This is a genomic window from Niveispirillum sp. FG148, assembly GCF_057809655.1.
Genome location: NZ_JBMDKJ010000038.1, coordinates 1 through 54,084, shown reverse-complemented (window position 1 = coordinate 54,084; position 54,084 = coordinate 1). Strand labels below are relative to the sequence as shown.

The window sequence follows — 54,084 nt, the reverse complement described above, 5'->3', positions numbered from 1 at the left end:
CCCCCCCCCCCCCACGGTCCCGTCCATCATGCGGCGCAGGGCGCCGCGGGCACGCGACAGACGGGATTTTACAGTACCGATGGAAATGTTCGCGCGATCGGCTGCCTGTTCGTAACTCACGCCCTGCAGGCCGATCATCACCACCATATCGCGCTGTTCGGCCGGCAGTCGGGCCATCGCCCGACGCAGATCGCGGAGTTGCATCCGACCGGTCTGGCGCGGCGGCGTGTGAGCCATATCGGCAATGTCGCAATCCTCCAACGCGACCAGCGGCCGTTGTCGGCGCAGACCGTTGATGTGCAGATTGCGCAGCATCGTCGTCAACCATGCCCGGAGATTGGTACCTTCCTGCCAAAGATGCAGGCGGGTCAGCGCCCGCTCAACGCATTCCTGCGCCAGATCATCCGCCATTGCCGAGTCACGGCACAGGGACAAGGCGTACCGGCGCAGATATTCCCGCTCTGCGGCGACCCGGGTCGCCCAACTGGTCGCCACGATCGACCCGGATGGGTATTGCTTGCTGCTGCCCATGTCCATCTCCTCTCACAGAAGGGGTTGAAGTCGGCAAGATCAGTATTCGTATCGAAATTAGAAATTTCTTTAACGCAAATGGCATTGATATGGCGAACTTATGGCAAGTCCGTCGCGATATCTTCACCATCTCGGTCGATTTACGCTTGCCGTCCTCCCCATAATTCCCGGTAAACAATGGTCTGATTAAGGCAAAGTGCCATTTATTCAGAAGAACTTTAGCACGATACAATTTGTCATAAGCCGATCTATTGTGCTTCACGCAAGCCATTGGAAAGATCGCCCAGTCGCGCTATATCGACCGGACAGGATTGCCGCTTGGTCGGATGCCGGGAATGCAAGGGGCCTAACCGTCCGGTTGGATGGTGATTTTGGCCGCGAGGTATTAAGGTGCTCCGCTTGCGCGGCGATGTCGGTGTACACATTGCCGCCACCGATCCTGTCGTGCTGCCTGCCAAGGACCCGCTATGTCGCTGCCCCCGCATGAGCCGACGAAAGTTCCCACCCCGCTACGTCCGCTGAACGAGGCGACGGTGCTGTCGGTGGTTCTGCCAATGCATAATGAAGGGGCCAACATCGAGGCCCTGTTTCAGCGCCTGCAGCCGGTAATGGAACGCTTGGGCGTTCCCTACGAGATCGTGTGCGTCGATGATGGATCGCGAGACGACACATGGGCGCGCCTGCAGATAGCCCACTCGGCCAATTCCCGGATCCGCCTGCTGCGTTTCAGCCGGAATTTCGGCAAGGAAATGGCCATGACCGCCGGGTTGCGGCATGCGTCGGGCCGGGCCGTAGTCCTGATGGACAGCGACCTGCAGCACCCGCCGGAGGTTATCGAGGAATTCTACGCGCATTGGCAGGCCGGCGCGCAGGTCGCTTATGGGGTGCGTCGCAGCCGTGACACAGACCCTCCCCTGCGCCGCTGGCTGACACGCCGCTTCTACAATCTGCTGGACCAGATGTCAGAAGTGTCTTTGCCGCGGGATGCGGGTGATTTCCGGTTGATGGACCGTGCCGTGGTCGATGCGATCAACCAGATGGGCGAGCGCACGCGTTTCATGAAGGGGCTGTACAGTTGGGTGGGATTTCGGCAGGTCGCGGTTCCTTTCGAAACGGCCCCCCGCCATGCCGGCGCGTCGACCTTCAATAACTGGCGTCTGTTCCGATTTGCGCTCGACGGGATCGTATCCTTTTCCACGGTGCCTTTGCGGATCTGGTCATGGCTTGGTCTGGCAGTGGCTGCGATTGCGGTGCTGTATGGCGGTATCATTACGCTGAAGACGATGATCTTCGGTATTGATGTGCCGGGCTATGCCTCGCTGATGGTGGCAACGCTTTTCCTGGGCGGGGTGCAGTTGATCTGTCTTGGTGTGCTGGGGGATTATCTTGGCCGGGTTTTCACCGAGGTGAAGGGCCGTCCGCTTTATCTGGTGTCCGACAGTGTTGGCTTTGCCGCGACCGGTACCGTCGCTGATGAAGCCCGATCGGATCACCGACACGCCCCGGTGGCGGCGGCGCTGCCCGAACGGCGCAGCGGGGCCAACTGACCGTCATCATGGAACGCCCTCGCGCAGACACCGCCCCCTTCTGGGATGGGGTGGGACAGTTCGCCTTGGCCGCCGCGCTTCTGTTCGTGGCGGCGACCTTCAAGCATTACGGCATCACCTGGGACGAGCCGCTGCACCTTGAAAATGGCTGGCGCGCGCTCGACTGGTATCTGTCGGGGGGCACCGACCAGCGGGTGCTGGGCTTTCAGAACCTCTATCTCTATGGCGCGTTGTACGACACGGTGGCGGCAGCGGCCGGCGCCATGCTGCCCTTCGACGCCTATGAGACGCGGCGCCTGATCGGGGGCCTTGTCGGCGTCGCGGGGTTGGCCGCTGTACGCGCACAAGCGCGCATGCTGGCGGGCCCCCGCGCGGGAGCCTTGGCCGTGCTGCTGCTGCTGCTGACGCCGGAATGGATGGGGCAATCCTTTGCCAATCCCAAGGACGTGCCCTTCGCCACAGCCGCCGCCTTCATGGCATTGTTCCAGGTCCGTCTGATCCGCGACCTGCCGCGACAGAAGGCGCGCACCCTGCTGGCCTATGGCACTGCGTTCGGTGCAGCGCTTGGCATTCGCGTCGGTGGTGTGGTGCTGATCGGTCCCCTTGGCATCGCCTGCCTTTACTGGCTGGCCCAGCAGATGCGTGACCGGCCGCTGCCTCTGGCACTATGGGACGGGGTAAAGGCCGCCGCACGGCTGGTCCCCGCCTTCCTGCTGGCTTGGCTGCTGATGCTGGCCTGCTGGCCCTGGGCACAGCTGGATCCCCTCTCGCGTCCGCTGGAAGCGCTGGCCGGCTTTTCTCACTTCCCCCTTCAATTCAGCTTTCCCTTTGCCGGGCGCACCCTCGTCACCACCGATCTGCCATGGTGGTATTTGCCGGTTGCGTTCGGGGTGAAGCTGCCGGAGCTGACGCTGGTCGGACTGGCGATTGCCACCGGCATGGGCCTGCAGGCCCTGCGGCGGCCGTTGACCCTGCTGCCGGAACGGGTTGGGCTGGCGGTCGCTATCCTGTTGCCACCGCTCATCGTTATTGTTACCGGCGCGGTCCTCTATGACGGCATCCGCCATATGCTGTTCCTGTTGCCGCCGCTGTCAGTCGCAGCAGCCATCGGGCTGGACCGGCTCGCCACGGTGCTGAACCGTGAGGGCGTGCGATCCCACATCCCCCATATCAATATGCTGGCCGCCGCCGCCCTGGTCATCTGGGCCGGGGCACAGGTCGTGGGGATGGCCCGACTGCATCCGTACGAAGCCATCTGGTACAACCGCCTGGCGGGCGGAGTGAAGGGTGCAGCGGGCCGGTTCGAGCTGGATTACTGGGGCAGCCCCCTGTCCGAAGCGGCGGAGAAACTGCGCGACCAGATCATCGCGGCCGAAGGCTCCGGTGCGATTGCCCATCCGTACAAGGTCCGCATCTGCGGGCCGCATGATTCTGCGCTGCACTTTCTGCCGCCAACCTGGAAGGCGCCCCAGGATGGCCATGGTGAAGCAGACTTCTATCTGGCATTCACCCGCAGTTCCTGTGGCCCCGTGCCGGAGGGCCGGGAAATTCTACGGGTACAGCGGATGGGGGTGACGCTGGCCTATGTCCTGGACCTGCGCCACCCGCCATCAGCGCACTGAGCGTTAGAAAGCAGCCGCCGTGCGGTGCGTTTCCGGCATCGGCTCGTTCTGAAGCCGGTCAAGCTGTTCGACCACCTTTTCGGATGCGGCCTCGACCAGTTCAATCTCCGCCATGGCCGCATCCAGGTTACCGACATTGAACAGTTCCACGGCGCGTATGCCATGTTCATGCACGGACCGGTGCGGCGCCTCCAACGCTGCAAAGGCCGGATGACCACGCAAGGGCAGCGAAGCCGGGCCATAATACCACTTGCCGAGGCGGCAGCTGTCATGCCGGGCAAGTTCGTCGGCGCGCAGGGACTGCAACCCAACGACCATGTCAGCCAGACGCTTCTTCCACATGATGTGGTCGACCTTGGCGATCTTGACGATCTTGTTGGGGATGTCCTGCTTCATCAGGTCGGAAAGCTGCTTGCCCAGCAGCGCTTCCACCCCCTTCGTCGCGTCCACATTGCGCAGGATGGCCTGGCTGTTGGACGCGGCACGGCTGGCAATATCGGTCACGCCGTGCGCCACCTCCTGTGCAGCGGCCGTCTGCTGGTGCAGGATGGCCGCAATCTCGGCCATGCGCTCCGTCGTGGTGTCCACGCGGCGGGTCACGTCGTTGATGCGGTCCGACACGTCGCGCATCTGTGCCTGACCGGCGGTCACCGCGCGCGTGCCCTCGTGCATCGATCCCACAATGGCCCCCATTTCATCGCGCAGGTGGGCCAATCGGGTCCGGATATCCTCCGTGGCCTTCGCGGTCTGGCTTGCCAGACTCTTCACCTCCGACGCCACGACGGCAAAGCCCTTGCCGGCCTCACCCGCCCGCGCCGCCTCGATCGTCGCGTTCAGGGCCAGCAGGTTTGTCTGCGCGGCGATGGCTTCGATGCTGCCCAGAATATCCTGGATGCGGTCCGACGCTTCTGACAACTCACTGACGCGCGATGCACTGTCGGCCACGGCGCTGGCGATCGCATCCATGCGGTTGACCGCGTCGGCCACCGCCTTGCGCCCACCCTCCGCCACGTCATGCGCTTCTGACGCCAGTTGGGCGACTTCCTGGCTTCGGGTCGAAATCTCATGGACGCCGGCCACAGTCTCTTCCGTCGCGGCAGCGATGGCCTGGGCCTGCTGGTCGACGGCCCGCAGCTGTCCCACCATTTCCGCGTTGGCAATGGAGGCATCGTTGATGGCCGCCGCCACATCGACGGTGCGGTCCATCAGATTGGTGGCAAAGGTCCCCATATCAGGCGCCTTGCCGGCCGCACCGGCCTGCGCAGCCGGTGCCCCCAGCAGGGTCACCAGGGCGGTGCTGAACAGTTGTCCCAGTTCCTGCACACCGCCTTCCACGCGCTTGGGATTCCAGCGACATTCCGCCACAAGCAGCACCGCGAGATCGGCCTGGGTCACGGCAAAGGCGCTGGCAACCTTATCCGGTGTCACGCCCGCACCCCGCAGGGCATCCGCCAGCGTCATGTTTTCCTGCTCGGTCCCGCGACCGGCGATCAAGGCCGCCAGTCGCTCAGCACCAACTTCCGGGACGTCGCGCCCCTCAACAAGGCGACGTTGCAGATTCTGAACCGCACTATTGAAATTAGCACCCAACCGCTCAAGAACCTGGGCACTCCCGCCTGCAACCCGCCCCTTCATTTTCTGTCACCTGTTTTTCGCATTTCCCGGCGATTTATTAACAGGTTCGTTAGGGTCTGGGAACAAACCTATACTTTTTCGCACTGCGATATTTATTGCCTCAACGCAGCAATGACAGGAATCGGAGTGTGGAAGCCAGGTCCGCTCGTTGGTTGGCACGGCGGTCGGCGGCTTCCCAGTCCTCACCCCATTTCTCAATCTGGTAATTCTCATCCAGTTGCGCCAGATCGAAGGCCTGCTCGGCCGTCAGATGCCCGTCGACGACGGCCAGTGACACCAGCAAAGAACCGGTAATACCGATACAGTTCTGCAGCGCCGTCAGCTGCCATTCATCCAGGGCGTCGATGGCGGCGCGCAGGGCCTTCAGCGCGCTTTGCGGCTGCGGCTTATGGATGATGCCGCTGGTGACCAGCAGATGGGCGTCGTACCGGTGTGCGGCCCAATCCAGCAACGGGTTCCACAACTGTGCCTGCCGTTGCACCAGTTCCTCCGGCTCCTCGGCGCGATAACAGACCAGTTCACTGCCGCCATATTCGGCGGCCGCCGATGCGACCTCCGGCAACCGACCGCGCACGCCGTCGATGCTGGTGCTGGCCAACTGGGTCAGCGGCATGGTGGCCGGCTTGATCTCTTCCCCCTGCGCTGCCCACTCCGCGGCGATGGCGTCGGCCAGCCTGCGCGTGGGAACGGTCAGCGGCAGTTTGGCTGGGGTGCGGACGGGCTTGCCGTCCAGGGCGATGCCGAATTCGCCTTCCACGCCGCTGACGGCAATCTGCTTGTAGAAACGCTTCATTGGCCGTCACCCTTCGTCAGCAGCGCCATCACCGCGCCGGGCAATGCTGCATAATCATCAACCAACCGGTCGGCCCCCGCCGCCAGCAACTCCGCGCCGTCATGGTAGCCCCAGGACACGCCGACGGACCGTACACGCGCATTCCGCGCCATCAGAATATCGAAACTGGTATCGCCAATGACGACCGTCGCATCAGCTGGCGCCCCGCTTTCGGCAAGGGCGGCGTAAACCATGTCCGGGCTTGGCTTGCCGGCCACCCGGTCACTGGTCTGCAAGGTCACGAAACGCTGCGCCAACCCGTGATGGGCCAGGGTCGCGTCCAGACCACGCCGGCTCTTGCCCGTGGCGATCCCCAGGACGAATCCGGCCGCCTCCAGCGTGTCCAATGCAGCCGTCACCCCATCGAACAGCGGCTCCGGATGGGTGCCGGCCAGTCGGTTGCGATAGAAAGCCGCCTTGTACGCCTCGGCGATGGCTTCATGCGCATCGGCCTCAAGATCGGGTGCCAATCGAGCCACAGCCTCCACCAGAGGCAGGCCGACGACACGGCGCACTGCCAGGGACGGTGGCGGAAGCAGCCCATGGGCATCGAACCCCGCCTCCATGGCGGCGACTATGGCATGCTGACTGTCGACCAAGGTGCCGTCACAATCAAAAAGGGCAAGTTTCAGAGCGGACATGCATCAGGTCCTGTCAGCGAACGTTGCGCGTTGTGCTACTACTGCGTTGCCGGGGTGTCGAGGGGCACCACGCTCATGCGCCATATGTGAAGGATGCGGACAGGATGGGGATGCCGGGCATGCGCTGGACAATGGTTGCGGGAATATTGCTGCTCTCCATGGTGTCCGCCGCGCACGGCGCCGAACGCGGTACGCCGGCAGCGGTGGAAGATCCCGTGTTTGGCCTGCTTCCCGACAATCGCGGCGGCAGACTGGAAGAAATGCCGGCAGCGGTTCGCCAGGCCTGCGGCCTGCGACCGGAAGGCCGTTTCTGGGTCATTGCCCACGCCAGGGCCAACGACCGCGACATCTATATCGCCACGGGTGTCACGCCCGATCGCGGTAACGAACCCGCGGGCTTCACGCTGGAACTGACCGGCCAGGGCTGCAAGGCCGGCACCGCGCAATGGATGTTGAGCGGTCATCCGGCCCTGGGAACGCCGGTGCAGGATGAAAACAGCTACTTCACCCCGGGCTATGACGCGCCCCGCCTTTGCCGTGACGGCGAATGCCATTACGTCCTGCGCTCGCAGATGGAGGAAGGCGTACTGCGCGGCTTGGTGCGCGACGCCATCCGCCGCAGTGCCGTCGCCTGGGGTGGGGAGCAGGCACTGCGGGCCAAGGTCTGCATAGGCGAGGCCCTGTTCAGCCGGGCTGATTACCCGATCCCGTCGCAGGAACTGGACTGGTTCTGCACCCAGCGTTGAGGGAGGTTTTCCATGTCGCCCAGCGCCCGCATCATGGTCAGTGTTCTTACGCTGACTACCGGTATTGCAGCGTGCGCGGGAACTCCGATCGAGCAGATGGCCCTTGCCGTTGAACATCCCATGCTGGGCGTGGTCTTCGATACCAAGGGCACCCGTTTCGAACACCTTCCCGCGGCAGTCCATAAAGCCTGCAAGCTGGACAAGATGGCCCGCTACTACATCATGGCGCGCCTCACGTCCGGGGACACGGACCTCATCGTGACCATCGGACGTCTGCCTGGGCCGGATGACAACATGTTCGGCCAGGCACTGGAGATCAAGGGCGACCATTGCAAGGAAACGGATTCGCTCTGGATGCAGATGGGCTGGTTGCCGGCTGGGACGCTACCGGACAGCGCACCGACAGCGGGCCTGACACCCGGTCGGGACGCGCCTGAAATCTGTGTGAATGGTGAATGCCACTATGTCCTGCGCTCCCAGGCGGAGTTAGACCGCTTGCGTGCGCTGGTGCAGGACGCACTGAAACGGGCGGAAACCGCGCTGGGTGGAAAGGACAATGTGAAGCGAGACCTGTGCGGTTCCAGCGTTCCGTCCGACAAACGTATGCCCGAGGTCGGCAAGATACTCACGGCCTATTGCCAGCCGTGAGCACCGATGCGGAGGATCAGTCCAACGCCGTGAACGGATCTTCCTTCAGATTTGTACTGAAACCGAAATAATCCCACGCCGGCCGCATATGTTCCGGTAGCGGAGCGGTCACGTCGATGGTGCCACCGCGCGGATGCGGGATGATGATGCGACGGGCATGCAGGTGCAGCTGCCGCTTCATGTCGGCGCCATCGATGAAGGCTGCCTGGCCTGCATATTTGCCATCGCCCAGGATGGGCGTGCCGATGGCATTCATGTGGACACGCAGCTGATGCGTGCGGCCCGTGCGCGGCCACAGGGCCACGAAGGCCGCCTTGCGGTGGGCATGTTCCAGCACGGTGTAATAGGATTGGGCGCGCTGGCCGTTGCGCTCATCGACCATCATCCGCTCACCGCCGGCCGCCATTTCCTTGCCGATGGACAGGTCGATGCGGCCCTGGTGCGGTTCGGGCACGCCAACCGTAACGGCCCAATAGATCTTGCGCGCGTCGCGGCCCCGGAAACTCTCCGTCAGGCGGGTGGCGGCAAAGGCGTTACGGGCCAGGACCAGACAGCCGCTGGTGTCCTTGTCCAGCCGGTGAACCAGCTTGGGTCGGCCCGGCGCGTCGAATTTCAGCAGGTCCAGCATGGCGTCCAGATGCTTGGCCTGGCTGGTCCCCCCCTGCACGGCCAAGCCCGCCGGCTTGTCCAGCACCATGACGTCGGCATCGCGGTAAAGGACGCAGGCGCGCAGGGCCGCAATTTCCTTGTCGCTGAACACCGGCTTGCGGGCCGTTGCCTCTTCGGCGTTCACCGCCGGGGCCGGCGCGTCGGGCAGCGGCGGAATGCGCACGGCCTGCCCTGGCACCAGGCGCGTGTTGGCATCGGCCCGCTTGCCGTCCACCCGCACCTGCCCCGTGCGCAGCAGCTTTTGCAGCACGCCATGGCCGACCTGCGGAAAATGCCGCTTGAACCAGCGGTCCAGGCGGACATCGACCTCGTCGTCCGTCACCATCCTCGTCTCTACGGCCTTCGCGGGACCGCGCGCATCACCGGCATCGCTCATGCCGTCACCATCCGTACAAAATAGAGCCCGGCGAACAGTCCACCGATGCCGATAACCAGGGACGACAGCAGATAGGCCGCCGCCGTCGTGAAATCCCCCCGCTGCACCATGGACGCCACATCCAGCGAGAAGGTGGAAAAGGTCGTGAACCCGCCCAGAATGCCTGTGGTCAGGAACAGCCGGATTTCCGTGGGCAGTGTCCAGGCATGGGCCATGGCGCCCGCCAGCAACCCCATGATGGTGGAGCCAACGATATTCACCGTCAGCGTCGCCCAGGGGAAATCGCTGCCGAACAGCCGTCCGAACACTTCAGCAGTCAGATAGCGCGCCACGGAGCCGAGCGCACCACCGAATGCGACATAGAACACCATCTTCATGCGCCGACCCCGAATATCCAGCCCTCGCGCCGGGCAATGTCAGCCGACATTGCCGCCGGCTGCCAGACACTGTCATGTGCCACCAACCGCGACAGGCCGGCGGCCGTGATGATGGCATCCCCGATGTGATCGTCAAACTGTTCCGGCATGTCGGATGACAAGATGCAGCCGAAATGGCCGACGCCGGCCGCCAGCGCCGCCCGGTCCGTGATCTTGCGCACGCCACCCAGCGCCTGCTTGCGGAACAGGGTCGGGTAGATCTCCATCACCACGCATTGGCCGGGTCCCGGCATTTCTGCCGGCCACACCACCAGACGGTCTCCCAGCAGGCCGCGCAGCCGCTTCAGGGTGCGCATGCCGGCCAGCGACGCCTTGCCAACCTGCTTCGACGCTGCCGCCAGCTTGAACAGCGATACCGGCGTGCCCGCCCCGGTCTCTGCTGCCACGATCTCCGTCCGTCGCCTTTTGGTCGACCCATCGCCCCAATGGGCGGGTGTCGATCCGTTGACCCAGAAGCTGGGGGCCAGGCGCGGGTCACTGACGGCTGGACCGGCGAAATCATCGTCTGCCCCTGCACTGGCCCGATCGACCAGATCCCACAGGGCAAACATGTCGGTGACATCGGGCACCCGCCCGTCGAGATAGCCCACACCGGGCACATAGGGCATGGCGAAACCGAAATCGAAGCCGGCCAGCACCCGCGCCCCACCGGCCGCCAGGGCGGCGATGCGGTCCGCCACTTCCGCCCGGCGCCAGAACCGGTCGGAAGGCCACAAAGGCCGCACCAGACCTGCCCGGTCACAGGCAGCGACCGCGACAGCCCGGGCTGGCTGCGCCCCCGTCCAGTCGATCCCCAGGATCACATCGAAATCGTTGCACATGCCAAACCGTTCCATTGCACTTGTCCCGGTAGCATCGCATCATCCAGCCATGCAACCGGGAGGATTCCATGACCAGCATCTATGACTTTACCGCCAAGACCCTGGACGGCAAGGACGTGTCCCTGGGCGACTGGCGCGGCAAGGTGCTGCTGATCGTGAATACCGCCAGCAAGTGCGGCTTCACCTATCAGTATCAGGGGCTGGAAGCGTTGCATCGCGATTACGCGGCGCGTGGGCTGACCATCCTGGGCTTCCCCTGCAACCAGTTCGGCCATCAGGAACCGGGCGACGCGGCGGAAATCGCCAATTTCTGCTCCCTGACCTATGATGTCACCTTCCCCATGTTCGCCAAGATCGACGTTAACGGGGACAATGCCCATCCGCTGTACAAATGGTTGAAAACGCAGAAGCGCGGCTTTCTGGGCACCAGCGGCATCAAGTGGAACTTCACCAAGTTCCTGGTCGACCGCTCGGGCAAGGTGGTCGGCCGCTTCGGACCCACGACAAAGCCGGAAGCGCTGACCACGGCCATCGAGGCGCTGCTGTAAAAGCGGGCAAAGCTTGCCATCGGGATTTCCCGGACGCACCATGGGCGAACCTGAAACAGGACGCATCACCATGACGCATCTGGGAAATTCCGCCGCCAGCCGCGACGTCGCCTATCACCTGCACCCCTATACCAACCTGAAAACGCACGAGACCAGCGGACCGCTGGTCATTGCCTCGGGCAAGGGCGTCACGGTCACGGACGAGGCCGGCAAGGACTATATCGAGGGTGTCGCGGGCCTCTGGTGCACTTCGCTGGGCTTTGATGAGCCACGCCTGGTGGAGGCCGCCATCCGGCAGCTGCGCACCCTGCCCTTCTACCACGCCTTCGCCCATAAATCGCACGAACCGGCCATCGATCTGGCCGAACGGCTGATCAAGCTGGCGCCCGTGCCGATGAGCAAGGTGTTCTTCGCCTGCTCCGGGTCGGAAGCGAATGACACCGCCGTCAAGCTGGTCTGGTATTACAACAACGCCATCGGCCGGCCGCAGAAGAAGAAGATCATCGCCCGGCAGAAGGCCTATCACGGGGTCACCGTGGCGGCCGCCAGCCTGACCGGGCTGGTCAATTGCCATCGTGATTTCGACCTGCCCATCGCCGGCATCCTGCATACCGACTGTCCGCACCATTATCGCTATGCCGATCCGGGCGAATCGGAGGCAGACTATGCCACGCGCCTGGCCGACAATCTGGAGGCCCTGATCCTGCGGGAGGGGCCGGAGACGGTCGCCGCCTTCTTCGCCGAACCGATCATGGGGGCGGGTGGTGTCATCCTGCCGCCGGCGACATATTTCGAGAAAATCCAGGCGGTCCTGAAAAAGTATGATGTGCTGCTGGTCGCCGACGAGGTGATCTGCGGCTATGGCCGCACCGGCAACATGTGGGGCAGCCAGACCTATGGCCTGAAGCCGGACATCCTGACCTCGGCCAAGGCCCTCACCTCTGCCTACATGCCGCTGTCGGCCGTATTGGTGTCGGATGCGATCTATCGCGCCTGCGTGGATGAAAGTGCCAAGATCGGCACCTTCGGCCATGGCTACACCTATTCCGGCCATCCGGTCAGTTGCGCGGTGGCCCTGGAAACCCTGAAAATCTATGAGGAGAGGGACATTGTCGGGCATGTGCGGAGCCTTGCGCCCCACCTGCAGAACGGCCTGCGCGCCTTCCGTGACCACCCGCTGGTAGGGGAGGTGCGGGGCATCGGCCTGATCGGCGGGGTGGAACTGGTGGCTGACAAGGCGACGAAGCGCGCCTTCGACCCGTTGCTGGGCGTGGGTGCCAAGCTGGTATCGTTCAGCCACCAGCATGGCGCCATCCTGCGTCCCATCGGCGACAGCATCGGCTTCTCCCCGCCCCTGATCATCAGCGAGCAGGAAATAGAGACTCTGCTGTTCCGGTTCGAGAAATCGCTGGCCGATACGGCAGACTGGCTGACCCGCGAGGGTGTGAAGCTGGGCTGACCATCCGTCCAGCGCATCGCCGCCATCCACAGCGTGGTGGGTGGCGGCGACCTCTCTTGGACGAAATGATGAATTGACCGAAATCAAAGCGGTGTTAATCGTTTCGGGCCATGGTTTCGACCACTGGCCCGTCGGCAATGTCGGGACCCGGCGCGACAAGCGGTCGCGAGGGGTTTTGCGGTTCCCACCTTTGGGGTAAGAAACAAGGGTGGACATTCGGCACAGTCGGCGTGACACTTCCGGTGGCGTGAACGGGACAACGGCCCATGGATTACGAGAATTTTTTCAAGACCCAGATCGATGGCCTGAAGCGCGAGGGGCGATACCGCGTCTTCGCCGATCTGGAGCGGCGTGTGGGGGACTTCCCGACCGCCACTTTCCATGGTGAGGATGGCCCGCCCAAGGATGTCACCGTCTGGTGCTCCAACGACTATCTGGGCATGGGCCAGCATCCGGTCGTTATCGGGTCCATGGTCGACAGCCTGCACAAGTGCGGCGCCGGCGCCGGTGGCACCCGCAACATCTCCGGCACCAACCACTACCATGTGATGCTGGAACGCGAGCTGTCCGACCTGCACCATAAGGAAGCCGCACTGCTGTTCACCTCGGGCTACATCAGCAACGAGGCGACGCTGTCCACCCTGCCGCGCATCCTGCCGAATTGCGTCGTCTTCTCTGACGCGCTGAACCACAATTCGATGATCGAGGGCATCCGCCACTCCGGCGCGGACAAGCATATTTTCCGGCACAATGATGTGGCCCATCTGGATGCCCTGCTGTCGCGCTATCCGAAGGAACAGCCCAAGCTGGTGGCCTTCGAAAGCGTCTATTCCATGGATGGCGACATCGCCCCCATCAAGGAACTGTGCGACGTTGCCGACAAGCACGGCGCCATGACCTATCTGGACGAAGTGCATGCCGTCGGCATGTATGGCCAGCGCGGCGCCGGTGTGGCCGAGCGGGAGGGCGTGATGGATCGCCTGACCGTGATCGAAGGCACGCTGGGCAAGGCTTATGGCGTGATGGGCGGCTATATCACAGGTTCGGCCGCCCTGGTCGATTGCGTGCGCAGCTTCGCCCCGTCCTTCATCTTCACCACCTCGCTGGCCCCGGTGCTGGCGGCGGGTGCGCTGGCCTCCGTCATGTTCCTGAAGGAGCATAACGAGATCCGCATCCGTCATCAGGAACGCGCCGCCACGCTGAAGCGCCGTCTGGCTCAGGCTGGCCTGCCGGTCATGCCGTCGGTCAGCCATATCGTGCCGCTGCTGGTGGGTGATGCGCACCTGTGCAAGCAGGCCAGCGATGACCTGCTGCGCTATCACAACATCTATGTGCAGCCGATCAATTATCCGACCGTGCCGCGTGGCACGGAACGGCTGCGCCTGACGCCCACCCCCTTCCATGACGACCGCAAGATGGACCATCTGGTCGATGCATTGCTGTCGGTCTGGAAGAACTTGGAACTGAAGTGCGCCGCCTGACGGCATCGCATTTTTAACCTGAAGGGACCCGGGGTGCCGCCGCGCTCCGGGTCCTTTTTGTTTCAATCCCGGTCCCTGTCCGATTGGTCATCGTTGCCCCCTTGAAGAGGGCGGGGCCGACGGGGTACAGGGATATGTCGTTTGGATTCTGGGGTGACATGAAATGGCCGAAGCGGATATGGACGAACTGCTTGAACAGCTTAAGTCCGAATTCAGCGACTATATGAGCGACCGGCTGTCGTCGATCTACAATGCCCTGGATGCCCTCAAGGAAGGCCGCAGCCCCGGTGCCGACACGCTGCGTGAGATCCGCCGTGAAATCCATTCCCTGAAGGGTGCCGGCAGCACCTTCGGCTATCCTATCGTCTCCCTGATCGCCCAGCGCATGGAGACCTATGTCAGCGATCTGAAGGACCTGGACGAGAAGCAGATTGCCGCCGTCCAGATTTTCGCCGACCGCATGGCCGAAATGGCGGAACTGGAAGACCAGCCCGACATCGCGGCCACCAACCAGATCATCCGCCGCCTGCCGACGCGCTACGAATTCGACATCACCGATGTCGAGGTGCGCGACGTTGAAATCATGCTGGTCACACCCAACAAGCTGGTAGCCAGAAAGGCAACGGCGGAACTGGGTGCATGCGGGTTCCGCGTCAACACCATCACCGATCCGATCGAAGCCATTTCCATCGCCGTGCGCGTCCCGCCCGATATGATCATCGCCTCGGCCGTCATGGATGGGCTGGGCGGCATCGACCTGATCCGGGGCCTGCAGGCCATGTCGGTGACGTCGAATGTCCCGGCAGCCCTGATGACCAGCATGGGTGCCGACCAGTTGAAGGGCGTTCCCGATGGGGTCGGCATCATTCGTCTGGGGACGACGTTCGGCGATGACATCGCGGCAACGATTACCCGTTTCAATCTGGGCTGATCGTCCTTATATCCCGCGTTGGTGGAACGTGCGGCAGGACGACCCGGATTGACATCACAATCCGGTAACCGGCGCGGGATATATCACGGATGGTCGGCGGGCAGCGGGCCCGCCGGATTGAAGGTCGAACGTGGATACGCAATTGCCGCCCCAAGGGGACGAAGCCGCAGAAAAGTTTGGCCCAGACGCTGATCCGGCGGAGCCGAAGCGGACGACTGACGTCCTGTACGAAACCATCTCCCGTGTCCAGGGGGAAAGGATCAGCATCGGCGATCTGATCGACGGGCTGGGCGAGCGTGCCTATGGCATCTTGTTGCTGCTGTTCGCGCTGCCGACCATCCTGCCGGCCCCACCTGGAACATCGGCCATTACCGGGCTGCCCATCACCGCCTTCGCCTTCCAACTGATGATCGGCCACCCTCACCCCTGGCTGCCCGCCTTTCTGCGCCGCCGCAGCGTGGCACGCACGGACCTGCTGGCCGTGCTGGACAAGGCCAGCCCCTATCTGCGCAAGGCGGAAAGGATCACCCGTCCGCGTTATTCCTTCCTGGTCGAAGGCCAGATGGAACGGCTGGCAGGCCTGGTCGTGTTCCTGCTGGGCGTGGTGCTGATCCTGCCGATCTTCATGGGTAACATGTTCCCCAGCATCGCTGTTGCCCTGATCGCGCTGGCCGTGATGGAACGGGATGGCATTGCCGTCATCGCCGGCTACATCGCCGCCGTAGCCTCTACGATCGTCGCCTTCGGCTTCATCGTCGTCACCTTCAAGGTGATGCTGTACGCCATCCATGAGTTTCTGGGTCTGTAGGTCGCAGGCGAGCGCGGTTGCCCTTTGCCGGTTGCCGGGCGTAGCATCCGGCCAACCCGCAATCGCCGAGCCAATGCAAAGGCCCCATGTCGCAGCATACGCCCAACCCCGCCTTTCCCCGCACCCGTGGTCGCCGCAACCGTGTCGATGGCTGGACGCGCCGGCTGGTTGCCGAAAACACGCTGTCGGCCAATGACCTGATCTGGCCGATTTTCGCGGTCGAGGGCGAGAACCAGCGCCAGCCGGTGGCCAGCATGCCAGGGGTGGAGCGTCTGTCGCTGGACCTGCTGGTGCCGGCCGTGGCGGAGGCGCGTGACCTGGGCATTCCCTGCGTGGCCCTGTTCCCGATCGTGCCCGTGGACCGCAAGGACCCGGAAGGACGCGAATCGGGCGATCCGAACAACCTGATGTGCCGCGCCATCCGCGCCATCAAGCGGGAAGTGCCGGATATCGGCGTTCTGGGTGACGTGGCATTGGACCCCTATACCAGCCACGGCCATGACGGCATTGTGAAGGACGGGTACGTCCTGAACGACGAGACGGTGGAGGCCCTGGTGTGGCAGGCACTGGTCCAGGCCGATGCCGGCTGCGACATCGTCGCCCCTTCCGACATGATGGATGGCCGCATCAAGGCCATCCGCGACGCGCTGGAGGACCGCGGCCATCAACTGACCCGTATCTGCTCCTACGCCGCAAAATATGCCTCCGCCTTCTACGGTCCTTTCCGCGACGCCGTGCAGACGGGCGGTCTGCTGAAGGGCGACAAGAAGACCTACCAGATGGACCCGGCCAACAGCGATGAGGCCCTGCGCGAGGTCGCGTTGGACATTGCGGAAGGGGCCGACATGGTCATGGTCAAGCCCGGCCTGCCCTATCTGGATATTATCCGCCGCGTCAAGGACCGGTTCGGCGTGCCCACCTTCGCCTACCATGTGAGCGGTGAGTACGCGATGCTGAAGGCGGCTGCCGGTAATGGCTGGTTGAATTACGAGGCCGCACTGATGGAAACCCTGCTGGGCTTCAAGCGGGCCGGCACCGACGCGATCCTGACCTATGGCGCCAAGGATGCGGCCCGGCTGCTGCGAGAGCGGGGCTAAGTCAATAAATGGGTTGAGGATAATCCTTCAACTCATTGTTGTTAGGTTAGTTTCTTGGCTTCCAGAGCGGGACATCATCCGCCTGGTCCTGATCAAGGCGGCCCGCACAGGTGATCTTGGGCGGGCCGTTGCCGAAGGCGTCGGCCTCCGGCACCCGCAGCGTCACCTCAAGCAGGACCATCCCGGCCAGCATTTCCCCGAACGGTTCGGGACGGTTGCCGCCGGGTCCACGCGTGTCTGATCCGAAGATGCGTTGCAGATACCATGCGGCCCCCGTCATCCCGGCCGGCGCACCGGTCAGCAGATGGTCACGCAGCAGGCCGTAAATCTCCCTGCATTGCGCCAGATTGCGCATGCGGGCTGGCATGGCCATGGACAGATAGGCCAGAACGCGCCGGTCGGCGGGCCGGTACAGCGTACCGATCTTCACCGGTCCATCCTTGCCATCGCGGATATCCAGGGCGCCTGCTGCCTGCCGCAGTTCCCGGTCCAGCCGCAGCATGCCCCAATCCAGCAGGGTCACGGGCGTTTCGGTCAGCCAGGCGTTAAGCCTGGGGTCGACGGGTTGCTGTGTCGGGTTGGTCTGTGCCCTGCCCAATGTTGCCAGCATCGCAACGACCAACAAGCCCATCCCGATCGCACGCATCCGTCCCTCCGGCCCTTTGGGGCCAGCCTAAAGATGGCGGATGACAATCCTGTTACAGCCGCGCCAGGAAAGCGTCCAGGCAACGATCAGCCCACATGCCCCCGATGCCATGGAAGCCGACATGACCGCCATGGGGGCTGATGGCCGGTAAAATCCAGGGATTGGCGGACCAGTCAAACTGGCGGTAGGCATCCGGCGGAATCCACGGATCGTCCAGCGCATGTACGACCAGGGTGGGCACGCGGATGCGTGTCAGAAAACCCAGGGCCGAATTGATGGCGTAATATTCGGGCGCACCGGACCATCCGTTCCAGGGTGCCACCACCTTGTCGTCAAAATCCCAGAGATCGACCGCCGCCAACGCCGCATCGGCCCAACGGTCACCGACGCGGGCGCGGTTGGTGACCATGTCGTCCTTCATCTGACCCAGCAGACGGTTATGGTACAGCCGATTGCCCGGTGCCCCGAACAGGCGGCTGCTGGCGGCCAGGTCGATGGGCGCGGAAATGGCGGCCCCGGCAATGACAGGCACAGGGAAATCTCCCTCGCCCAGAAATTTCAGGGCACAGTTGCCGCCCAGCGACCAGCCGACGATGATGACACCATTGGCCGCCAGGTCCGGCGGAAGCCCCGCCAGCACGGCGCGGATATCGCCCGTCCGCCCGGCATGATAGCGGCGGGTGCAGGTCCCGGCCGAAGGCCCGGCGCCGCGCAGGTTCAGGCGCAGCACGGGATGGCCGCGGTCCAGCAACAACCGTGTCGTCGCCCGGACATAGAAACTATCCTGGCTGCCCGTCAGACCATGCAGCAGCACGGCCAGGGGTTCATCGGATGCCGACGCAACTTCCGGCCGGTTGAGCGCTGCCAACAGGCAATCGCCGCTGCCATCGTCCATGGGAAAGCACATTTCCGTGGCGGCCGGCAGTGGCAGCGACGGCTTGGCGATCGTGTTGCGCACCGTCTGCAGATGCCGCCCGATCCAGGGGAACCGTTGCCGGAAGGGGGGTAGATCCAAGGGAGCCGGCGGATGACGCCTGCCCGACATCAGGCCAGGAATTCCCGCACGGCGGCGATCTGATCTTCCGCCATCAGCGCCGGCGCATGACCGGCATCGGGCACCAGGTAGAGGCGGGCCCGCGGCCCCTCCTTCGTCATCCGCTCTGCCGTATCGGCCATCAGCAAATCCGACTTGGCGCCACGCACCACCAGGGTGGGCTGGCGGATCAGCGACCATAGCGGCCACAGATCGACATCGCCGATGGCACTGGTCTTGAAGATGCGGGAGATCCCGGGATCATAAGCCAGACGATAACAGCCATCGGCCTGGCGGTCGGCGCTGGTTTCCGCCATGTGCCGCCACTGGGTGTCGGTCAACGCCCCGAACCCGGCATAATGCGAGCGCATATAGGTCTCGACGGCCGCAAGATCCGGGAAAACGGGATCCAGCCCGACATAATCCCCGATCCGTTCCAACGCCACTTTGGGCACAAAGGGGCCGACATCGTTGACGACCAGCCGGCGCAACGGGCTGTTCGGCTGGGCAGCCAGCATCATACCGATCAGCCCCCCCATGGAGGTGCCGACCCAATCAACCTGTTCCACATCCAGCCGCGCCAGCAGCACAGCCATGTCGGCCAGATATTGCGAATAGCCGTAATGGTCGGGGTTGGCCAGCCGGCCGCTGCGCCCGCGTCCCACCACGTCCGGGCAGATGACCCGCGCATCCAGCCTTTCCGCCAGATCGGCCGCCAGCATGTCGAAATCCCGGCCGTTGCGGGTCAGCCCGTGGACGCAGACGATGGTGCGCGGACCGCTTCCCCACTCACGATACGCGATGCGATGGAATCCGGTCGCCGACAGGCCCTGGCAGGATTTATCGACAAAGAAACTCATTCGGCGGCGCGCTCCGGCTGATGATTGCGGAATTCCTGCTTAGCATGCCGAGCGGACGACCGTAAACCTGAACAGTGGTTCATGTCTGTGCTTGCATGCACGGTTCAGCCACGGAGGCTGGCATAGCCGCCACGGAAATAAAGCAGCGGCTCCCCCTCGCGGCGGCGAAACCGCAGGACACGACCAACCAGGATCGTGTGATCGCCGCCGTCATAGGTGGCATGGCGGGCGCAATCCATGGTGGCCAGCGCGTCGGGGATGATGGGGGCCCCGCTGTCCCAGGTTTCGGCAGCAACGCCGTCCCAGCGGTTTTGCGGTGGAACGGCAGCAAAGGTATGCGACAGCACCTTCTGTTCTGCGCCCAGAACGGCAACGGAGAACCCGCTGCTGTCAACGAACGCTCCCAAGCTTTCCGAACGATTGTCGATGCAGAACAGCACCAGCGGCGGGTCCAGCGACACCGAGGTGAAGGAGTTCACCGTCAGCCCCACCGGCCGGCCGTCGCGGCCACTGGCCGACACGATGCAGACGCCCGTGGCAAAGCATCCCAAAGTGTCGCGAAAGGCGCGCTGGTCGAACGTCATGCTGCGTCGGCTCCCATCGTCTGCTGCCCGGTCGGCTCTATCGGTTACCCGACCCGCACCGGGGACGCAAGGCCGTGTAGGCCCCCGCCATCGCCTGTCGGCATTGTGCCGGCGTCCATCGGAAGGGGTGTTTGACCATTTGCGCGTGGAGCCGCACTTGCTACACTCCGGCGATTTGGCAACGGAACGGATTGTCGCCGTGGCAAGTGCGGAAGAAAAAGCCCCGATCATCATCAAGAAGATCAACAAGAGCGCCGAAGGGCACCATGGCGGCGCCTGGAAGGTGGCGTATGCCGACTTCGTGACCGCGATGATGGCTTTCTTCCTGCTGCTGTGGCTGTTGAACGTGACCACCGCCGAACAGAAGATGGGAATCGCCGATTATTTCAGCCCGGCCAGCGCGTCGAAGCAGACCAGCGGGTCCGGCGGGGTGCTGGGCGGTCAGACCATCCGCGTGGATGGCGCCATGGTCAATGCCAGCAGCCCGCCCGGCGTGACGGTCCCCACCCCCACCATGCCGGCCGCCGCCAATTCCCAGGAACAGACGGACGACATGCAGGACAGTTCCAGCGGCCGCCCGACGGAAAAGGAAAGTACCGGAAAGGGGGCCGGCGACAAGCCCGGCGGCTGGTTCCGCGGCGACACGGTCAACGGTCTGGCCATGCTTGAAAAGGCGGGGGAGAAGGAAGCCGCCGACAAGAACAAGGATGGCAAGGTCGATGAAGGGGAGTTGCGTGAAGCGTTGGCCAAGCACGAGGATGCGCAGTTCGCCAAGGCGGAGGCGGAACTGCGCCAAGCCATCCAGCAAATTCCCGAACTGCGCGATCTGGCCCAGAACCTGATCATCGACAGGACGCCGGAAGGCCTGCGCATCCAGCTGGTCGACCAGGAAGGCTATTCCATGTTCCCGTCGGGCAGCGCCAAGATGCTGCCGCAGACGGCCCAGCTGATGTCACAGGTGGCGCAGGTCGTATCAAAGCTGCCCAACAAGCTGTCGGTCAGCGGTCACACAGACAGCATTCCCTTTGGCAGCGGTGCATCCTACACCAACTGGGAATTGTCGACCGACCGCGCGAATGCCAGCCGCCGCGCGCTGGAGGCCACGGGCGTACCCGACAACCGGTTCGAAACGGTGGTGGGCAAAGCCGACCGCGATCATCTTTTCAAGGACGAGCCGAACTCCCCGCGCAACCGGCGCATTTCCATCGTGCTGCTCCGCGAAAATCCCCTGTTGGGGGCGCCGGCCGGCAATGCACCCGCGTCGCCGGCGTCTGGCGGCGGTGCCAACGCCGCACCGCCACCGCCACCGGCTCCCCGATCCAGTGTCGCCCCTGCCCCGGCTGTCGGCCTGACGCGGTAATGCGGCGTCCGCGCCACAGCTGGCACCGGACAAATACCGGTACCAAAAATACCGGTCATCAAATATCAAAGTCCCCTGTTCAAACGCATTTGATCTGATAGTCTCGATTGTGCGGATGCGAAACGAAACCTTTGTCGGCATCGCCCTCGACAATGGATCGCATGGCACGAAGGGCGCAGGGGGCTCTGTTGAGCGGGTCTGGAAAAGGCGTTGACGACCTGTTGTCGTCCTATGATGCCAATGGCTTCTATGATGAGCTGTTCGGCATCGCCAGCAAACCGGCATTCCACACCGAAGCCGTGAAAGACCGGCTTCGACAACTCGATTACGACGATCTGAGAAGACGCGCATCCGACGCGGAGCGTGAGCTGTACAATCTGGGCATCACGTTCCTGGTGTACAGCGATGCCAAGGCCGTTGACCGCATTCTGCCCTTCGACGTCATTCCCCGCATCATCTCCGCCAAGGAATGGGCGCATCTGGAAAAGGGCGTGCAGCAGCGCATCGCGGCGCTGAACATGTTCCTGCACGATATCTATCACGACCAGAAAGTGCTGAAGGACGGGATCATCCCGGCGGAACTGGTATTGGGTAATTCCAATTACCGGCCGCAGATGCAGGGCATCGACCTGCCCTTTCAGACCTATATCCATATCGCCGGCGTCGATCTGGTCCGCGACCATGAAGGCACGTTCCGCGTGCTGGAAGATAATGGCCGCGTGCCGTCGGGCGTGTCCTATGTGGTGGAAAACCGCCATATGATGCTGCGCGCCTTTCCAGACCTGATGGGCGATATCGGCCTGCGCAGCGTGGAGAATTATGGCGCCAAGCTGCTGGAGGCGATGAGCGAGATCGCCCCGCCGCGTCCGGACGAAGATGGCTATGACCCGCAGGTCGTGCTGCTGTCTCCTGGCGCTTACAACTCCGCCTATTTCGAACATATCTTCCTGGCGCGCGAGATGGGCGTGCCGCTGGTTGAAGGCCGCGACCTGACCGTCATCGACGACAAGGTCTATATGAAGACCACAGGCGGCCTGCGCCGCGTGGACAGCATCTATCGCCGCATCGGCGACGATTTCCTGGACCCGCTGGCCTTCAATTCCGACAGCCTGCTGGGCGTGCCGGGCATCTTCGAAGCCTATCGCAAGGGCAATGTGGCGCTGGCCAATGCCATCGGCACGGGCGTGGCCGACGACAAGGCTGTCTATGCCTATGTCCCGCGCATGATCAAATATTACCTGGGCGAAGACGCCATCATCCCCAATGTCGAGACGCACATCTGTCGCGAGCCCGAGGCGCTGAAATTCACGCTGGATAATCTGGACAAGCTGGTGGTGAAGCCTGTGGGCGAGGCCGGCGGTTACGGTATCACCATCGGTCCGCGGGCCACCAAGGCCGAGCTGGAGGATTGCCGCGCCAAGCTGCTGGAGGATCCCGCCAACTATATCAGCCAGCCCATGGTGCCGCTGTCGGTCTGCCCCACCCTGACGGAGGAAGGGATCGAGCCGCGCCATGTGGATCTGCGTCCCTTCGCCATCACGGCGCGGAACACCTGGGTGCTGCCCGGCGGCCTGACGCGCGTGGCCCTGAAGAAGGGCACGCTGATCGTCAATTCCAGTCAGGGCGGCGGGTCGAAGGACACCTGGGTCCTGACCGAAGGACCGGGGGAGGAGGAGGCATTGTCGCCCGATGCCAACATTGATCCGTTCAATTCCCAGTCCCAGTCGCAGAGCCAGTAAGGGGAGAACCGGATATGGCTGCCCTCCTCGCCCGTTACGCCGAATGCATCTTCTGGATGGCCCGCTATATGGAACGGGCCGAAAATCTGGCCCGCATCCTGGATGTGCATGAAACCTTCGCCCGTGACAGTTTCGGGGCCACCAACTGGCTGCCGATCCTGCGCCTGAATGCAGACGAACAGCGCTTCTTTGACCAATATCCCACCGCGTCGGCCAAGAATGTCCTGAGCTTCTATGTTCTGGACCAGCAGAACCCGACCTCCATCATCGCCGCCATCAGTGCGGCGCGGGAGAACGCGCGGCAGCTGCGGCCCCTGATCTCCACGGAGATGTGGGCGCATCTGAACATGTTCTATAACCGCCTGCTGTCGCTGGAACCGGCCGATCTGGTGCAGCACAATCTGCAAAGGCTTTGCGCCTCCATCAAGGAAAGCTGCCAGACCCATACCGGCATCACCGAAGGCACCTTCTTCCGGGACCAGGGGTGGCATTTCTACAATCTGGGCCGCAACCTTGAACGGGCCGACCAGACGACGCGTCTGCTGGACATCAAATACCACACGCTGCTGCCCAGCCCGCGCGATGTCGGCACGCCGCTGGATATCAGCCAGTGGAACAGCCTGCTGCGGTCGGCCGCCGGCTATCACGCCTTCCGTCGTGTCTATCCGCGTGGCATGACCCCGGCCGGCGTGGCTGGTTTCCTGCTGTTCAACGACAATTTCCCCCGTTCCGTGCTGGTCTGCATGCGGGAGGTGGACAGCCTGTTGAACCGGCTGAACAGCAAATACAGGTTGCGCCGCGGAACCTTGCCCTTGGAACGGTCCGATGAGTTGCGCAGCGATCTGGCGAGCCAGACCATCCAGTCCGTCATTGCGGTGGGTCTGCACGAATATCTGGACAATTTGCAGATAAATTTCTCCAACCTGTCCAATGATATCGCTCAGGCCTTTTTCATGGTCGACCAAACAGGTACTCTGTCCGCCTGATCCCTGCCCTTGATGGCTATATGAGCGTCATTCCGCCCCTGCACCGACCATTGCAGCAGTTCTTCCGCTCCGGCCCCATGCCCTGCCCTTACCTGCTGGGCCGGGTGGAGAGGAAACTGTTTACGCGGCTGGTCGGCCCACAGGCGGTGGAGGTGAACTCCACCCTGTCGCGGGCCGGGTTCCGCCGCAGCCATGATATCGTTTATCGGCCGGTCTGCCCGGCCTGTCAGGCCTGCATTCCGGTCCGCGTGCCTGTGGATCAGTTCCAGCCGAACCGGGCCAACCGGCGCATACTCCGCGCGAACACGGATTTGTCGCTGACCCTGGTACCCGCGGAAGCCAGCATGGAGCAGTTCCAGTTGTTCGCGCTGTATCAGGACGCGCGGCATAGCGACAGCGACATGAACCGCATGACCCCGGCGGACTTCGCCGCCATGGTCGATGAGGGGCGGGTCAACACCTTCGTGGCTGAAACGCGGATGCCGGATGGCAAGCTGAAGGGGGCCATGCTGGTCGATCGGCTGGATGACGGTTATTCCGCCGTCTACAGCTTTTATGACCCCGACCTGCCGCGGCGCAGCCTGGGAACGCACCTGATCCTGTCGATGATCGAGCGCTGTCGGCAGGAAGGCCTGCCCTATCTCTACCTCGGCTACTGGATCGAAGGCAGCCGCAAGATGGAATACAAGGCCAATTTCCAACCGCTGGAGGCGCTTGGCCGCGAGGGCTGGGCACCGTTGCAGATTCCGGCGGAGAAGGCGTGATCCGGGCGGGGCCGACGATAAAGGTCAGCCCCGTCCCGTCACCGTGCTGTCAGATCAGCCCTTCGGCCTTCAGCGCGGCCTGAACCGCCGGGCGTGCGGCCATCCTGGCACGGAAGGCCGACAGCTTGGGCCAGCCGGCAAGATCAATCCCGACAAAGCCCGTCCAGCCCAGAACCGTGAACAGATAGGCATCGGCCACGCTGAAGTCCGCCCCCAGCAGATAGGCGCGGCCATCGGCCAGATCCCCTTCCACCTGATCCAGGCGGCGCTTCAGATTGGCGATGCTGCGTTCCTTGGACGCATCGTCCAGCGCCGGGTTGAACAACGGGCTGAAGCCCTTGTGCAGTTCAGTGGCGATGAAGTTCAGCGCCTCGTAAAGGCGCGCGCGGGCCAGCGTTCCGGCGGCCGGCGCCAGACCGGCGGCCGGATAAAGGTCGGCCACATACTGCATGATGGCCACACCCTCGGTCAGCACCTCGCCGCCGTCCAGCAGCAGGGCCGGGATATAGCCCTTGGAATTGATCGTATAGAAATCGACGCCACCGGCGGTCTTGTGGGTCGCCAGATCCACCGCCTCGATATCGGGTTCAAGGCCCGCTTCACGCAGCACGATGTGGGATGCAAGCGAGCAGGCGCCGGCCTTGTAATAAAGCTTCATGGGGTCTCTTCCGGAAATGGTGGGCATATCCGCCGTCCCGCGGCGAACCACGGCCGGCAGCATGATGCAGAACGCGGCATCTTGTATAGCGATGTGCACGCGGGCTCCACTGTGTGGACCGTCACACCCCACGCCAGAGCATATAGGCGGCCGTGACAAACAGCAGGCCGGCGAACCCCCGGTTTAAGACCCCCTTGCGGGTCGCCAGGTGCCCGGCCACGCGCAGCCCCAGCGTACCGCCCGCCACCCCACCCAGAATGAACATCCCCGCCACCGGCCAGTCCACCAGGCCGTGAAGGGCATAACTGACAGCCGTGGTCAGGCCGAAGGCCCCGACGGACAGCAAGGAACTGGCAATCGCGTTCAGCATCGCCATGCCCGTGCCCAGCGCCAGACCGGGAACGATGAGAAAGCCACCCCCTATGCCAAAAAAGCCGGAAGCGGCCCCGCTGACAAAACCCAGCAGCAGCAGTTTCGGGGCCATCCGCCGGTCAAGGTGAACCGTGGGATCACCATCATCGTGGCGCCGCCGCACCATCAGGACGCCGACCAGCAGCATGACCAGCGCGAACAGGGCGATCAGACGCCCCCCATCCATGGCCCGTCCCGCGGCGGCGCCGATGCTGGCACCCGCCACCCCCGACAGCGCGAAGACCACGGCACAGGGCCATTTCACCGAACCACGCCGCGCATGCTGGAACAGGTTGACGAAGGCGTTGGCCGCCACCGCGAGGGCGGCTGTACCAATGGCGACATGGGGGTCACGGATGCCAACGACATAAAGCAGCAAGGGCACGGCCAGAATCGACCCGCCACCCCCGACAACGGCCAGGACAAAGCCGATCAAGGCTCCAGACAGGATCGACAGGATCCAGACCAGCATGCACGCCCCCTGTCCAGGTCAGAGAACATTGATGGGATATGTCAGATAGGTCCGGCCGTCCGACCCAGCGGGGGGCAAGGCGCCCGCTCGCATATTCACCTGAATTGACGGGATCAGCAGATTGGGGGCGGACAGGCCGGAATCGCGCTTCTGCCGCATCGTCACGAACGCTGCCTCGTCCACACCATCATGGACATGCACATTGCTGGCGCGTTGTGCCGCAACACTGGTCTCCCAGGCGAAATGATCCCGCCCCGGCGCCTTGTAATCATGGCCGACAAAAACACGGGTCTGCGCGGGCAAATCCAGGATGCGCCGGATCGACCGGTACAAGATGGCCGCATTGCCGCCCGGAAAGTCGGCCCGGGCCGTACCATAATCGGGCATGAACAGCGTATCACCGACAAAGGCCGCATCCCCGACCAGATAGGTCATGTCGGCCGGCGTATGACCCGGCGTCGCCAGGGCCCGGGCCGACAGGGTGCCGATCGTTAAGGCCTCTTCATCGGCAAACAGATGATCGAACTGCCGGCCGTCGGTGGTGAATCCGGACCCCAGACCGAAGATGGGTTTGAAGGTCTGCTGCACCCGGGTTACCCCTGCCCCGATGCCAGTCCGCCCGCCCACCTCGCCCTTGATATAGGACAGGGCCGACAGATGGTCGGCATGGACATGTGTGTCCAGAACCCATTCCACACGCAGCCCGTCCTGCCGAACGCGGGCTATCATTGCATCAGCCGAGCGGGTGGAGGTGCGACCGTTGCGCGGATCGAAATCCAGGACCGGATCAATGATCGCCGCCGCCGCAGAGCCTGGATCACGGACGATGAAGCTGGCGGTGAAAGTTGCCTCGTCAAAAAAAGGAATCACGATCGGATTCATGACCATCACCCTCCAGATCGGCCCACCATAGCCGGATGCCTCTTTAATATTTATATATCTGAAGATACGAATATACAAGCTGCATGATCAAGCCTGTCTTTTGGGTGATCCCATCATTTCCCCGGTGCATCATCCGGGCAGTCTGCTATCATTTGCCGCACTTGGTTCGGCCGATAATAATTGCCAACCGAAAACGCCATTGCGTCGCCTGATTCGGCAGGTGACAGGCCGGGCCGTTATTGCCGGTGCCGCAAGGGTGCGGTCGTGACCGGCCTGATGGGAGGTCGATATAATGGCATATCCAATGGCCGCCGGCCCGGCGGCAGCCCATACCCATTCCACCGGCATGCCGGACATCCGTCGGATCGGCATTGCCGATCTGATGCAGGCGCTGTCGCTCGGTGTGCAGGATTTCCTGGCCGCACCGACGCAGCTTTTCTTCCTTGGGCTGATCTATCCCCTGGTCGGGGGTGTGGCGGCGGCCGCCGCCGCGCGGGCCGATCTGTTCCCACTGCTTTATCCGGCACTGGCAGGCATCTCCATCATGGGGCCGATGGCAGCGCTGGGCATGTACGAGCTTAGCCGGCAACGGGAATTGGGGGTGGCGGTCACCTGGCGCAACGCACTGGATGTTCGTCACTCACCCGCCCTGGGGGCGATGGTCTGGCTGGGTGTGCTGCTGCTGGCTCTGTTCATCCTGTGGCTGGCAGTCGCGGAGCAGATTTACATGGCCACCCTGGCGTCCCGTCCCCACGCCACCATCGTGGAATTCATCGCCAGCCTGCTGGGGACCGCAGAAGGGTGGCGCATGATCGTCATCGGCAATGTCGTCGGTCTGGGCTTCGCGACGCTTGTGCTGACGCTGACGGTGGTGTCATTCCCCATGATGCTGCATCGGCGTAACGGCATCATCGATGCCGTTACAACCTCCATCCGCGCTGTGTGGCACAACCCCATCACCATGGCGGTATGGGGCCTCATCGTCGCCGGCCTGCTGCTGCTGGGCAGCCTGCCATTGTTCGTGGGGCTGGCGCTGGTAATGCCGATCCTGGGCCATGCGACGTGGCACCTGTATCGACGGACAGTGGCAGATTGAATTTGCCGCCTCCCGGCCCCGCCTTTCGGACAGGCGGGACCGGGAGACGGTCAGACCCACCTATAATTATCTAATAAATTCAATATTTTAGATAGCTTGCAATCCACCCACACCTGTGAAAACGTGCACAGGCGAAGAATTCGCTCGTGCCATGTGGGGGATTAGATGAAAAAGATCGTGGGCCTGCTTATTGGACTTGGCCTCAGCAGTCTTGTCGCTGCCTTGCCTGCCGCGGCAGAGGGCAAGCAGAACTTTACCCTGAAGAACCGCACCGGCTACACCATCTCGGAGGTCTATGTCTCCCCGTCCAAGGCGGCGACATGGGAGGAGGATGTGCTGGGCCAGGACGAACTGGATGACGGCCAGAAAGTGGATATCGACTTCCACCGGTCCGAAAAGGCCTGCAAATGGGACCTGCGGGTCGTTTATGACGATGGTGAAGCCGCCGAGTGGGACAGCTTCAATCTCTGTGAAGTGTCCACCATCAGCATTTTCTATGACCGCAAAAAGGACAGCACCTGGGCCGAGTATGAGTGATACGGGCCCGGCGCGGGCCCTGTCCCAGGGTCCCAATGCTGGAAAAGGAAAAGGCCGCCGGAGCAATCCGACGGCCTTTGACGTTCAGACCGGCACCCGGGATCAGAACTGCTCGACGTCCAGGTCCATCATGGACTTGGCACCGGACATCAAGCTCTTGAAGCGGAAATCCACCTCCGGCAGCATCTTCTCGACAAAGAAGCGGGCCGTCTTGATCTTGGCGTCGAAGAAGGCTTCCTTGCCGTCGGCCCCTTCGGCCAGCTTGGCCTGCGCCACCTTCACCATCTTCAGCCACATCCAGCCGACAGCCACCAGGCCGAAGATGCGCAGATAGTCGGTGGAAGCGGCACCCGCCTCGTCGGGCCGCGCCATGCCCTTCTGGGCGACAACGGCCGTCGCCTGCTGCAATTTGCCGAAGGCCTTGGCGACGGGGATGACGAATTCCAGCAGGGCCGGGTTCTCCTGGCTCTGCTCCAGCTCCGCCTGCATCGGATGGAAGAAGCGGCGCAGCAGGCGGCCCAGATTCTGCGGCAGCTTGCGGCCGACCAGATCCAGCGCCTGAATGCCGTTGGCGCCTTCATAGATCATGGCGATGCGGGCATCGCGCACGAACTGTTCCATGCCCCATTCACGGATATAGCCATGACCGCCATACATCTGCTGGCTGTTGGTGGCGACCTCGTACCCCATGTCGGTGAAGTAGGCCTTCACGACGGGGGTCAGCAGGGCCACGAAATCGTCGGCTTCCTGACGGACCACCGGGTCCGGGTGCTTTTCCACCAGATCGATCATCATGCCGACCCAGTAGCCCAGTGCGCGGGCGCCCTCGGTGAAGGCCTTGGCCTGCATCAGGTTCTTGCGCACGTCGGGATGGACGATGATGGGATCTGCGGCCTTGTCCGGGGCCTTGGTGCCCGACAGCGAACGGCCCTGGATACGGTCCTTGGCATAGGCCACGGCGTTCTGATAGGCGACGGCAGCCACGCCCAGACCCTGCATGCCCACGCCCAGACGGGCGCTGTTCATCATGGTGAACATGGCGCGCATGCCCTTGTGCGGCTCGCCCACCAGCCAGCCCTTGGCGTCGTCGAAATTCATGACGCAGGTGGCGTTGGCCATGATGCCCATCTTATGTTCGATGGAACCGCACATCACGCCGTTGCGCACACCGGGCTCGTTATCCTCGTTGGGCAGGAACTTCGGCACCAGGAACAGGCTGATGCCCTTGATGCCCGGCGGGGCGTCGGGCAGCTTGGCCAGCACCAGATGGATGATGTTGCTGGTCAGGTCATGCTCACCGGCGGAGATGAAAATCTTGGTGCCGGTGATCTTGTAGCTGCCATCCTCGTCCGGAACGGCCTTGGTCTTCATCAGGCCCAGATCGGTGCCGCAATGCGGCTCCGTCAGGCACATGGTGCCGGACCATTCGGAAGAGACCATCTTGGGCAGGTACCGGGCCTTCAGCTCGTCGCTGGCATGCGCCCGGATGGCGTTCATGGCGCCATGGGTCAGGCCCGGATACATGGCGAAGGCCATGTTGGACGAACACATCAGTTCTTCAAGCACGAAGCCGACCGTGTGCGGCAGGCCCTGCCCGCCATAATCGGGATCGAAGGCCAGACCCTGCCAGCCGCCTTCGCGATAGGTCTCATAGGCTTCCTTGAAGCCCTTGGGCGTGCGCACCACGCCGTTTTCGTAATGGCAGCCTTCCTCGTGACCCGAGCGGTTCAGGGGCTGCAACACGTTCTCGCACAGCTTGGCGGCTTCTTCGAGAACGGACGAGATCAGGTCGGGGGTCGCGTCCTCGAAACCCGGCAGCTTGGAAAGCTGTTCGGCATTCAGGACGTCGTTCAGCACGAAGGAGATATCTTCGAGCGGGGCCTTGTAGACGGGCATGGGAATTCTCCGTGTGGACCGCTACCGCGGCAGACCGCCATCCCCCCATATGACCGGCACCGACATTGCGGATTCAGACATATCGGCAGATGGGGCACCTCGGGGCGTCGATAGGGTGGACGGATACGAAGTGAAACCAGGTGCAACATCACAAGGGGGGGGATGTTGCAGCGAATAAACAAGCACCAACGTGCTTCCCCCGCGAAAGCGGGGGTCCAGGGGCGGCCGGTCCAAACGGTCGGGCTTGTGGCCCCTGGATCCCCGCTTTCGCGGGGAAGGCAGGTAAGAGCCATCTGCGGACGGAGAGACTAATCTCTCCGCCCGTCTCAACCTCAGTTCCGCAGCGGCTTGCCGGTTTCCAGCATATGCTCGATGCGGTTGATGGTGCCGGTGGTCTTGGTCAGCGCCAGGAAGCCCTCGCGCTCCAGGGTCAGCAGGTCGTCTTCGGTCATCACCCGCGTGATGTCGGTGTTGCCACCGGACAGCACGAAGGCCACGGCCTTGGACACCACCACGTCATGCGGCGTGGCCTTGCCCTGACCGGCGAAACCTTCAACCGCCATACCGAAAGCGGTCGCCGCCGTCGGGCCCGGCAGGCGGATTTCCGGTTCCTGCGGCGGGGTGTAATCCGCCGCCAGCGCCAGGGCCTTGGCCTTGGCGTCGGCCAGCAGACGGTCCTTGTTGAAGGTGATGCCGTCGGTCGGACGCAGGATCAGCATGTCACGCGCTTCGAAGGCCGACTTGGCGACCTTGGCGGTGCTGATGGCCTCAAACGCGGCGGACAGGGCCGGCATGGGGCCGCCCGGACGACGCTTGTTGTCCAGATGGCGGATGACCATCTCCTTACAGCCGCCCCAACCCGGCAGCACACCCACCCCGACCTCCACCAGACCCGTATAGGTCTCGGCATGGGCCTGGATGGCGGAGCTGTGCAGCAGGATTTCGCAACCGCCACCCAGCGCCATCCCCGACGGGGCGGCGACGGTGGGGAACGGGGCGTATTTCAGGGCCTTGTAGGTCTGCTGACCCTCGGCGATGGTGTTCTCGATCTGCGGCCACAGACCGATATTGATGGCGAACAGGGCCAGGCCCAGGTTCGCGCCCACCGAGAAATTCGCCTGCTCGTTATGCACGACCAGCGCCTTGTAAGGGCCGGACTTGCCGTCGCCGATGATGCCGATGGCCTTGCGGATCAACCCCATGATGTCGGCGTCCAGCGCGTTCATCTTGGAGGTGAATTCCAGGCACAGGACGCCGTCGCCGATATCCCACAGGCTGGCCGACGGATTCTTCGCCACCGGCTTGGACCCGCGCTTGATGTCGGTCAGCAGCAGCACGCCGTCGGGACGCTTCACCTCGGCATACTCGCCATCGGTGCCCAGGAACAGCAGCTTGGACCCTTCCACCTTATAGAAGGGACGGCCGGCGGCCACCTTCACCATGTGCGGAACGGGTTTGCCCTCGGCCGCCAGCTTTTCGGCAAACCAGCCGGTGCCCAACTGGTCGATCAGCTCAAACGGGCCGGCCTTCCAGTTATAGCCCAGGCGCATCGCGTCATCGACGGCCGTGATCTGTTCGGCAATCTGCGGCACCAGATCGGCGGCATAGGACAAGGCCTGCGACAGCACGCGCCAGGCATAGGCGCCGCCGGCATCGGCGGTTTCCACCAGCGCCTTCAGGTTCTTGGCCGAAGCGGATGCCAGCGTCGCCCGTTCCGACTTGCGATAGACGCCCGTCGTGAGGTCGATGGCTTCCTTGACGCGACGTCCATCGGCAGCCTTGGTCTGGCGATAGAAGCCACCCTTGCCCTTACGGCCGGTATAGCCTTCGGCGATCATCTTGTTGGCCAGCGCGTTGTCGCGATGGATCCGGCGATAATCGTCGTCAGCCGGCAGCGTGGACAGCAGCGACTTGGAGATCAGCGGCATCAGGTCCAGACCGACCAAGTCGATCAGGCCGAAGGTGCCGGTCTTGGGAATGCCCATGGGGCGGCCGGTGATGGCGTCCGCCTCCTCCACCGTCAGGCCGCCATCGATGGCCTCGTTCACGGCGGCGGCCATGAAATAGGTGCCGATGCGGTTGGCGATGAAGCCCGGCGTGTCCTTGCATTCCACCACGCCCTTGCCCAGGACGCGGTCGCAGAAGGCGCTGACGGTGTCAAACGCATCAGCCCTGGTCTTGGGACCCTTCACCACTTCCAGCAGACGCATGTAGCGCGGCGGATTGAAGAAGTGGGTGATGCAGAAATCGGCCGCGAACCGCTCCGACTGGCCTTCCAGCAGGATATTCAGCGGGATGGTGGAGGTGTTGGACGAGACGATGGAGCCGTCCTTACGCACGGCTTCCAGCTTCTGATACAGGTCGTGCTTGATCTTGGGGTTTTCCAGCACGGCTTCGACGATCCAGTCGACGTCGGCCAGCTTTTCCAGATCGTCTTCGATATTGCCGGGGGTGACCAGGCTGGCCGCCTTCTTGTGCATGAAGGGGGCCGGGTCGGTCTTCAGCATCTTCTCAATGGCCGTCTTGGCGACGACCGAGCGGTCACCGCCATTGTCCTTGACGGCCTGCGGGACGATGTCCAGCAGATAGACGGGAATGCCCGCGTTGGCGATATGGGCGGCGATGCCGCTGCCCATCACGCCGGAGCCGATCACGGCGGCTTTCTTGATGGTCATGGGTAGTTCTCCCCTGCCGACCGGATCAGACCGCTTCCAGGATGGTGGCGATGCCCTGACCGCCGCCGATGCACTGGGTGGCCAGCGCCAGCGACTTGCCTTCACGCACCAGCAGGCTGGCGGCCTTGCCGGTGATGCGGGCGCCGGTAGCACCCAGCGGGTGACCCAGCGCCAGGGCGCCGCCATCCAGGTTCACCTTGGCCGGGTCGAAGCCCAGTTCCTTGGCGACCGTCATCGACTGCACGGCAAAGGCCTCGTTGCTTTCCACGATGTCGATGTCGGCGATGGTCAGACCGGCGCGGGCCAGGGCCTTGCGCGAGGACGGCACCGGACCATAGCCCATGATCGTGGCATCGCAACCCGAGACGGCGATGGAACGGATCTTGGCCATCACCTTCAGCCCATGGGCCTTGGCGAAATCTTCGGAGCAGACCAGCACGGCCGACGCGCCATCGGTCAGCGGCGAGGAGGTGCCGGCGGTGACGGTGCCGTTTTCGGCATCGAAGGCCAGCTTCAGGGTCGACAGCGTCTCCGCCGTCGTGCCCGGACGGATGCCGCCATCCTGCTTCACCACCTTGCCGTCGGGCGTGGTGATGGCAACGATCTCGGCCTCGAACTTGCCCTCAGCCTGGGCCTTGGCGGCCTTGGCATGGCTTTCGACGGCATAGGCTTCCTGCTGGGCGCGGGTGAAGCCGAACTTCTTGGCCAGGTTTTCGGCCGTGATGCCCATGGACATGTAGGCGCCGGGGTTCGCGGCATTCAGGGCCGCGTTCGGCATCGGGTTGTAACCGCCCATCGGCACGCGGCTCATGCTTTCCACGCCGGCGGCGATGAAGCAATCACCGGCGCCCAGCGCGATGGCGCCGGCAGCCTGATGGATGGCCTGCATGGAGGAACCGCAGAAGCGGTTGACGGTGGCACCGGCCACCGACTGCGGCAGGCCGGCAATCATGGCGACGATCTTGGCAACGTTGAAACCCTGCTCGCCTTCCGGGAAGGCGCAGCCCATCACCAGATCCTCGACGGCCGCACCGTCCACGCCCGTGCGCGCCAGCAGTTCCTTGACCACGGCGGCGGCCAGATCGTCCGGACGGACCTTGATCAGCTCGCCCTTACCGGCAATGTGGAAGGGAGACCGGGCATAGCCGGCAATGACGACATTCTTCATCTCTTATGCGCTCCTCGCCTGGGTGGTGGCAGCGGCCCGCCTCTACCGTGCGGTGCCGATGGATTTTGGAAAGCAGGATAACTCAATTCAAACGTGCGTATGAAGTCATTTCGCCCGGAACGGTCAAGATGGTTACTCGGTCGGGACCGGAACGCCCTTGGCATGCAGATGCGACACGATCATGCCGTCGATCTCATGCAATTCCTTCAAGGTCTGCTGCACATCGCGCAACTGCTGTTCCAGATGCACGATACGGTCGCGGGCCCGGCGCAGCAGATAGGACATCTGCTCCACCTGCGCCTCGTCCGTGTCATAGAGATCCAGGAAATCCTTTATCTCGCCGATGGAAAAGCCCAGCCGCTTGCCCCGGCAGATCAGCTTCAGCCGCGCGCGGTCACGATGACCATAGATGCGCGTCTGCCCGACGCGGGCCGGAGAGATCAGTCCTTCATCCTCGTAGAATCGCAGCGAGCGCAGGGTCAGCCCGAACTCCTCGGCCAGCTGGCCGATGGTGAAGGTCTGAGCCGGCAGAGTGCCCGGCTTCGCTTGTTCCATGGTGTTCAGCATGCAACGGCCCTTGTCGTGGACAGGTGGCTTACGTTTACGTAATAGGTAGGCGCAACCGACCCCAAGGTCAAGCGGTTTTTGCATGGCCGCCATCCCCGCCGTCCCTCTCCCTAATCTGGGGGTGGACAAGCGGCGCGGCCAGTCGCAACTCTCCCCGACTTCAAGAATTTTGCATGAACAGGGTGTTGAGTGATGGTCGCGACAGGTGAGCAGGGTCCTTATGTGCTGGTGGTCCGCTGCCCGGACCGCAAGGGCATCGTGGCGGCGGTGTCGACATATCTGGCGCAGCACGACGCCTCGATCACGGAATCGAACCATTTCAACGACGCCCTGAACAATCAGTTCTTCATGCGCACTGTTTTCCGGGCCGACGGGGTGAATTTTCCCGATCTGGCGACGCTGAAGGAAGGGTTTGCGCCCATCGCGCGGGCCTATGACATGCATTGGGAACTGCACGACATGGGCGTGAAGCCCAAGGTCGTCATCGCCGTGTCGAAGTTCGGCCATTGCCTGTACGACCTGCTGCACCGGCAGCGTTCCGGCATCCTGAAGATGGACATCCCTGCCGTCGTGTCGAACCATGACGAGATGCGCAGCTTCGTGGAATGGTCAGGCATTCCCTATCACTACCTGCCCGTGGGCAAGGACAATAAGGCCGAGCAGGAAGCGCAGTTCACCCGCATCATCAATGAAAGCGGCGCCAATCTGGTCGTGCTGGCCCGCTACATGCAGATCCTGTCGCCGGAATTCTGCGACGTGCTGGAAGGGCGCTGCATCAATATCCATCATTCCTTCCTGCCCAGCTTCAAGGGCGCCAAGCCCTATCACCAGGCCCATGACCGCGGCGTGAAGATCATCGGCGCCACGGCCCATTTCGTGACCAAGGCCCTGGATGAAGGCCCCATCATCGAACAGGACATCCAGCGCGTGGACCACAGCCACACGCCCGAAGATCTGGTGAATATGGGCCGCGACGTGGAATGCGCCGTGCTGGCCCGCGCCGTGAAATGGCAGCTGGAACACCGCATCATCATGGACGGCAAGCGGACGGTGATTTTCCGCTGACGCTGTTTCCGGTGGACCGGAAACAGCGTCAGCTTATTCATTGCGCCTCAAATGCCGGCGCTGCCATCCGGCAGCTTGGCTTCACACCGCACGAGCGGCGCGGCGGCGGTCGCCGCCGGAGCTGTTTCCGGATAGCCGAAAACAGCTCTTGGGAACAAAGGGGCAACCCGGGGTGCAATCCCCCCCCTGCCCTGTGCTTACAGCAGCGTCGCGTTCAGCCGCACCTCAGCATTCAACACCTCGGAAACCGGGCACATGGCCTTGGCCTGCGCCGCCAGTTCATTGAACTTGTCAGGGGCGATGCCCGGCACCTTGGCCGTCAGGGTCAGTTCCGAAGCTGCGATCTTCCAGCCGCCGCCATCGCTTTCCATGACCAGAACGGCACCGGTTTTCAGCTCCTCCGGTGGAAAGCCGGCAGCCGTCAGCAGGAACGACAGCTGCATGGAAAAGCAGCCGGCATGGGCGGCGGCGATCAGTTCCTCCGGGTTGGTGCTCTTGCCGTCGCCGAAGCGGGCGACAAAGGAATAGGGAACATTGGCCAGCGTAGCGCTCTGCGTGGACAGGGTGCCGCTGCCATCCTTGCCGGTGCCGTGCCAGACGGCATTGGCGGTACGCTTGATCTGCGCCATATCTGCTTCTCCTGCGAATGGTTCGGAGATGCAATCATAGCATCAGGCGATGACATTCCGCAGATGTTCGCCCACCGATTTTGGGGAAATTAACAGCAGAACCATATCGGCCCTGGACAGGCCAATATGCGGAAGTTTCAGGAAATCTGTTTATAAAGTAGTAACTGGCATATTACCAATTAGCTGATATCCTTTTCCCGCCCAACGGTTCCGGGATGTGAACCGGGCGTATCTTGAGGGGGGATGGATATGCGTCTTCGGTTCCTGACGGGGGCCGCCGGCTTGTGCCTGGCGGCAGCGCACGTCTGCATGGCGGACGAGCTGGAAAATCCACCCGACATGCAGATGAACGGGCAGGGCCAATATGTTCTGACCGCACGGACAGCCGAATACCGGCTTCCCCCCTATGGTGACCACATCCTGACCCGCAGTTTCGTGTCAGAGGGCAGGAAGAAGGGGGGGCAGGACCGCGCGCGGCTGGTCGGCCCCACCCTGCGTGCCCATCCGGGTGAGGTGGTGAAGCTTCATTTCGCTAATGAAATGAAACAGATGGCACAAGCCGGCGACGATTTTCCGGTTTCGCCGGCCATCAATGGTCACAGTGCGCTGGACACCACCTATGTCGACACGCTGCCGCACGGGTTCGACATCCTGAACCTGCATACCCATGGCCTGCATGTCAGCCCGCAGGGCAGCAGCGACAATGTCCTGCTGAACATCCTGCCGGCCGATGCCAAAACCCAGGATATTCTGGACTGCCAGCACAGCACTGACCGCGATGTCGATTATCGCCATGTCTGCGTGCAGGGGGCGTTTGACTATGAATACAAGATCCCGGAGAAACACCCGGCCGGCACCTACTGGTATCACCCGCACAAGCACGGGTCGGTGGCAATCCAACTGGGCAGCGGCATGGCCGGCGCGCTGATCATTGAAGATGACAAGACCGGCATCGACAGCCTGCCCGCCGTGAAACAGGCCAAAAGCCTGAATGGCGAGCGCATCCTGGTCGTCCAGGAAATCCTCTATACCCGTACCAATGCCGCCGATGAGAAGGAGGCGCGGCACGCCGTCAATTGCCAAGCCGTCTATGGCAGCAGCATTTGCAGCACGCTGGGCAACAAGTCGACCACCACCTCTGCCGTGAACCAGAAATTCTCCGTCAATGGTCAGATGGATCCGAGCATCACCATGGCGCCGGGTGAAGCGATGCTGTGGCGCGTCATCAACACGACGGTCGGCAATGTCCTGCCCTTCTGTCTGGTGCCCATGGCCGGAACCAAGGCGCCGGCCCCGGCGCTCTATGCCCTGGCAGCCGACGGCATTCCCATCCAGCGCCCCCTGCCCCCCGGCGCGGCGGACCAGCCCTTCCCCCTGGGCGCCCCCGTCTATGATCTGACCACCAAGACGGCCGGAACGGACGTCATCACCAATGAACTGGTGCTGATGGCCCCGGGGCAGCGCCTGGACCTGATGGTCAAGGCGCCGGACGGCGAAGGCCGCTTTGCCCTGATCCAGGCGCCAGCCCCGAGCCAGAGCGCCACGACCAGCGGCCTGTGCCAGGGCCCCCTGACGGTGGATGCCGGGGGTCATATCCCCGCCAGCCAGCTTATCATGTATGTCGAGGTGAAGAAGCATGGCCGCAAGGTGAACAGCGCCGTGCCGACGCAGAGCGAGTTGAACAGGCTCTATACGCCCATCGATCTGACCAAGGCCAAGGACGTGCCACCGGGCCCGACGCAAGGTGTCGTCTTCGGCTTCACCAATGTCGAATATGCGCCCAGCGCCATCGGCGGCGCTTCGGTCGTCAATGGCCGTCCCTTCAACTTGGAACGGGTGCAGCGCCGGTTGAAGCTGGGCCAGATGGATCGATGGGGCGTGCAGAGCGCGTCCGATACCCACATGTTCCACATCCACATCAACTCCTTCCAGGTCGTGAAGCGTGGTTCGGTCGATTACGACTTCCCGATCTGGCGTGACACGGCGCTGATCAACTGCGCGCCAGGGCCGGGGGGCTGCACCTTCCCCAACGGCAACACCCTGCAGCCGGGAAGCAACCCGCCGGGCGGCAATGGCGAGATATTGCAGTTCCTCAGCCGGGCGCTGGATTTCACGGGCGGCATGGTCATGCACTGCCATAACGTGAACCACGAGGATAATGGCATGATGGAACTGGTCGAACTGGCGAAGTGAGCCTGCTATCACTCTCCGCGGTTCATCCGTTCCGGGGAGAGTGATCTTGGCCATCGTTCCGTCCGCCACCCGCGCCGTTCTGCTGGCAGGCCTGTTCGCCCTGTCGGCCTGCGCCACCGCCCCGGCACCGAAGGCGGCGGCCCCTGCCCGTCCGGCCTGGGCGCTGGCTATCCATGGCGGGGCCGGCGTCATGGACCGGGAAACGATGGGACCGGAGACGGAGGCATCCTACCGTGCCGCCATGCAGGCTGCCCTGGGCCGGGGCCGCGCCGTGCTGGACAAGGGCGGCAGCGCCCTGGACGCGGTAGAGGCGGTCGTCCGCGGGCTGGAGGATGATCCGCAATTCAATGCCGGCAAGGGCGCGGTCTTCACCGCCGATGGCCGCAATGAACTGGATGCCGCCATCATGGATGGCAGCAACCTGAAAGCCGGGGCCGTCGCCGGCATCACCGGCAGCCGCAACCCCATCACGCTGGCCCGCACGGTGATGGAAAAATCACCGCATGTCATGCTGATCGGCGCCGGGGCAGAACGGTTCGGGCGCGAGATGGGCGTGGAGCAGGCCGAACCCTCCTGGTTCTTCACCGAACGCCGCTGGCAGTCGCTGAAGAAGACCCTGAAGGATCGCGGTCTGCCCATCCCGCCGCGCCCGCCCGGTGTGGGGCCGGAACCGGTACCCCTGGCCGCTGCCGACATGCCGTTCGAGGATCGCAAATACGGCACGGTCGGCGTCGTGGCCCTGGACAGCGCCGGCCATGTCGCCGCCGGCACCTCCACTGGCGGCACGACGGCCAAGCTGTGGGGCCGGGTCGGTGACGTGCCCATCATCGGCGCCGGCACCTATGCCAGCGACAAATCCTGCGCCGTATCGGCCACGGGGACGGGTGAGTATTTCATCCGCCTGGGCGTGGCCCGGTCGATCTGCGATCTGGTCGAACTGAAGGGCCTGTCCTTGCAACAGGCGGCGGACGAGGTGATCCAGTCCCGCCTGACCGCGCTGGGCGGCGATGGCGGCATCATTTCCGTGACCCCCGATGGCCAGGTTGCCTGGTCCTTCAACACATCCGGCATGTACCGCGCCCGGCAGGTGGCCGGGGGCGAACCGATCGTCGGCATCTTCAAGGGCGAGAACTGAGCCGCAGCTGAAAATACCTTCTGCGCTGCCGCCAACCGGCCGTCCACCGACGGCCGGAACGGCATACATATATCTGCAACACAATTACGATACATTGACGTATCGGAATCAGCGCTTGAAGCCATCGTTCATTAACGATACAAGACCGTATCGATAATAAACGATGGGGAGGAAAGTAACATCATGAAAAAGGTCAGCCTGCTCACGGCCATGCTGCTGGGCACCTGTTCGCTTGCCCAGGCCCAGCCGGCCACCTCCGCCAGCGCGGCGGAACCGGTTGAGGAACTTCAGGAGATCATCGTCACCGCGCAGAAGCGGGCGCAGCGCATCTCCGACGTGCCGATGTCGATCAGCGCCTATGACAGTGAATTGCTGTCGCAGATCGGTGCCACGGAACTGAGCCGCGTGGCCCAGATCACGCCGGGTCTGGTCATCCAGCTGCAGGACCGCCTGCTGCCCGGCATCTCGCTCCGCGGCATCACGTCGGACGACACCTCCCCCGCCAGCGAGCCGCGCGTCGCCCTGTTCCAGGACGGCATCCCGATCACCCAGATCGCGTCGGCCTATGCCGAAATGTTCGACGTTGACCGGGTGGAAGTGGAAAAGGGTCCGCAATCGACCCTGCACGGCCGCTCGGCGCTGAATGGCGGTGTCTCCGTCTTCCAGAAGCTGCCGACCAGCGACCTGGGAGCGGAGTTCAAGGCAGGCATCGGCAATTACGGCTATCGTCAGGTGCAGGGCGTGGTGAACCTGCCGCTGTCCGACGATTTCGGCGTCCGCGCCGGCGCCCTGGTCCACAAGCAGAATGGCTATGTGAAGGATGCGGAAAGCGACGACAGCTATAACAAGGTCGATGCCCGCGCCTATCGCCTGACCGCCAGCTACAAGCCGGAAGGTGATTTCTCCTTCGATTTCGCCGGCACCTATGACAAGGACGACACCAACAGCGGTGGCGCCTTCAAGTCAGGCCTGTTCCTGCCGCTGAACCAGCAGACGGGCGCCGTCGAGGGTGACCTGAATTTCTGGTCGCCGACCCATATCGGCACCTTCGGAGAGATGCCGGCCGCCTATACCGCGCGTGAAGTGCTGGGCCTCAGCGGCACGGCACGCCTGACGCTCAACGACAATCTGTCGCTGACCTCCGTCAGCGGCTATCGCTGGTACAGCGCCTGCCAGGCCGGCGATATTGACGGCACGCCGACCAACATCATCGCCTATGAACAGTGCAATGGCGGCCGGCAATATTCAGAGGAAGTCCGGCTGAACATCAGCGATGTCGGCCCGTTCGAAGGCTTCATCGGCGCCGGCTATTTCAAGGCCGAGAACCATGTGTCGGTGGATCTGGGGTCAGATGAGCGGGCCATGGCCCTGCTGCTGACGGGCAACCTGCAGCGCTATGCGCCCAAGGGACTGACCAACAACCAGATCATCAGCGCCCTGGGCGCCAAGGCAGCCAGCTACAAGGCCTTCCACATGGACCGCAAGGTGCAGACGGCGGATATCGAAACCTACGATGTCTTCGCCGACGGCACCTGGCACATCACCGATACGCTGGAGACATTTGTCGGTGGTCGCGTGACCTGGGACGAAAAGGACGTGTCGCTGCTGGCCAACACGCCGCTGGGCGTGTCGAAACTGACGGGCAAGGGACTGCTGATCACCTCCACCCCCGGCGGTGTGGCCGTGACGGCCAACCATTCCTCCACCCTGGTCACAGGCCGCGTGGGCGTGCGCTATGCGGTTACACCTTCGGTCAATCTCTATGCCGTGCATGGCGTGGGCAAGCGCCCGGATGTCGTGGAACTGACCTCGTCGGGCCGCGCCGATCTGGTGCCGGAGGAAAAGCTGTCCTCCAGCGAGGCCGGCGTGAAATACCGGCTGTTCAACGGCCGCCTGCAGGGCGACGCGTCGATCTATCACTACACCTACTCCAATTTCCAGACGAAGCAGCGCGTCGATGGCGTGCTGACCTCCGTCAATGCCGGCGACGCCAGCGCCACCGGGATCGAAACCCAGGTCAGCTGGCAGATCGTCCCGGCGCTGTCGGTGTTGGGCACTTATGCCTACAATCATGCGCGCTTCGACAATGGCGCCTATGAGGGCAATCAGTTCCGCAACAGCCCGGACCACAAGTTCGCCATCGGCCTGAACGCCACGGCGGATGTGCCCTTTGGCACCCTGGCCTTCGCGCCCTTCTACAGCTGGCAGTCGAAGATATTCTTCTCCGACGATAATGACCGCGCCGACCTGCAGGTGCGCACGCCCGCCGCCTATTCCGACACCAGGCTGGACGAAGTGCAGAAGGCCTTCGGCCTGCTGAACGCCAAGCTGTCCTTCACGCCGGAAAGCGGCCCCTGGTCCATCGATCTGGTCGGCGAGAACCTGCTGGACCGCAAGTTCATCGTCGATGCCGGCAATACGGGTGACTCGTTCGGCATGCCGACCTTCGTGTCCGGCACGCGCCGCACGGTCCGCGTCGATCTGAACGTCAAGTTCTGACGGCCATCCAGCTAGAGCTGTTTTCGGTTGACCGGAAACAGCTCCGGCGGCGACTGCCGCCGCGCCGCTTGTGCGGCGTAGCCAAGCTGCCGATGCAGCGCAGCGCCGGCGACTGAGGAAAACGAAAGGCTAGAGCGTGTTTCCGGTCAACGGAAATACGCTCCAAGGAGAAGGTGCCATCATGAAAATCAATCGACGCGGTGCCCTGGGCTTGGCCGGCGCCGCCACATTGACGGCGACCGTGCGTACGGCGGCCGGTGCAGCCAATGCGCCGGCCGTCACCTTCCGCCACGGCGTGGCGTCCGGCGACCCGCGCCAGGACCGGGTGATCCTGTGGACGCGCGTGACGCCCGCCCAGGCCGATGCCGGCCCGGTGGATGTGGATTGGGAAATCGCGGAGGACCCGGACTTCAAGGGTTCCGTCCGCCGTGGCACGGTCCGCACCAGTGCCGCCCGCGACTTCACGGTGAAGGTGGATGCGGCGGGCCTGCGTCCACTGACCCGCTATCATTACCGGTTCCGCTGCGGCGGACAGACCTCGCCCGTCGGCCTGACCCAGACCCTGCCGGAAGGCAAGGTGAAGGACATGGTCGTCGCGGTGGCGTCCTGCGCGCTTTATTCCACCGGCTTCTTCAATGCCTATAAGGAGATGGCGGCGCTGGACCGGCTGGATCTGGTGCTGCATCTTGGCGACTATATCTATGAATATGGCGGGGCGCCTGACCAGCTGGGCATGTCGATCGGCCAGAAGATCGGCCGCGCGCCGACGCCGCTGAATGAGGCGGTGACCCTGGCCGATTACCGCGAGCGGCATTCCTGCTACCGGCTGGACCCGGACCTGCAGGCGGCCCATGCCCGCGCGCCCTGGATCTGTGTCTGGGACGATCATGAGACGGCCAATGATTGCTGGACCGGCGGCGGCCAGAACCATCAGGCCGAGGAAGGCGACTGGATCGAACGGCGCACCGCGTCCGTCCGGGCCTATTACGAATGGATCCCTATCCGGGACCCCGAACAGGGCCGCAGGTTCGAAGAGATCAACCGCACCTTCGAACTGGGCGATCTGGCAACCCTGGTGATGCTGGAAAACCGGCATGTCGGCCGCAGCCGCCAGATCAGCCTGCGCGACCCGCAGGACACCCGTTGGCTGGTGATGGACAAGACCGACCCGGCCAAGCCGGTGCAGGTGACCGACCCCGCCATCGTCAAGGAAGTGCTGACGGCCGCCCGCACGGGCAAGCCCATCCCCGCCCCCTATGGCATCAAGCTGGATACCGAGGCGCTGAAAAAGCGGATCGAGGATCCTTCGCGGACCGTGCTGGGTGACGCGCAGGAGAAATGGCTGCGCACGCAGCTTGAAACCTCCGTCCGTGCCGGCAAGCCCTGGCAGATCCTGGGCAACCAAGTGGTCATGGCCCATACGACCGGTGTCGATGTCGTGGCCGCCCTGGGCAAGGACGGCTGGGAAAAGGCGCTGGCGCAGATGACGCCCTATCTGCGTCCCTGGGTCCGGCAACTGGCGGAACTGCCCCGTGACATCCCGTTCGAATTCGACGGTTGGGATGCCTATCCGGCGGCGCGCGCCCGCATGGATGCCATCCTGACGGAATCCGGCGCCCGCCCGCTGGTCCTGTCCGGTGACAGCCATGCCTTCTGGGTGAACGAGCTGAATGGCGCCGGCCGCCGCCGCATCGCCGCGGAAATCGGCACCACCGCCATTACCAGCAGCAGCCTGGGCAATATGCTGGGCAATGTCGAGCTGGGGCCTGCTTTCGCCGACGCGTGCGAGGAAGTGCTGTTCAACCAGCATCTGACCAAAGGCTTCGCGCTCTTGACCCTGTCGGCGGAAGAGGCCCGCGTCGACCTGATCGGTGTCACCACGGTGCTGAGCCGCGATTACAAGCGTTTCATCCTGAAAAGCTATCGCATCCTTCCCGGCACGGAAGGCGGCATCCGATCCATCGAAGAGGTGTGAGTTCAAGGGGGGCGACCGGTCCGCAGCCGCGGCCGGCCGCCCCATGGCTTCAGGGTTTGGTGATCAGGCCGATGGCCTGATCGACCAGATCCTCCATCTGCGCCTGGGACAGGCCGACGCGCCGGATGGCGATATGGTGGATGAAGCTGCCCATCAGCGTATGCAGCACGAAATCGACCTTGGCAGCGTCGGCTTCCGGCGACAGCCGGCGCAATTGGGCAATGTAGTACGGGGCGACATTGGCCAGATGGTTGTCGAACACACGGGCCAGTTCCGGCTTGCTGCGTGCCGCGGAAGCGACGTTCAGGATCGCCGCCCCGCGGTGACCCGACAGATATTCCACACCGACCCGTACCAGCATGATCAGCACGTCGCGCGGCGTCATGTCGTCCCGGATGACGGGTTCCACCGCGCGGAGTGTCTTTTCCAGTACGGTCGTGACCAGTTCTTCCTTCGTCGGGAAGCGACGATAGAGCGTGGTCCGGCTGCACCCGACCTCCTGCGCGATGGCCTCAAACGTCAAGGCGTCATAGCCATGGCGGGCGATCAGCTTCCAGGTCGCGTCGCGGATGAGACGATCCTTCTCCGGGTCGCGGGGGCGGCCTCGGCTACGGACCCGATCAGCAACCCCTTCTGATTGTATGATTTTTTGCATTTCTCGCAGAAAAGTCAGTTCCAAATGAGATCAGGTCACAGACCCTAGCAGGCTGAACAACATATTATCACCTTCGCTCGGAAAATGATGTAGGAAGCTCATGACAATACGATAAATTATTATACATCTTTTCATTGTCTGTGACGCTGCGCGGGCCATCCAGAATATCAACCGCGGCACTGCGCCCCTCAACACAGAGGGCAACAATATAATTTAATTTCATCTGCCGGCCCAAGCTGATAACAACCAAAAAAGCGACGCAAATCACGCCGGGCCGCTGTGAGTTGGCGCACTCTGCCAGGAGACATGCAACTGCCCCATGACGGCCACAGCCCCCCCCCGGCAGGACCGGTTCCACGCGGAACCGCAAAATGTGGAACAAGCGCCAGGTACCGCGGACCGACGATCGCTATTGTGCTGTCCCGGTCCGTTCTTTGGATGAATCTGCCGTTCGCCGCCCCCCGTCACCCTGCCGCCGACAGCCCCCCAGGTTATATGCTGGTTGCATAGAGAGGGCGATGGTCATGGCAACGGCTTGCCAATTTCGGGGCTTGCATCGCGACCATTGATATCCTGGTCATGACAAGGGCGGGGTCGCGGCCGAAATGCCTGTCACTATCGATCCTGCGCGGTTCGGCCTGGATTCGTGCGAACCTGAAAAAGGGCATGACTCTGAGCATCGGCCGCCCTCGCGGCCATTTCCCGCTGGAGGGCAGTACCGCGCCGGCTCTGCTGCTGACCGGCGGTATCGGTGTCACACCGCTTCTGTCCATGGCCTGGGCCCTGTGGGCTGCTGGTTCGCCGATCATCTGCATTGGGAGGCATTCGCCGCCGCCGCACCGTCCGGTCACGCCTTCACCGTCACCGTGCAGGGGCTGATTTTGTCCAGCCGCCTACCGGGACGACACCATCCAGGCAGCGGCCGCCGCGATGGCCAGCGGCACCGCATAGATCAGGAACAGCATGCCCCGGTCGGTCCCGATCTCCATCAGGTACCCCGCCGCCAGCGGCCCCAGAATGGCGCCGCTTCGCCCCACGGCCATGGCCGTGCCGATGCCGGTTGTCCGGATTTCCGTGGGATAGAGCTGTGCGGCGGTTGGGTAGAAGGCGTTGAACCCGCCCTGGACCAGGATGCCCAGCCCCAGGATGACCGCGAAGGTGGCGGCAATCGGCATCGATACCCAGCCGAACAGCAGCATCAGCAGCGTCGCACTGCCCAGGAAGACAGGGATCAGGCGGTTCAGCGGCAGGCGCGTTGCCATCAGGCCGATGCCGGCACTGCCGATAAAGGCGCCGATATTGAAGGTGGCGCCCGCCATGATGGCCTGATCCAGCGCCAGCCCGGCATTGACCGCGATGCGCGGAATCCAACTGATCAGGAAATAGAGCCCGGCCCAGCCCATCGTCATGCCCAGCCACAAGGCGGGTGTGGAGCGGGCCAGATGTCCCTCGAACAGGGCCGACAGCTTCACCCCACGCTTCGCGGGCAAGGGGGGCGCGTCTTTCAGGGGCGGCTGACCCAGTTTGACCAGCAGCCGGTTCAGGCGCTGCAACCGGTCGGGGGCATCCTGTTTGGCCAGGAATTGCAGCGATTCCGGCATCAGCCAGGCGACCACCGGCAGGATGACGGCCGACAACAGGCCCGATCCCACGAACAGCGGCTTCCACCCACAGGTCTGGATCAGGACGGCCGAGGCGAAGCCGGTGATGATGGCCCCGATGGGCCACCCCGCCTGCAGGAAGGCCACCCAGAAGCTACGCAGTCTGGCGTTTGAGAATTCTGAAGTGATAGAGGCCATGGAAGCCAGGATGGCACCGATGCCCACCCCCGTCACCACGCGCCAGACGGCCAGCATCACCATGTCATGCGCCGTTGCTGCCAGCAGCATGCCGGCCCCGATAAGGCTGATGGCGATCAGCACCACCTTGCGCCGGCCGATCATATCCGCCACCGGCCCCATCAGCATCGACCCGAAGGCCGTGCCCAGCAGGCTGGCCGTCAGCACGATGCCCAGCGCGCCGTCCTTCAGCCCCCATTCCTGGGCGATGACGGGTGCCGCATAGGTCAGCAGCACCACATCCACCCCATCCAGCAGGTTCAGGACAAAGCAGAGCAGCACTACCGTCAGGCGCGTGCGCCCCATCGGGGCCGCTTCCAGGGCGGCAAGGCGTGCCTGGAATTCGGCGGTGGCCTGGTCGGTCTTCGGGCCTGGCTTTGTCAGCATTCTTTTCCCTCCCTGGTCCGCGCCTGGCCTTCTGTCGGGCCTTGTCGCGGCGTTTACGCCCGCACGGCAGCGTTATTATCCCAGCATTGCCTTGAAATCCGCGCCCATGTCACCGGCGTTCGGTTCGATACCGGTGAAAAGCTGGAAGGCGCCCACCGCCTGGAACAGCGCCATGCCACCGCCATCCAGCGTGCGACAGCCCAGCCGGCGGGCCGTGCGCAGCAATTCCGTTTCGATGGGAAAATAGATGATCTCCGCCACCCACAGGTCAGGGCGCAGCAGCCCTTCCGCCACCGGCAGTCCCGGATAATCGGCCATGCCGCGCGGCGTGGTGTTCACCAGACCCCGGGCGTGGGGAAGCACGCTGTCGGGTGTCGGTACGGCCCTGACCCGGCCGTTTCCGAACAGGCTGTTGAGGCGGGTCGCCAGTTCGTCGGCCCGCGCCATCTGCACATCAAAGATCGACAGGCTTTCCACGCCCAGCCGCAGCAGCGCGTAGCCGACGGCGGCACCGGCCCCGCCGGCACCCAGTTGCACCACATGGCGCAGATCGGCACCGGGCAGGCCACGCCGGAACCCTTCGGCGAAGCCCCACCAGTCCGTATTGTGCCCGGTCTTGCGACCATTCTGCAGGACGACCGTATTGACCGCCCCGATGGCGGCGGCTTCCGGCGACAGTTCATCCAGCAGCGGGATCACCGCCTGCTTGCAGGGATGGGTGATGTTCAGGCCGTTGAAGCCGAAGCGTTGCGCCCCTGCCACCAGATCGGGCAGTGCCGCCACGTCCAGACCCAGCGGTTTCAGATCGATCAGGCGATAGACATAGCGAAGGCCCTGGCGGGCCCCCTCCTGTTCATGCATACGCGGTGTCAGGGATGCCTGTATTCCCGACCCGATCAGGCCCGCGAGGATGGATTTCCCGTTCATGATGGGCTGTTCCCCACTCTGTTGCCGAGAAAGGTGAGAGCGGCCAGGTAGCCGTCGGCGCCAAGGCCGCAGATCACACCCGTCGCCGCCAGAGACACATAGGAATGATGGCGGAAAGCCTCCCGCCGATGAATGTTGGTCAGATGCACTTCCACCACCGGAATGGGGCAGGCCAGCAGCGCATCCATGATGGCGACCGATGTATGGCTGTAGGCGCCGGGATTGAAGATGATCCCCGCCGCGTCGGTCCGCGCCGCATGGATCCAGTCGATCAGCGTGCCTTCATGATTGCTCTGCCGGCACAGCACGGAAAGGCCCAGCGCCCGCGCCTGGCGGCGGCAGGCTTCCTCGATATCGGCCAGGGTGCGGTGACCGTATTTTTCCGGTTCCCGCGTACCCAGCAAATTCAGATTGGGCCCGTTCAGAATGTGGACAGGCTGTCGTTCCACAGGGTCCGGCACCATTCCCCCCTGCGCCCGGTAACAGGCGGTGTTTGTCGTTGATCGGCCGATGGCATTGGCCGTTGCGCGAATGTGTACGAAATAGTACGTTCACGTCAAGGCGCGTCTTTCAAGACCCGAAAATCAGCAGCAATCAAGATATTGGGAGGGCACATGGAACGGGCGGACATGCCGGCCGGCGGCCTGGTCAAATCCATCGCCACCGTGTCGATCAGCGGCACCCTGACCGGCAAGCTGGAAGCGGCGGCGGCGGCCGGGTTCGGCGGCGTGGAGATATTCGAGAACGACCTTCTGACCTTCGACGGCCGCCCCGCCGATGTGCGCCGCATCGCGGCCGATCTGGGGCTGGCCATCACCATGTTCCAGCCTTTCCGCGATTTCGAAGGCATGCCCGGCACCTTGCGCACCCGCACCTTTGAACGGATGCAGCGCAAGTTCGACGTGATGGCGGAACTGGGCACGGACCTGCTGCTGGTCTGTTCCAACGTCTCCCCGCAATCGCTGCCCGAACGCGGGCGCATCGTCGATGATTTCCGGGATCTGGGCGCACTGGCCGCGACGCGGGGGCTGCGGGTGGGGTACGAGGCGCTGGCCTGGGGCCGGCATGTGCATGATCATCGTGACGCCTGGGACATCGTCCACCGGGTCAATCATCCGAATATCGGCTTGATCCTGGACAGTTTCCATTCACTGGCCCGCAATGTGCCCATCGACAGCATCCGCGATATCGACCCTGCCAAGCTGTTCATCGTACAGATCGCCGACGCCCCGCGCCTGGACATGGACCATCTGTACTGGAGCCGGCATTTCCGCAACATGCCGGGCCAGGGCGATCTGCCCATCACCGATTATGTGAAGGCGCTGATCGCCATCGGCTATCGCGGGCCGCTGTCACTGGAGATATTCAACGACCGATTCCGCGCGGGCTCCGCGTCCGGTATCGCGCTCGACGGCTTCCGTTCGCTGAAGATGGTGGAGGATGAGGCACTGGCCCGGCTGAAACGCCCGGCCACCATGCCCCCGCGCGTGGATGTGCGCGGCGTGGAATTCATCGAATTCGCCGCAACGGAGGAAGAGGCCGGGCCATTGGGCGCCATGCTGGCCAGCATGGGCTTTGAACCGGTGGGGCGGCATGTCAGCAAGGCCGTGACCCGCTGGCGTCAGGGCGACATCAACATCGTGCTGAATGGGGAGACGGAGGGCTTTGCCCACAGCCATTCCATCGTGCATGGCGCCTCGGTCTGTGCGCTGGCCCTGCGGGTGCATGATGTGCCGGCGGCGCTCGCCCGTGCCGACAGCCTGCGCATACCCCGCTTTGCCCAGGCAGTGGGGCCGGGTGAGATGGATATACCCTGTGTGCGCGGCGTGGGCGGCAGCCTGATCTATTTCATCGAGGAAGGGACGCAGGATCAGGTCTGGCGCAATGATTTCGTCCCCCTGACCGCGGCGGCCGTGCCCGGTGTGGGGCTGACCCGCATCGACCATATCGCCCAGGCCATGGGGTATGAGGAATTCCTGTCCTGGCTGCTGTACTATTTCGTGCTGTTCGACGTGACCAAGACGCCGCAGTTGGAAATCGCCGATCCGCTGGGCATCGTCCACAGCCAGGCGATCGAGAATGGCGACAGGTCTTTCCGCATCACCCTGAACGGGTCGGCGGCGGCACAAACCCTGACGTCGCGTTTCCTGAACCATTATCTGGGTGCGGGCGTACAGCATGTGGCGCTGGCCACCGGTGATATCTTTGCGACCGCAAAGGCATTGCAGGAACGCGGGCTGGAACGCCTGCCGATCCCCCGCAACTATTACGACGATATCGAGGCGCGGTTCGGCCTGGACCCCGATCTGGTGGAACGGATGGCGGCACACGACATCCTGTATGACCGGACGGAGGAGGCGGAGTTCTTCCAGCTTTACTCCCGCGCCTTCGCCAAGCGCTTCTTCTTCGAATTTGTCGAACGCCGCGGCTACGACGCCTATGGCGCCGCCAATGCCGCTGTGCGGCTGGCCGCACAGTCCCGGTTCAACACCGACACGGCCTACTGACGCCGCTGAAACAGCGCCCGCGAAAAACAACAAGATGTACGGAGGAAACATGTCCATCTGGTCCCGCCTGTTGTTGGGCGTCGCCTGTCTGTCCTTTCCGCTGGCCACCGCTTGCGCCCAGACCGTGCAGGTTGATGGCGGGGTGATCGAGGGCAAGCTGCTGGACAGTGGCGTGAACGCCTTTCTGGGGGTGCCGTTCGCGGCCCCGCCGCTGCGTGATCTGCGCTGGCGCCCACCGCAGCCGGCTGCCCCCTGGAAGGGGGTGCTGCATGCCGACCGGTTCGCGCCCATGTGCCTGCAGCCCATGCGCGGGTCCACCATCAACCATTATTTCGGGCATGAGGCGATCAGCGAGGACTGCCTGTACCTGAATGTCTGGGCGCCCCGGGAACCGGCGGCGCCGGGCAAGCCCTATCCCGTCATGGTCTGGATCTATGGCGGGGCGTTCAATGTCGGCTCTGCCAGCATGCCCAACTATTCCGGGGAATTCCTGGCCAAGCAGGGCGTGATCTATGTCGCCCTTTCCTACCGTGTCGGTACCCTGGGCTTCCTGGCCCATCCGGAACTGACGGCGGAAGGCGGTGGCCATTCCGGCAATTACGGGCTGATGGACCAGATCCAGGGCCTGCGCTGGGTGCGCCAGAACATTGCCGGTTTCGGCGGTGACCCCGGCAATGTCACCCTGGTGGGGCAATCGGCCGGGTCCATGTCCATCGGCCTGCTGATGGCCAGCCCGGAAGCCAAGGGCCTGTTCCACCGCGCCGTCGGCATGAGCGGCAGCCCCTTCGGCGCCCTGCTGCCACCCCTGCCCCTGACCGACGCCGAAGCCGATGGCAAGCGATTGCAGGACGCGCTGAAGGCCGGTTCCCTGGCCGACATGCGGGCCATGGCCGGGGACCGGATCATCGCCACACCCCTGCCCCGCCGTTCCCCCATCGTGCTGGATGGCAAGGTCCTGACGCTGCCCCCCGATCAGGCGATGAAGGGCGACGGGCATAGCGATGTGCCGGTCATGATCGGCTTCACCCGCGATGAAAGCTTCCGCACCCTGTGTAGTGCCGCCGATATTCCAGCTTATGAGGCGCTGATCCGGCAATCCTTTCCGACCGTGGCCGACAAGGTGCTGAAGGCCTATGCGGTGAAGGACGCGGCGGGGATCCAGCGCGCCATCACCGACATTCAGCGCGACGCCACCGTCGGCCGGCAGGTCGCTTCCTGGGCACGGGCGCAGAAGCAGCCGACCTACGTCTGGCTGTTCACCCGCCGCCATCCCTATACGCCGGGCATCCGCTTTGCCGACCATGATCCGGCGACGGTGGGCGCCTATCACACGGGCGACGTGCCCTATTGGCTGGGCACCCAGGAGGCGCTGAACCTGTTCCGCCGCACCCGCGACTGGCAGCCGGTCGATCTGGAACTGGCCGCCCGCATGCAGTCCATGCTGCTTTCCTTCGCCAAGGGCGGGGCGCCATCGCCTGATTGGCCCCGGTTCGACCCGAAGAAGCCGCGCCTGATGGAACTGGGTGAACAGGTGCGGGTCATGGACTGGCCGCGTTACGCGACGCTGGACCTGCTGGCCAGGTGGGAGGCACCGCCGCCGGCGCCCGCCACCACGCCGCGTGTGCGCGATTGAGGAGCGTCACCATGAGATTTCTGCTGCTTTGCCTGCTGTTGCTCTGCCCTGCCGCAGCGCAAGCCTATGAGCCCGTGCCCACCCCCGGCCTGCGGCTGGTCCTGCAAGCGCGCGTCACCGTCGATCCGGCGGTGGAGTTGGGCGTCAGCGACCATGGCAATCGCCGCTTCATCCCTATTACCGGCGGGACCTTCACCGGCGACGGGATCAAGGGAGAGGTGATGGCCGGCGGCGCCGACTGGCAGGTCGACCGGCCGGATGGTGTGCGGGAGATCGAGGCGCTCTATTCCCTGCGCACCGATGACGGTGCCGTCATCATTGTGCATAACAAGGGCCTGTCGGTGCCGGATCCGCGTTACCTGATGACCGTCCCGGCCTTCCATGCGCCCGCCGGCAAATATGAATGGCTTAACCGCCGCGTCTTCGTGGGCCGGATCGCCCCGGTACCCGGTGGTGGGGCCGTGATCATCAGCGTCTTTGCGGCGGAAGGCTGAATTCGCTACAAAACGCGCGGGGCCGCATTATCCTGTGGCTCCCGCGTACCTCCATCATTCAACGGATCATCCATGAACGCCCCGGCGCCCAAGTCAAAATCGGCAACCCCGGCCCGCAATCCCCGCGCCGCCGAAGCCGATGAGACCAAGGCCAATATCCTGGCCGTGGCCCGGCGCGAATTCGCCGACAAGGGCCTGATGGGTGCCCGCATCGACGAGATCGCGGAGAAGACCGACACGTCCAAGCGGATGATCTATTACCATTTCGGGTCGAAGGAGGGGCTGTATCAGGCTGTCCTGGAACAGGAATATATCGCCATCCGTGATTCTGAGGCGGCCCTGCCCATCCTGGATGTCGGCGCGGAAGAAGCGCTGAAGGCCCATATCCGCCTGACCTTCGATCATCACTTCCGGAACCCGGAATTCGTCCGGCTGGTGATGAACGAAAATATCCTGCACGGCGCCTTCATCGGTCATGTCGAGGGGATCAAGCGCCGCAGCCAGCATGTGATTCAGGGCCTGAAGGCCATCCTGGACAAGGGTGTGGCTGAGGGTCTGTTCCGGGCGGATATCGATCCGGTCGAACTGCACATGACCATCAGCGCACTCAGCTTCTACAACGTCTCCAACCGCTACACCTTTTCCACCATCTTCGGGTACGAGCTGGGGTCGGAACAGGCCGCGGCACGCCGCAAGGAACAGGTGGTGGAGATTGTCATGACCTGGTGCCGCAAGGCCTGAAAAGCGCTCCACATAACGAATTTCCATCAGCCGTAAAGAAACGCACTGCGGCATAACAAACGCGATTGACGACGTACGAACTGTTTCGTACATTAACTTCACCGAAGAAAATCGGGCCGCCTGGCATCGTCCGTCCGGACCCGCAAAATCAAAAATATGGTCGGGGGGAAAGAATGAAGCGTTCCGTCACCGCCTTATCCGCCACCATTCTGTGCCTGTCGGCATCTGCCGTGGGGGGGGCGG

General features: G+C 63.5%; 48 protein-coding genes. 25 read left to right on the top strand and 23 right to left on the bottom strand.

What is annotated here, in order from left to right:
* A partial coding sequence (locus tag ACODTW_RS25450) for a sigma-70 family RNA polymerase sigma factor (protein ID WP_488948947.1) occupies window positions 1–531 on the bottom strand: 531 nt, incomplete at its 3' end.
* A 467-nt stretch (window positions 532–998) separates the two neighbouring features.
* Here ACODTW_RS25450 and ACODTW_RS25445 point away from each other — a divergent pair.
* Window positions 999–2,078 (top strand): glycosyltransferase family 2 protein, encoded by a 1,080-nt coding sequence (locus ACODTW_RS25445; protein WP_488948946.1) that lies wholly within the window; start codon window positions 999–1,001, stop codon window positions 2,076–2,078.
* Between the two features lie 8 nt (window positions 2,079–2,086).
* Complete coding sequence (locus ACODTW_RS25440) at window positions 2,087–3,700, top strand: glycosyltransferase family 39 protein (RefSeq protein ID WP_488948945.1); 1,614 nt, start codon at window positions 2,087–2,089, stop codon at window positions 3,698–3,700.
* 3 nt (window positions 3,701–3,703) lie between these two features.
* On the opposite strand, the gene ACODTW_RS25435 is transcribed toward ACODTW_RS25440, so the two are convergent.
* The 3 genes from ACODTW_RS25435 to ACODTW_RS25425 all read right to left on the bottom strand — a co-directional run bounded on the left by ACODTW_RS25435 (window position 3,704) and on the right by ACODTW_RS25425 (window position 6,808).
* On the bottom strand, window positions 3,704–5,161 hold the full coding sequence (locus ACODTW_RS25435) for a methyl-accepting chemotaxis protein (protein ID WP_488948944.1): 1,458 nt from the start codon (window positions 5,159–5,161) through the stop codon (window positions 3,704–3,706).
* A 274-nt stretch (window positions 5,162–5,435) separates the two neighbouring features.
* The gene (locus ACODTW_RS25430) at window positions 5,436–6,128 is read right to left on the bottom strand and encodes an ATP12 family chaperone protein (protein WP_488948943.1); all 693 of its coding nucleotides are present in this window, start codon (window positions 6,126–6,128) and stop codon (window positions 5,436–5,438) included.
* Complete coding sequence (locus ACODTW_RS25425) at window positions 6,125–6,808, bottom strand: HAD-IA family hydrolase (protein ID WP_488948942.1); 684 nt, start codon at window positions 6,806–6,808, stop codon at window positions 6,125–6,127. The genes ACODTW_RS25430 and ACODTW_RS25425 overlap by 4 nt, the downstream gene beginning before the upstream one ends.
* A gap of 119 nt (window positions 6,809–6,927) precedes the next feature.
* Here ACODTW_RS25425 and ACODTW_RS25420 point away from each other — a divergent pair, with 119 nt between their 5' ends.
* Window positions 6,928–7,554 (top strand): hypothetical protein, encoded by a 627-nt coding sequence (locus ACODTW_RS25420; RefSeq protein ID WP_488948941.1) that lies wholly within the window; start codon window positions 6,928–6,930, stop codon window positions 7,552–7,554.
* 12 nt (window positions 7,555–7,566) lie between these two features.
* Window positions 7,567–8,202 carry a hypothetical protein gene (locus ACODTW_RS25415; protein ID WP_488948940.1) on the top strand — a complete coding sequence of 212 codons (636 nt, stop codon included), beginning with the start codon at window positions 7,567–7,569 and terminating at the stop codon, window positions 8,200–8,202.
* Window positions 8,203–8,218: 16 nt separating this feature from the next.
* Here the strand turns inward: ACODTW_RS25415 and ACODTW_RS25410 are convergent, their stop codons facing one another.
* From ACODTW_RS25410 to ACODTW_RS25400, 3 genes are read right to left on the bottom strand one after another with little or no spacing between them, the layout of a single operon-like run.
* Entirely contained in the window at window positions 8,219–9,247 is a 1,029-nt protein-coding gene (locus tag ACODTW_RS25410; protein WP_488948939.1) for an RluA family pseudouridine synthase, read from the bottom strand.
* Window positions 9,244–9,624 carry a fluoride efflux transporter CrcB gene (crcB, locus tag ACODTW_RS25405; protein ID WP_488948938.1) on the bottom strand — a complete coding sequence of 127 codons (381 nt, stop codon included), beginning with the start codon at window positions 9,622–9,624 and terminating at the stop codon, window positions 9,244–9,246. The genes ACODTW_RS25410 and crcB overlap by 4 nt, the downstream gene beginning before the upstream one ends.
* Complete coding sequence (locus ACODTW_RS25400; RefSeq protein WP_488948937.1) at window positions 9,621–10,505, bottom strand: hypothetical protein; 885 nt, start codon at window positions 10,503–10,505, stop codon at window positions 9,621–9,623. The genes crcB and ACODTW_RS25400 overlap by 4 nt, the downstream gene beginning before the upstream one ends.
* 68 nt (window positions 10,506–10,573) lie before the next feature.
* Here ACODTW_RS25400 and ACODTW_RS25395 point away from each other — a divergent pair, with 68 nt between their 5' ends.
* From ACODTW_RS25395 to hemB, 6 genes are all read left to right on the top strand, one after another.
* Entirely contained in the window at window positions 10,574–11,053 is a 480-nt protein-coding gene (locus tag ACODTW_RS25395) for a glutathione peroxidase (RefSeq protein ID WP_488948936.1), read from the top strand.
* A 70-nt stretch (window positions 11,054–11,123) separates the two neighbouring features.
* The gene (locus tag ACODTW_RS25390; RefSeq protein ID WP_488948935.1) at window positions 11,124–12,512 is read left to right on the top strand and encodes an aspartate aminotransferase family protein; all 1,389 of its coding nucleotides are present in this window, start codon (window positions 11,124–11,126) and stop codon (window positions 12,510–12,512) included.
* Between the two features lie 266 nt (window positions 12,513–12,778).
* Window positions 12,779–13,993, top strand: coding sequence for a 5-aminolevulinate synthase (gene hemA / locus ACODTW_RS25385; protein ID WP_488948934.1), 1,215 nt, complete (start codon window positions 12,779–12,781; stop codon window positions 13,991–13,993).
* A 163-nt stretch (window positions 13,994–14,156) separates the two neighbouring features.
* On the top strand, window positions 14,157–14,924 hold the full coding sequence (locus ACODTW_RS25380; RefSeq protein WP_488948933.1) for an Hpt domain-containing protein: 768 nt from the start codon (window positions 14,157–14,159) through the stop codon (window positions 14,922–14,924).
* Between the two features lie 142 nt (window positions 14,925–15,066).
* Window positions 15,067–15,732 (top strand): exopolysaccharide biosynthesis protein, encoded by a 666-nt coding sequence (locus ACODTW_RS25375; protein WP_488948932.1) that lies wholly within the window; start codon window positions 15,067–15,069, stop codon window positions 15,730–15,732.
* Between the two features lie 86 nt (window positions 15,733–15,818).
* Window positions 15,819–16,829 (top strand): porphobilinogen synthase, encoded by a 1,011-nt coding sequence (gene hemB / locus ACODTW_RS25370; RefSeq protein WP_488948931.1) that lies wholly within the window; start codon window positions 15,819–15,821, stop codon window positions 16,827–16,829.
* Window positions 16,830–16,875: 46 nt separating this feature from the next.
* On the opposite strand, the gene ACODTW_RS25365 is transcribed toward hemB, so the two are convergent.
* The 4 genes from ACODTW_RS25365 to ACODTW_RS25350 all read right to left on the bottom strand — a co-directional run bounded on the left by ACODTW_RS25365 (window position 16,876) and on the right by ACODTW_RS25350 (window position 19,952).
* Entirely contained in the window at window positions 16,876–17,475 is a 600-nt protein-coding gene (locus ACODTW_RS25365) for a hypothetical protein (protein ID WP_488948930.1), read from the bottom strand.
* A 52-nt stretch (window positions 17,476–17,527) separates the two neighbouring features.
* A complete protein-coding gene (locus ACODTW_RS25360; protein ID WP_488948929.1) occupies window positions 17,528–18,520 on the bottom strand; it encodes a YheT family hydrolase in 993 nt (330 codons plus the stop codon).
* On the bottom strand, window positions 18,520–19,368 hold the full coding sequence (locus ACODTW_RS25355; RefSeq protein ID WP_488948928.1) for an alpha/beta fold hydrolase: 849 nt from the start codon (window positions 19,366–19,368) through the stop codon (window positions 18,520–18,522). Before ACODTW_RS25355 ends, ACODTW_RS25360 begins: the two co-directional genes overlap by 1 nt.
* A 104-nt stretch (window positions 19,369–19,472) precedes the next feature.
* The gene (locus tag ACODTW_RS25350; protein WP_488948927.1) at window positions 19,473–19,952 is read right to left on the bottom strand and encodes a flavin reductase family protein; all 480 of its coding nucleotides are present in this window, start codon (window positions 19,950–19,952) and stop codon (window positions 19,473–19,475) included.
* A gap of 199 nt (window positions 19,953–20,151) precedes the next feature.
* Between ACODTW_RS25350 and ACODTW_RS25345 the strand changes: the two genes are divergently transcribed.
* The 4 genes from ACODTW_RS25345 to ACODTW_RS25330 all read left to right on the top strand — a co-directional run bounded on the left by ACODTW_RS25345 (window position 20,152) and on the right by ACODTW_RS25330 (window position 24,801).
* Window positions 20,152–21,312 (top strand): flagellar motor protein MotB, encoded by a 1,161-nt coding sequence (locus ACODTW_RS25345; protein ID WP_488948926.1) that lies wholly within the window; start codon window positions 20,152–20,154, stop codon window positions 21,310–21,312.
* Between the two features lie 188 nt (window positions 21,313–21,500).
* Window positions 21,501–23,051: a circularly permuted type 2 ATP-grasp protein gene (locus ACODTW_RS25340; protein WP_488948925.1), complete on the top strand. Its 1,551-nt coding sequence runs from the start codon at window positions 21,501–21,503 to the stop codon at window positions 23,049–23,051.
* Window positions 23,052–23,065: 14 nt separating this feature from the next.
* Entirely contained in the window at window positions 23,066–24,037 is a 972-nt protein-coding gene (locus tag ACODTW_RS25335; protein ID WP_488948924.1) for an alpha-E domain-containing protein, read from the top strand.
* 20 nt (window positions 24,038–24,057) lie between these two features.
* The gene (locus ACODTW_RS25330) at window positions 24,058–24,801 is read left to right on the top strand and encodes an arginyltransferase (protein ID WP_488948923.1); all 744 of its coding nucleotides are present in this window, start codon (window positions 24,058–24,060) and stop codon (window positions 24,799–24,801) included.
* A 49-nt stretch (window positions 24,802–24,850) separates the two neighbouring features.
* Here ACODTW_RS25330 and gstA read toward each other — a convergent pair whose 3' ends face one another.
* From gstA to ACODTW_RS25315, 3 genes are all read right to left on the bottom strand, one after another.
* Window positions 24,851–25,459: a glutathione transferase GstA gene (gstA, locus tag ACODTW_RS25325; protein ID WP_488948922.1), complete on the bottom strand. Its 609-nt coding sequence runs from the start codon at window positions 25,457–25,459 to the stop codon at window positions 24,851–24,853.
* Window positions 25,460–25,580: 121 nt separating this feature from the next.
* Window positions 25,581–26,342, bottom strand: a complete 762-nt coding sequence (locus ACODTW_RS25320) for a sulfite exporter TauE/SafE family protein (RefSeq protein ID WP_488948921.1) — start codon at window positions 26,340–26,342, stop codon at window positions 25,581–25,583.
* An 18-nt stretch (window positions 26,343–26,360) separates the two neighbouring features.
* Window positions 26,361–27,224 (bottom strand): MBL fold metallo-hydrolase, encoded by an 864-nt coding sequence (locus ACODTW_RS25315; protein WP_488948920.1) that lies wholly within the window; start codon window positions 27,222–27,224, stop codon window positions 26,361–26,363.
* A gap of 292 nt (window positions 27,225–27,516) precedes the next feature.
* Here ACODTW_RS25315 and ACODTW_RS25310 point away from each other — a divergent pair, with 292 nt between their 5' ends.
* Together ACODTW_RS25310 and ACODTW_RS25305 are read left to right on the top strand one after the other, a co-directional pair.
* The gene (locus ACODTW_RS25310; protein WP_488948919.1) at window positions 27,517–28,320 is read left to right on the top strand and encodes a DUF2189 domain-containing protein; all 804 of its coding nucleotides are present in this window, start codon (window positions 27,517–27,519) and stop codon (window positions 28,318–28,320) included.
* 165 nt (window positions 28,321–28,485) lie between these two features.
* The gene (locus tag ACODTW_RS25305) at window positions 28,486–28,857 is read left to right on the top strand and encodes a hypothetical protein (RefSeq protein WP_488948918.1); all 372 of its coding nucleotides are present in this window, start codon (window positions 28,486–28,488) and stop codon (window positions 28,855–28,857) included.
* Window positions 28,858–28,959: 102 nt separating this feature from the next.
* Here the strand turns inward: ACODTW_RS25305 and ACODTW_RS25300 are convergent, their stop codons facing one another.
* The 4 genes from ACODTW_RS25300 to ACODTW_RS25285 form a co-directional block, all read right to left on the bottom strand.
* Window positions 28,960–30,753: an acyl-CoA dehydrogenase C-terminal domain-containing protein gene (locus tag ACODTW_RS25300; protein ID WP_488948917.1), complete on the bottom strand. Its 1,794-nt coding sequence runs from the start codon at window positions 30,751–30,753 to the stop codon at window positions 28,960–28,962.
* Between the two features lie 332 nt (window positions 30,754–31,085).
* Window positions 31,086–33,428, bottom strand: coding sequence for a 3-hydroxyacyl-CoA dehydrogenase/enoyl-CoA hydratase family protein (locus tag ACODTW_RS25295; protein WP_488948916.1), 2,343 nt, complete (start codon window positions 33,426–33,428; stop codon window positions 31,086–31,088).
* Window positions 33,429–33,453: 25 nt separating this feature from the next.
* Window positions 33,454–34,596: a thiolase family protein gene (locus tag ACODTW_RS25290; RefSeq protein ID WP_488948915.1), complete on the bottom strand. Its 1,143-nt coding sequence runs from the start codon at window positions 34,594–34,596 to the stop codon at window positions 33,454–33,456.
* A 132-nt stretch (window positions 34,597–34,728) separates the two neighbouring features.
* Window positions 34,729–35,163, bottom strand: a complete 435-nt coding sequence (locus ACODTW_RS25285; RefSeq protein WP_488948914.1) for a MerR family transcriptional regulator — start codon at window positions 35,161–35,163, stop codon at window positions 34,729–34,731.
* 192 nt (window positions 35,164–35,355) lie between these two features.
* Here ACODTW_RS25285 and purU point away from each other — a divergent pair, with 192 nt between their 5' ends.
* Entirely contained in the window at window positions 35,356–36,228 is an 873-nt protein-coding gene (gene purU / locus ACODTW_RS25280) for a formyltetrahydrofolate deformylase (RefSeq protein WP_488948913.1), read from the top strand.
* Between the two features lie 197 nt (window positions 36,229–36,425).
* Here purU and ACODTW_RS25275 read toward each other — a convergent pair whose 3' ends face one another.
* Window positions 36,426–36,857: an OsmC family protein gene (locus tag ACODTW_RS25275; protein WP_488948912.1), complete on the bottom strand. Its 432-nt coding sequence runs from the start codon at window positions 36,855–36,857 to the stop codon at window positions 36,426–36,428.
* 249 nt (window positions 36,858–37,106) lie between these two features.
* Here ACODTW_RS25275 and ACODTW_RS25270 point away from each other — a divergent pair, with 249 nt between their 5' ends.
* From ACODTW_RS25270 to ACODTW_RS25255, 4 genes are all read left to right on the top strand, one after another.
* Window positions 37,107–39,050 (top strand): multicopper oxidase family protein, encoded by a 1,944-nt coding sequence (locus ACODTW_RS25270; protein WP_488948911.1) that lies wholly within the window; start codon window positions 37,107–37,109, stop codon window positions 39,048–39,050.
* A 46-nt stretch (window positions 39,051–39,096) separates the two neighbouring features.
* Entirely contained in the window at window positions 39,097–40,185 is a 1,089-nt protein-coding gene (locus ACODTW_RS25265) for an isoaspartyl peptidase/L-asparaginase family protein (RefSeq protein WP_488948910.1), read from the top strand.
* A 183-nt stretch (window positions 40,186–40,368) separates the two neighbouring features.
* Window positions 40,369–42,684, top strand: coding sequence for a TonB-dependent receptor (locus tag ACODTW_RS25260; protein ID WP_488948909.1), 2,316 nt, complete (start codon window positions 40,369–40,371; stop codon window positions 42,682–42,684).
* A 181-nt stretch (window positions 42,685–42,865) separates the two neighbouring features.
* Window positions 42,866–44,659: an alkaline phosphatase D family protein gene (locus ACODTW_RS25255; protein WP_488948908.1), complete on the top strand. Its 1,794-nt coding sequence runs from the start codon at window positions 42,866–42,868 to the stop codon at window positions 44,657–44,659.
* A gap of 49 nt (window positions 44,660–44,708) precedes the next feature.
* Here ACODTW_RS25255 and ACODTW_RS25250 read toward each other — a convergent pair whose 3' ends face one another.
* From ACODTW_RS25250 to aroQ, 4 genes are all read right to left on the bottom strand, one after another.
* Entirely contained in the window at window positions 44,709–45,314 is a 606-nt protein-coding gene (locus ACODTW_RS25250; RefSeq protein WP_488948907.1) for a TetR/AcrR family transcriptional regulator, read from the bottom strand.
* Between the two features lie 893 nt (window positions 45,315–46,207).
* Window positions 46,208–47,539: an MFS transporter gene (locus ACODTW_RS25245; RefSeq protein ID WP_488948906.1), complete on the bottom strand. Its 1,332-nt coding sequence runs from the start codon at window positions 47,537–47,539 to the stop codon at window positions 46,208–46,210.
* 75 nt (window positions 47,540–47,614) lie between these two features.
* Complete coding sequence (locus ACODTW_RS25240) at window positions 47,615–48,466, bottom strand: shikimate dehydrogenase (protein ID WP_488948905.1); 852 nt, start codon at window positions 48,464–48,466, stop codon at window positions 47,615–47,617.
* Window positions 48,463–48,930, bottom strand: coding sequence for a type II 3-dehydroquinate dehydratase (gene aroQ, locus ACODTW_RS25235; protein ID WP_488948904.1), 468 nt, complete (start codon window positions 48,928–48,930; stop codon window positions 48,463–48,465). Before aroQ ends, ACODTW_RS25240 begins: the two co-directional genes overlap by 4 nt.
* A 150-nt stretch (window positions 48,931–49,080) precedes the next feature.
* Here aroQ and ACODTW_RS25230 point away from each other — a divergent pair, with 150 nt between their 5' ends.
* The 4 genes from ACODTW_RS25230 to ACODTW_RS25215 all read left to right on the top strand — a co-directional run bounded on the left by ACODTW_RS25230 (window position 49,081) and on the right by ACODTW_RS25215 (window position 53,841).
* A complete protein-coding gene (locus ACODTW_RS25230; RefSeq protein WP_488948903.1) occupies window positions 49,081–50,973 on the top strand; it encodes a bifunctional sugar phosphate isomerase/epimerase/4-hydroxyphenylpyruvate dioxygenase family protein in 1,893 nt (630 codons plus the stop codon).
* Between the two features lie 49 nt (window positions 50,974–51,022).
* Window positions 51,023–52,606, top strand: a complete 1,584-nt coding sequence (locus ACODTW_RS25225) for a carboxylesterase/lipase family protein (protein WP_488948902.1) — start codon at window positions 51,023–51,025, stop codon at window positions 52,604–52,606.
* An 11-nt stretch (window positions 52,607–52,617) separates the two neighbouring features.
* Window positions 52,618–53,100, top strand: a complete 483-nt coding sequence (locus tag ACODTW_RS25220) for a DUF3237 family protein (RefSeq protein ID WP_488948901.1) — start codon at window positions 52,618–52,620, stop codon at window positions 53,098–53,100.
* 72 nt (window positions 53,101–53,172) lie between these two features.
* Window positions 53,173–53,841 (top strand): TetR/AcrR family transcriptional regulator, encoded by a 669-nt coding sequence (locus tag ACODTW_RS25215; RefSeq protein ID WP_488948900.1) that lies wholly within the window; start codon window positions 53,173–53,175, stop codon window positions 53,839–53,841.
* The last annotated feature ends 243 nt before the right edge of the window (window positions 53,842–54,084 follow it).

What these genes read in the sequence shown, in the direction of transcription:
- ACODTW_RS25445 (WP_488948946.1), top strand. Translation starts at nt 999, where the DNA reads ATGTCGCTGCCCCCGCATGAGCCGACGAAAGTTCCCACCCCGCTACGT.
- ACODTW_RS25440 (WP_488948945.1), top strand. Translation starts at nt 2,087, where the DNA reads ATGGAACGCCCTCGCGCAGACACCGCCCCCTTCTGGGATGGGGTGGGA.
- ACODTW_RS25435 (WP_488948944.1), bottom strand. Translation starts at nt 5,161, where the DNA reads ATGACGCTGGCGGATGCCCTGCGGGGTGCGGGCGTGACACCGGATAAG.
- ACODTW_RS25430 (WP_488948943.1), bottom strand. Translation starts at nt 6,128, where the DNA reads ATGAAGCGTTTCTACAAGCAGATTGCCGTCAGCGGCGTGGAAGGCGAA.
- ACODTW_RS25425 (WP_488948942.1), bottom strand. Translation starts at nt 6,808, where the DNA reads ATGTCCGCTCTGAAACTTGCCCTTTTTGATTGTGACGGCACCTTGGTC.
- ACODTW_RS25420 (WP_488948941.1), top strand. Translation starts at nt 6,928, where the DNA reads ATGCGCTGGACAATGGTTGCGGGAATATTGCTGCTCTCCATGGTGTCC.
- ACODTW_RS25415 (WP_488948940.1), top strand. Translation starts at nt 7,567, where the DNA reads ATGTCGCCCAGCGCCCGCATCATGGTCAGTGTTCTTACGCTGACTACC.
- ACODTW_RS25410 (WP_488948939.1), bottom strand. Translation starts at nt 9,247, where the DNA reads ATGAGCGATGCCGGTGATGCGCGCGGTCCCGCGAAGGCCGTAGAGACG.
- crcB (WP_488948938.1), bottom strand. Translation starts at nt 9,624, where the DNA reads ATGAAGATGGTGTTCTATGTCGCATTCGGTGGTGCGCTCGGCTCCGTG.
- ACODTW_RS25400 (WP_488948937.1), bottom strand. Translation starts at nt 10,505, where the DNA reads ATGTGCAACGATTTCGATGTGATCCTGGGGATCGACTGGACGGGGGCG.
- ACODTW_RS25395 (WP_488948936.1), top strand. Translation starts at nt 10,574, where the DNA reads ATGACCAGCATCTATGACTTTACCGCCAAGACCCTGGACGGCAAGGAC.
- ACODTW_RS25390 (WP_488948935.1), top strand. Translation starts at nt 11,124, where the DNA reads ATGACGCATCTGGGAAATTCCGCCGCCAGCCGCGACGTCGCCTATCAC.
- hemA (WP_488948934.1), top strand. Translation starts at nt 12,779, where the DNA reads ATGGATTACGAGAATTTTTTCAAGACCCAGATCGATGGCCTGAAGCGC.
- ACODTW_RS25380 (WP_488948933.1), top strand. Translation starts at nt 14,157, where the DNA reads ATGGCCGAAGCGGATATGGACGAACTGCTTGAACAGCTTAAGTCCGAA.
- hemB (WP_488948931.1), top strand. Translation starts at nt 15,819, where the DNA reads ATGTCGCAGCATACGCCCAACCCCGCCTTTCCCCGCACCCGTGGTCGC.
- ACODTW_RS25365 (WP_488948930.1), bottom strand. Translation starts at nt 17,475, where the DNA reads ATGCGTGCGATCGGGATGGGCTTGTTGGTCGTTGCGATGCTGGCAACA.
- ACODTW_RS25360 (WP_488948929.1), bottom strand. Translation starts at nt 18,520, where the DNA reads ATGTCGGGCAGGCGTCATCCGCCGGCTCCCTTGGATCTACCCCCCTTC.
- ACODTW_RS25355 (WP_488948928.1), bottom strand. Translation starts at nt 19,368, where the DNA reads ATGAGTTTCTTTGTCGATAAATCCTGCCAGGGCCTGTCGGCGACCGGA.
- ACODTW_RS25350 (WP_488948927.1), bottom strand. Translation starts at nt 19,952, where the DNA reads ATGACGTTCGACCAGCGCGCCTTTCGCGACACTTTGGGATGCTTTGCC.
- ACODTW_RS25335 (WP_488948924.1), top strand. Translation starts at nt 23,066, where the DNA reads ATGGCTGCCCTCCTCGCCCGTTACGCCGAATGCATCTTCTGGATGGCC.
- ACODTW_RS25330 (WP_488948923.1), top strand. Translation starts at nt 24,058, where the DNA reads ATGAGCGTCATTCCGCCCCTGCACCGACCATTGCAGCAGTTCTTCCGC.
- gstA (WP_488948922.1), bottom strand. Translation starts at nt 25,459, where the DNA reads ATGAAGCTTTATTACAAGGCCGGCGCCTGCTCGCTTGCATCCCACATC.
- ACODTW_RS25320 (WP_488948921.1), bottom strand. Translation starts at nt 26,342, where the DNA reads ATGCTGGTCTGGATCCTGTCGATCCTGTCTGGAGCCTTGATCGGCTTT.
- ACODTW_RS25315 (WP_488948920.1), bottom strand. Translation starts at nt 27,224, where the DNA reads ATGAATCCGATCGTGATTCCTTTTTTTGACGAGGCAACTTTCACCGCC.
- ACODTW_RS25310 (WP_488948919.1), top strand. Translation starts at nt 27,517, where the DNA reads ATGGCATATCCAATGGCCGCCGGCCCGGCGGCAGCCCATACCCATTCC.
- ACODTW_RS25305 (WP_488948918.1), top strand. Translation starts at nt 28,486, where the DNA reads ATGAAAAAGATCGTGGGCCTGCTTATTGGACTTGGCCTCAGCAGTCTT.
- ACODTW_RS25300 (WP_488948917.1), bottom strand. Translation starts at nt 30,753, where the DNA reads ATGCCCGTCTACAAGGCCCCGCTCGAAGATATCTCCTTCGTGCTGAAC.
- ACODTW_RS25295 (WP_488948916.1), bottom strand. Translation starts at nt 33,428, where the DNA reads ATGACCATCAAGAAAGCCGCCGTGATCGGCTCCGGCGTGATGGGCAGC.
- ACODTW_RS25290 (WP_488948915.1), bottom strand. Translation starts at nt 34,596, where the DNA reads ATGAAGAATGTCGTCATTGCCGGCTATGCCCGGTCTCCCTTCCACATT.
- ACODTW_RS25285 (WP_488948914.1), bottom strand. Translation starts at nt 35,163, where the DNA reads ATGCTGAACACCATGGAACAAGCGAAGCCGGGCACTCTGCCGGCTCAG.
- purU (WP_488948913.1), top strand. Translation starts at nt 35,356, where the DNA reads ATGGTCGCGACAGGTGAGCAGGGTCCTTATGTGCTGGTGGTCCGCTGC.
- ACODTW_RS25275 (WP_488948912.1), bottom strand. Translation starts at nt 36,857, where the DNA reads ATGGCGCAGATCAAGCGTACCGCCAATGCCGTCTGGCACGGCACCGGC.
- ACODTW_RS25270 (WP_488948911.1), top strand. Translation starts at nt 37,107, where the DNA reads ATGCGTCTTCGGTTCCTGACGGGGGCCGCCGGCTTGTGCCTGGCGGCA.
- ACODTW_RS25260 (WP_488948909.1), top strand. Translation starts at nt 40,369, where the DNA reads ATGAAAAAGGTCAGCCTGCTCACGGCCATGCTGCTGGGCACCTGTTCG.
- ACODTW_RS25255 (WP_488948908.1), top strand. Translation starts at nt 42,866, where the DNA reads ATGAAAATCAATCGACGCGGTGCCCTGGGCTTGGCCGGCGCCGCCACA.
- ACODTW_RS25250 (WP_488948907.1), bottom strand. Translation starts at nt 45,314, where the DNA reads ATGCAAAAAATCATACAATCAGAAGGGGTTGCTGATCGGGTCCGTAGC.
- ACODTW_RS25245 (WP_488948906.1), bottom strand. Translation starts at nt 47,539, where the DNA reads ATGCTGACAAAGCCAGGCCCGAAGACCGACCAGGCCACCGCCGAATTC.
- ACODTW_RS25240 (WP_488948905.1), bottom strand. Translation starts at nt 48,466, where the DNA reads ATGAACGGGAAATCCATCCTCGCGGGCCTGATCGGGTCGGGAATACAG.
- aroQ (WP_488948904.1), bottom strand. Translation starts at nt 48,930, where the DNA reads ATGGTGCCGGACCCTGTGGAACGACAGCCTGTCCACATTCTGAACGGG.
- ACODTW_RS25230 (WP_488948903.1), top strand. Translation starts at nt 49,081, where the DNA reads ATGGAACGGGCGGACATGCCGGCCGGCGGCCTGGTCAAATCCATCGCC.
- ACODTW_RS25225 (WP_488948902.1), top strand. Translation starts at nt 51,023, where the DNA reads ATGTCCATCTGGTCCCGCCTGTTGTTGGGCGTCGCCTGTCTGTCCTTT.
- ACODTW_RS25220 (WP_488948901.1), top strand. Translation starts at nt 52,618, where the DNA reads ATGAGATTTCTGCTGCTTTGCCTGCTGTTGCTCTGCCCTGCCGCAGCG.
- ACODTW_RS25215 (WP_488948900.1), top strand. Translation starts at nt 53,173, where the DNA reads ATGAACGCCCCGGCGCCCAAGTCAAAATCGGCAACCCCGGCCCGCAAT.